A 57,671-nucleotide genomic window follows, 5' to 3' on the forward strand; every position below is an offset into this window, starting at 1 on the left:
TATGCCAACGGTGTCGGCGGCGACGGCAAGCACGAGGCCGGACGGTGCTGATCAACGGTCAGGCGGTCAGCTTGCCCGTCACGGCGAACTGGGCCACGTGGGCCACCGCGACGGCACAGGTGTCCTTGCCGGCGGGCACTTCCGACCTCACCGTCACGTGCCCGGACGCGGGTTGCCACGTCAACCTGGACACCGTCGGCATCAACAACACGGTCCAGCACCTGGCACTCGGCGGCTACCGGCGTTCGCTCGACGGCTACACCGGCAACAGCGGTGATCCCCAGCTGACGCCCGGCCTGATGTACCGCGACGGCTGGTACCTGCTGGACGACACGACTTCCGCTCTGCGCAACGGGACTCCGCGCGTGGATCGGGGCGCGCAGCCGTACCAGGACGGCTACGTGTTCGGCTACGGCCAGAACCACAAGGCTGCGCTCGGTGATCTCACGGCGCTGACCGGTGGGCCGAAGTTGTTGCCGCGCTGGGCTTATGGCGTCTGGTACTCCGAGTACATCGACCGGACCGCCGCCGACTACCGCGACCGGATCCTGCCGGCGTTCCGGCAGCACGGCGTGCCGCTGGACGTGCTGGTGGTCGACACCGACTTCAAGGGGCACAACCTGTGGAACGGCTGGCGCATGGACCAGACGAAGTTCCCCGACCCGCAGGGCTTCCTCGACTGGGCGCACGGTGAAGGCCTGCACAGCACGCTCAACATCCACCCCAGCATCCAGGGCGACGACCCCGACTTCGCTCGCGCGCAGGCCACCGCGAAGGGCAAGCTGGCCAAGGGTTCCTGCACGAACTGCTACGTGTTCGACTGGGGCGACCCCGACCAGCTGCGCGCCTACCTGGAGCTGCACCGGAAGATGCCGACCGACTTCTGGTGGCTCGACTGGTGTTGCGACGGCTCGGGTTCGTCGCTGCGCGGGGTCACGCCCGACTCGTGGATCAACGAGCAGTACGCGAAGATCGGCGCGTTCGCGTTCTCGCGCGGGTTCGGCTCGCTGCAGGCGGGCGGGTACAGCGGCTCCGGGCCGTTGCCGACCGGTCCGTGGGCGGAGAAGCGCTCGACCCTGCACTTCACCGGTGACACGTCGTCGACGTGGGGCACGCTGAAGGCCACCATCGGGTACACCTCGGCCGAGGGCGTGGCGACCGGCATGTCGAACATCAGCCACGACATCGGCGGCCACAACGACACCACCGGGCTGCGCGGGTCGGAGACCTACCTCGACAACGGCCAGGTCCGCTACACCACCAAGATGCCGGACGACATGTACGCGCGGTGGGTGCAGCTGGGCGCGTTCCAGCCGATCACGCGGCTGCACAGCAACCACGGCGACCGGCTGCCGTGGCAGTACGGGGCGGCCGCGCAGGCGTCGGCCACGAAGTTCCTGAACCTGCGCGAACGGCTCGTGCCGTACATCTACTCGCTGGCCGAGCAGGCGAACCGGACCGGCGTGCCGATCCAGCGGCCGGCTTGGCTCGAGTACCCGGGCAGTCCGGAGGCCTACTCCACTGTGGACAGCCAGTTCCTGCTCGGGCCGGACGTGCTGGTCGCGCCGATCACGACGCCCGGCGACACCGGTTCGACGCGCGTCTGGTTCCCGCCGGGGCAGTGGACCGACTACTTCACCGGGCAGGTCTACCAGGGCAACACCTGGGCGACCGTCAGCGCGGGCCTGGACGCCATGCCGGTGTTCATGCGAGCGGGCGGCATGGTGGTGGAGCGGTCGGAGAACGTGGCCAACGACGTGCAGAACCCGGCCGGTCCGCTGACCGTGCACGTGACGGCCGGCGCCAAGGGCGAGTTCACGCTGTACGAGGACGGCGGGCGCACGCGGATCATCCAGCACGGCGACACGGTCGTCCTGCTGTCCGGCAAGGTGTCCAAGCGGGACTGGAAGTTCGTCGTGCACAAGGCGGACGGGTCCAGCCACGTCGTGCAGGCGCGCAACTCGCCGGCGGTGGTCAGTCTTCGGGCACCCAGGTGAGCAGCCTGACCTTCGCGACGGTGCGGACGTGTTTCCGCATCGCCGCGGCGGCCTTCTTCGCGTCCCCCGCGGCGATGGCCTCGTAGATCGCCGTGTGCTGCGCCAGTGACCGGGACGGGCGCCCCGGCTGGCGCAGCGACTCGGTGCGGCTCTCGGTGATCTGCTGGGCGATGGTCTTCATGAACTCGGCCAGCAGCGAGCTGTGCGCGGCGGCGGTGACGGCGGCGTGGAAGCGGCGATCCCCTTCCACGCCGTTGTCGCCGCCGTCGATCTCGTCGCGCATGAAGTCCAGCGCCTCGCGGATGGTCTCCAGCTCGGCGTCGGTGCGGCGTTCGGCGGCGAGCTCGGCGAGCTTGGTCTCCAGTGCCTCGCGGGCCTCCAGCACCTCGGGGAGGCGCTTGCGGCGTTCGACGAGCTGCTCGACCGGTTCGACGTCGAGGGTGTCGCGGACCAGGTACGTGCCGCCGCCGTGCCGTGCCTCGACCAGGCCCTGGACCTCCAGGACCACGATCGCCTGCTTGATGGACGCGCGGCTCACGCCGAGGCTCGCGGCGAGGTCGCGTTCGGCGGGCAGCCTGTCCCCCGCGCTCAGGCCCGCCTCGACCACGTGCGCGCGCAGGCGTTCGAGCACCTGCTCGTACAGGCGGGACTTGACCATGGGCCGCAGTGCCTCGGACATCGTCCCAGGATAACCGGTCAAGTGGCTCAGCCACTAGGCCACCTCTTGACAGCGGCTGGACCGTGGGCGGAAAGTGGCTGAACCACTTGGCCACTGAGCCAGCTCAGGCCATCCACCCGGACAGCCCCAACGACGGGAGCCCTGCATGTCCGCCGAACTGATCTCGATACTCGTGCTGGTCGTGGTGTTCCTCATCGCCACGACCAGGTCGATCAACATGGGTGCGCTCGCCTTCGCCGCGGCCTTCGGGGTCGGCACGCTGGTGGCGGACATGAAGACCGACGACATCTTCAAAGGCTTCCCCGGCTCGTTGTTCGTCGTGCTGGTCGGGGTGACGTTCCTGTTCGCCATCGCCCGCGCCAACGGCACCACGGACTGGCTGGTGCACATGGCGATCCGGCTGGTCGGCGGGCGGATCGCGTTGATGCCGTGGGTGATGTTCGCGATCACCGGCGTGCTGACGGCGATCGGCGCGGTGAGTCCGGCGGCGGTCGCGATCGTGGCACCGATCGCGATGGGGTTCGCGGCCAAGTACCGGATCAGCCCGTTGCTGATGGGCGTCATGGTCGTGCACGGCGCGCAGGCCGGCGGGTTCTCCCCCATCAGCATCTACGGCACGATCGTCAACGGCATCGTGGCGAAGGAAGGCTTGCCGGGCAACGAGATCGTGCTGTTCCTGGCCAGTCTCGTGGTGAACCTGCTGATCGCCGCCGTGGTGTTCGTGGTGCTGGGCGGCATGAAGCTCGCCAGGCAACCGCTGGAAGCGCCCGCGCTGGCCCGCACCGGTGGTGGTGACGACGCGCTCGGCGGCGGAGTCGGCGACGACGACACCCGGGACGTGACCGACGTGGCGGAAGAGCGCGTCGCCCTGACCGCGCCCCGCATCGCGACCCTCCTCGGTCTCGCCGCTCTCGTGATCGCCGCGCTGGTGTTCGACCTCGACGTCGGCCTCGCCGCGATCACGGTGGCCGTGCTGCTCAGCGTGGTGTGGCCGGAGACGTCCAAGCAGGCGATCACCCAGATCACGTGGCCGACGGTGCTGCTGATCTGCGGCATCCTCACCTACGTCGCGGTGCTGCAGACGATGGGCACGATCAAGTGGGCGGGCGACTCGGTCGCCGGTGTCGGCGCTCCGCTGCTCGCCGCCCTGCTGATCTGCTACATCGGCGCGATCGTGTCGGCGTTCGCCTCGTCCGTCGGCATCATGGGCGCGCTGATCCCGCTGGCCGTGCCGTTCCTGCTGCTGGGCGAGGTCAGCGCGATCGGCCTGATCGCGGCTCTGGCGGTGTCGGCGACCGTGGTGGACGTGAGTCCGTTCTCCACCAACGGCGCCCTGGTGCTGGCCGGCGCGCAGGACGTCGACCGCGACAAGTTCTTCAAGCAACTGATGGTCTACGGCGGGATCATGGTCGCGGCGGCACCGCCGCTGGTCTGGCTCGCCCTCGTCGTCCCGGGAATCTGGTGACCTTGATGTTCGCTCTGCAGTCCGACCGCGTCGCCCTCCGCTTCGGCGACCGGACCCTCACCCACGCCGAGCTCGGCGCCTGCGCCGGAGCTCTGGCACAGCAGCTGTCCGGCCTGCCTCGCGTGGCGATCTGGGCGACCCCGGCCATCGAGACGTGCGTCGCGGTGGTCGCGGCCCTGCTCGCCGGGGTGCCCGCCGTGCCGCTCAACCCGAAGGTCGGCGAACGCGAGCTCGCGCACATCGTGGCGGACAGCGCGCCCGCCGCGGTGCTCGCCGCTCCGGGCGTCGGGCTCCCCGCGGGCCTGCAGCCGGTGCCCCGCCTGGACGTCACGCTCGGCGGCGGGGTCGCCGCGCCGTTCGCCGATCCCGGTGGCGAGGCTGCGGCGTTGATCGTCTACACCTCGGGCACCACCGGCGCGCCCAAGGGCGTCGTGCTGCCGCGCCGGGCGATCGTGTCCACTTTGGACGCGGTCGCGGAGGCCTGGGAGTGGACCCCGGACGACGTGCTGGTGCACGCGTTGCCGTTGTTCCACGTGCACGGGCTGATCCTCGGCGTGCTGGGCCCGTTGCGACGGGGTGGCACGGTGCACCACCTCGGCAGGTTCTCCACCGACGCGGTCACGCGGGCGCTGGACGGTGACGGCACGATGATGTTCGGCGTTCCGACGATGTACCACCGCATCGCGGAAGAGGTGGGCGACGACCTGAAGCTCGCCAACGCGTTGAGCGGTGCGCGGTTGCTGGTGTCGGGCTCGGCGGCGTTGCCGGTGCGCGACCACGAACGGATCGCCGCCGCGACCGGGCAGCGCGTGGTCGAGCGGTACGGGATGACCGAGACGCTGATGAACACCAGCGTCCGCGCGGACGGCGACCGCAGGCCGGGCGCGGTCGGCGTGCCGCTGCCGGGCGTCGAGGTGCGGCTGGTCGACGACGCCGGGCAGACGCTTGCCGAGGTCGGTGCGATCGGTGAGATCCAGGTGCGCGGGCCGAACCTGTTCACCGAGTACCTCAACCGGCCTGACGCCACCGCCGAGGCGTTCGCGGACGGCTGGTTCCGCACCGGCGACGTGGGCACGCGCGACGAGGACGGCTACTACCGCATCGTCGGGCGCAAGGCGACGGACATCATCAAGAGCGGCGGCTACAAGATCGGTGCCGGCGAGATCGAGAACGCCCTGCTGGAACACCCCGGGGTGAAGGAGGTCGCGGTGACCGCCGAGCCCGACGACGACCTGGGCGAGCGGATCGTCGCCTGGGTCGTGCCCGCCGGGCCGGAGCCGTCCCCGGACGAGCTGGCCGACCACGTGGCACGGCTGCTCACCCCGCACAAGCGGCCTCGGGTGGTGCGGTTCGTGGAGTCGTTGCCGCGCAACGACATGGGCAAGGTGATGAAGCGTGCCCTGCGGGCGTGAGTCGGCCCGTGAGGTGATCGGGCGGGTGGCGTCGTCGTTCGCCGAGCTGCCGGACGACCTGGGTCCCTCGGCCGGCGACGGACCGCTCGGCTGGCCGGGCTACGGCGACCAGCTCGCGCGAGCGGCCGCCTCGACCGGTGAGGACGAGTCCGTGGTCTGCGGGGTCGCGGAGATCGGCGGCGTCACGACGGTGGTGGTGGCGTTCGAGTTCGGGTTCCTCGGCGGCTCACTGGGAACCCGCACCGGCGCGCGCATCGAGCAGGCCTTCACGCACGCCCGCGAACTCGGCCTGCCGGTGGTCTCGCTGGTCGCGACCGGCGGCAGCCGCATGCAGGAGGGCACGCTCGCGTTGATGCAGCTGCCCCGGATCGCCCGGCAGCTCACGCTGACCCGTGAGGCCGGGCTGCCGCACATCGCCGTGCTCCGCGATCCCACGACCGGGGGCGGCTGGGCCACGCTCGGGGCGGGCGCGGACGTCGTGCTGGGACTGCGCGGCGCGCAGGTCGGCTTCGCCGGGTCACGGGTGCGGCCGCCGGGGTACTCGGTGACGCAGCAGTTCGCGGCCGGTCTCGTCGACCAGCTCCTGCCGCCGGAGGAGTTGCCCGACCGGCTGGAGCGCTGGCTGCGGCTGCTCACCACGTCCGGCGGCTCTGCCCCCGTGCCACCGGCACTGGGGCAGACCACGTTGCCGAAGACCGGCTGGGACGCGGTGGTGCGCGCCCGCACGCTGGGCCGTCCGCGCGCCAAGGAGTACCTCGCGTCCTACTTCGACTGGCACGAGCCGATCAACGGCGACCGCAGCGGTGGCGTCGATCCCGGAGTGCTGTGCGGGTTCGGGCACCGCGGCGGGCAGACCATCGCCTACGCGGCGCAGTGCGGCACGGCGACCCGGCCTGCGGGGTTCCGCACGGCGGCCCGGCTCGTCCGGCTGGCGGACCGGCTGGGAGTTCCGGTGCTGACTCTCGTGGACACACCGGGTGCGGCCAACGACGAGGCCGCCGAGAAGGCCGGGGTGGGCGCCGCGATCGCCGACATGTTCACCGCGATCGCGGCAGCGCGCGTGCCGGTGACGACGCTGGTGATCGGAGAGGGCGGATCTGGTGGCGCGCTGGCGTTCGCCGCACCGGACCGGATGTGGGTGACGCCGGACGGGTACTTCGCGGTGATCTCACCCGAGCTGGCGAACGCCATCCTGAAACGGGACCCGGCGAGGGCGCGGCAGACGGCGGAGGAGTTGCGGTTGCGGCCGCAGGACCTGGTCGAGCTGGGCGTGGCGCAGGGGATCGCCCAGCTCGACCAGTCCGCTGATCAGGCCACGGCCAGGTAGAGGAAGGCCAGAAGCGAACTCGGGACGCAGATGGTCACGAGTCCGACCACGCCGTAGAACGGCTCCTTCTTCTTCAGCATGGCGCCCAGCGCACCGACACCGGCGAGCACGGACGCGACGAACAACACCAGAACGACGTACGACATGTGAGGTCCTCAGGTCAGGGGTGGGTGGAGTCGGGAGCGGCCGCGTGCGGCGGTGCCCGGCTCGAACGGTGACCTGAGGGCGTTGCTTCTAGGTACTGGGCGGCAACCACGACAACGACAGTGACGATCGTGGAGTCAGACGCCCTCAACCGCACTGGAGGCGCCCGATGACCCCCACGACCACCCGCCGCACGCGAACCTGGCCCTTCCACCTCGCAGCTCTCGCGCTGCTGACAGCGGGCCTGCTCGTGCCGCACGCCTTGCTCGTTGCCGCCGGACTGCTCCTGGCGGGCTCGGTGGCGCTCAGGCCACGCGCGGGACGGTGAACACGCGCAGGAAGGTGCCGAGCAGCTTGCGGTCGCCGGTCAGCTCCACCGTTCCGTCCCGCATCGAGCTGACGATCGCGCGGTAGGACGCCAGTTCGTCGTCGCCGAGTTCCACGGTGATGGTCAGGTCGGGCCCTACCGGTGCGGGGCCCAGGCCGGTGAGCAGCTCGCCGTTGTCCACCACCGCGTGCACCACCACGTCGCGGACGTGGATCTCCCACGACGCCGTCAGGCCGGCTGCCTGCGCCGGCTGGAAGACGGCGCGGAGGTTCAGCACCATGCCCTCGGGGGTGACGACGTCGCCTTTCTGCGGCTCGCCCAGTTGCGTCGCGCCCCAGCGGGCCAGCGACAGCAGGGCCGGCTCAAGCGACTGGCCGACGGCGGTCAGCGCGTAGACGACGCCTCGGGCAGGCGCCGGGGCGACCTGGCGCTCCACGATGCCTGCCTGCTCCAGTTCTTTGAGGCGGGTGGCCAGCACGTTCGTCGGGATGCCCGCGAGGCCCGTCTGCAGTTCCGTGTAGCGGCGCGGCCGCACGATGAGGTTGCGCACGATCAGCAACGCCCACCGCTCGCCGACCAGTTCCAGCGCGCGGGCGAGGCCGCAGTACTGGCCGAAATCACGTCGCTTCACAGCCGAACCATAGCGCGCTTGCACATGCGTAGCCAACTGCGCAACACAAAGTTCACTTGCAAAAACGAAGCGACCGGGCTTACCGTCGTCGCACTGCCCTCTCCCGAACTAGAAGGAAGTGCGATGACCGCACTGCTCGATCGCACCGACACGGCCGTGCGGCGGCCGTTCCTGTCACGCGGCGTCGGCTTCGCGGGCATCTCGGCCGCGATGGTCGCGATCCTCGTGGCGGCCGGTGCGCCGACCCCGTTGCTGCCGATCTACCAGCACCAATGGGGGTTCGCGCCGTGGGTGCTGACCCTCGCGTTCGGCATCTACGCCTTCTCGCTGCTGCTCTCGATCCTGGTGATCGGGTCGCTGTCGGACTACGTGGGACGGCGGCCGCTGATGATCGCGGCGCTGGCCGTCGACCTCGTCGCGATGGTGATGTTCCTGGTCGCGCCGAGCATCGGCTGGGTCATCGCCGCACGGGTCGTGCAGGGTGTCGCGACCGGTGCGGCCTCCAGCGCACTCAGTGCCGCCGTCGTCGAACTGGCGCCCGAGCGGTACAAGAAGCTCGGCGCCCAGATGACCAGCATGGCGCCGCTCGGCGGGCTGGCGATCGGCGCGCTCTTCGCGGGTCTGCTGGCGGAGTTCGCCTCCGACGCGACCTTCGAGGTGTGGCTGGTGCTCGCCGTGGTCATGGCCGCCGGAACGGTCTTCGCTGTCTTCACGCCGGAGACCGCGACGCGCAAGCCGGGCGCCGTGGCCTCGCTGAACCCCCGCATCGCCCTGCCCGTCCAGGTGCGCAGGCTCTACTGGACGTCGGTTCCGGGCATCGTCGGCGGGTTCATGACGATGACGGCGTTCATGGGACTCGTGCCCGCGCTGCTGGTCGCCGTGTTCTCCGTGCAGAGCCCGATCGTCGGTTCGCTGCTGGCCTTCGTCGCGCTCGGAGCGTCCACTGTGGCCTCCGCGTTCTCCAGTGGTGTCAAGGCGCCGCGGCTGCGGCTCGGCGGCACGATCGCGATGGTCGCCGGAGCCGTGCTGTTCGTCGGCAGCATCGGCGCCACGTCGCTTCCCCTGCTCTGGGCCGCCGCGATCGTGGGTGGCGCCGGGATCGGCGCGTCGTTCGCCGGCACCACCCGCGGGCTCGTGCCCGAGGTCGCACCACACGAGCGCGCCGGGCTGTTCACCGCGATCTTCTTCGTCGGCTACCTCGCGATGGGCAGCTCGGCGATCATCGCGGGACTGTTCGTCGGTGTCGTCGGCGCGACGTCCATGGCGATCGGCTACGGGATCGTCGTCGCGATCGTGACGTTGATCAGCGTGGTCGCGATGGTGCGGGTCAACCGGAGCTGATCCGGTCGGCGTGGACGTGCGTGCGCACCCCCTGCGGGTCGAACAGGATCAGCAGTTCGACCGCACCGCCGTCCGCGCTGCCCAGCCAGTGCGGCTTCGAGGTGTCGAACTCGGCGGCCTCACCGGGCGGCAACGTCAGGTCGAGGTCGTCGAGCACCAGCCGCAACCGTCCATTCAGGACGTAGAGCCACTCGAACCCGTCGTGCGTCTGCAGCGTCGGTTCCAGCGGCTCCGGCACGGCCGGGATGAGCATCTTGAACGACTGCACCCCGCCCGGCCGCCGGGACAACGGCACGAACGTCATGCCGTACTTGTGGATCGGCTTGAGGTGGATGCGCGGATCGCCGGTCCGCGGGGCACCGACGAGGTCGTCCAGCGGCACGTCGTAGACGCGCGACAGCGGTAGCAGCAGTTCCAGGGTCGCCCGGCGCTGCCCGCTCTCCAGTCGGGACAGGGTGCTCTCGGAGATCCCCGTGGTCGTCGCGAGGTCGGCGAGGGTGATGCCGCGGTGCCGGCGCAACGTCCGCAGCCGCCCGCCCACCCCGTCGAGAACGTCTTCGGTTTCGCGGTTCACGAGCCCGAGCTTGCCACACTGGCAAGTTTCCGTGCCGGATCCAGCAACCTCCGCCCAAGCTGGCCGCATGAAACGCCTCGTACTCGCCCTGCTGCTCCTGATCACAGCCTGTGCCACGCCCCAGGAGACCCCGGCGTACGCCGCCGTCACCGAGAACGACCCGGCCTTCCAGAAGACCTTCCGCCACGAGTTCGCCGACGTCGAGGGTGTGCGGATGCACTACGTGACCGGCGGCAGCGGCAGCCCGGTCGTGCTGATCCACGGCTGGCCGCAGACCTGGTACGGCTGGTGGGCGATCATGCCCGCGCTCGCCGAACACCACACCGTCTACGCGCTGGACCTGCCCGGACTCGGCGACAGCACCGGCAAGCCCCAGGGCTACGACAAGGCCACCCTCGCGCGGTACGTCCACGCGCTGACCAGCCGGCTCGGTCTGCGCAACGCCTCCGTCGTCGGTCACGACCTCGGCGCGGCCGTCGCGTTCCAGTACGCCAGCCAGTTCCCCGAGGACACCGCCCGCCTGGGTTACCTCGACCTGCCGCTACCGGGCCCGGCGATCGACGCGCGCACGTACCGCACGCTCAGCTGGCACATCGCGTTCCACTCGCAGCCCCAGGTTCCCGAGGCGATCGTCCAGAACGACGTCCGCGACTACCTCGGACTCTTCTACCCGCAGGTCTCCTACCAGGGCAGCGCGTTCGGCGGCACGTCGACGAAATCCCCGTTCGCGGACAACGAGATCGACGAGTACGCGCGCACCTACGGCTCTGCCATCTCCAACGGTTTCGAGCTGTACCGCGCGCTCGACCAGGACGTCCGCGACACCGAGGCCGCCCGGCCGGTCCGAGCCCCGGCCCTGGTCATGGCCGCGGAGGGCCAGGCCGAGGCGATCAAGGGCACGGCCGCACCGCGGATGACGAACATCGTGCGCGCGCTCGACGTCCCGAAGGCCGGACATTGGCTGGTCGAGGAAAATCCGCAGTTCGTCACAACCGAACTGCTGCGCTTCCTCAGCTGATGACCGGCATGCGGTCGGACCACGGCAGCGCCTCTTCCAGCTGCGCCGCGAGCTTGATCAGCAACGCCTCCCCCGCGAGCGGCGCGACGAACTGCACGCCGAGCGGCAGCCCGTCCGCCGTCCAGTGCAGCGGCAGCGAGAGGGCGGGCCTGCCGGTGATGTTCGCGAGCTGCGTGTACGGCACCCAGCCGAGGTTCTCGCTGATCATGTCGTCGACGATCTTCGTGTGCTTGAGGAACCGGGCCGTGCCGGTCTTGAGCAGCACGTCGGTCGCCCGTTGCAACGACACCGGCAGGTCGAACTGGCCCACCTTGGGCGGCGGGGTCGCGAGCGTCGGCGTCAGCAGCAGGTCGTAGGACTCGAAGTAGGTGCTGAGGCGGCGGGTGTGCTCGTGCCGCCGCTGCACCGCGTCCACGTAGTCGACGCTGCTCGTGGCCCGTCCCAGGGCGGCCATGAGCAGCGTGTCGCGTTCGAACGCGACGTCGGGCGCCCCGGTCAGGCGCTTGGCGTCGGCGACCTTCCACGCGAGGTTCACGAACCACGTCAGCAGGAAGTCCTTGGCCAGCACCGCGTCGTCGAACGGCGCCTGCGGCAGTTCCTCGACGTGGTGGCCGAGGTCGGTGAGCACGCGGACGGCCGACGCGACGGCCGCGACCGCCTCGGGGTGCGGGTCCGGGTTGATCGCCGACGGCACCCGCACGCCGATCCGGAGCCTGCCGGGGGCCTGACCGACGTAGGAGGCGAACGACTCCGGCGGTATCGCGGGCGAGTACGGCCCGGCCGGCTCACCACCGCAGATGACGTCGAGCATCGCGGCCGTGTCGCGGACCGTGCGCGAGACGACGCCCTGCACCGCCGCGCCGTGCATCATCTCGGCGGTCTCCGGCCCGAACGGTGTGAGGCCGCGTCCCGGCTTCAGCCCGACGAGCCCGCAGCAGGCCGCCGGGATCCGGGTCGAGCCGCCACCGTCGTTCGCGCCCGCGCAGGGCACGATCCCGGCGGCGACCGCGGCCGCCGAACCGCCCGACGAACCACCGGGCGTCCGTTCCAGGTCCCACGGATTGCGCGCCGGACCCCAGACGGCCGACTCGCTGATCGCCTTGGCGCCGAACTCCGGCAGGTTGGTCTTGCCGAAGATCACCAGGCCGGCGTCGATCCAGCGCTGGACGACGGTCGAGTGCGCGGCGACCTTCAGCGCCTTCAGCGAGCGCGACCCGTTCGAGGTCGGCAGGCCCGCGTAGTCCTGGCCGAGGTCCTTGATCAGGAACGGCACCCCGGCGAACGGGCCGGTGAGGTCGTCGGACGGTTCGGCCGGAACGTCCCGGACGATCGCGTTGAGCCGCGGGTTGACCTCCGCGGCGCGTTCCCTCGCCACCGCGAGGAGTTCGGCCGCGGACACCTGCCTGTCCGCGACGAGCCGGGCCAGCCCGGTGGCGTCGTACTTCCGGTACTCGTCGAAGTCCACGCGCTCAAGGTAGCTGCTCGACCACGACCACCGTGGCCGCTCCATCGCCGAAGCCACTCGAGTAACGCGTTGGGGCGTAGGGGCTCCCGCTGCACGTCCACAACGGTCAGGACACGAGACACCCGGCCAGGTCGTTCATCGCCGCCTCCACGCCGACGTCGAGGGCGGCCTGCATGACGCGCGGGCGCCGTTCGGTGCGGCCGATCGTCGCGCTGCCGAGCGGCGGCCGGATCTGCAGGCAGGCGGGATGGGACGCGAGCAGTTCCTCGTCCAGCGCCCTGATGTCCTCACGCCGCAACCAGGCCGTCACGACACCCGGCGCGTGGCGGGCGAACCACCGCGACAGCACGAAGCGTTCGCCGCGGGACGGCGGCACGCCCAGGAACTCGTCCTCGCGCCGCGTGCGCAGGGCGACGACGTGCGTAGCGCCCTGGGAAAGCGCCGTCCGCACGGGAATCGTCTCGCTCAGCCCGGCGTCGACGTACGGGCGGCCGTCGATCATCACCGGGTCGCCCGCGAGGAACGGCATCGCGGTCGACGCCCGCAGGGCGGTCTGCAGGCTCAGGGTGTCGCGGACGTGGCCGTGCAGGTCGGTCGCCTCGCCGGTGAGACCGTCCGTGGCCATCGGGTGGAACTCGACGGGGTTGTCGAGGATCTCCTGGAAGCCCATGGGGTGGACCTCCGTGTAGATGGTGTGGACGAGGTGGTGGGTGTCCACGACCGGCCGCCGGGTGAACGCGCGCCTCGGGTTGATGGTGGTGCGCATGACGGCCGGGTCCCACCAGGCGTGCTTGCTCCTGTCCGCCCGGCCGCACAGCAGCCAGGCGGCGTTCAGCGATCCCGCCGAGCTGCCGTAGACGGCGTCGAACAACGGCAGCAGCCCGAGCCGTTCGATCGCGACGGTCATACCGCTGGAGTAGACGCCGCGCGAGCTCCCGCCTTCGACCAGCAGGACGAGCCGCGCGTCGTCGTTCCGTTGTCCTGGAACGCTTTGCTGCCGCCTGCGCTCGCGCAGCAACTCGAGAACCGTCATGCCAAAACCCTATCTGCGGACCTTCCGCCACGCTGCTAATGTGGAAGTGAGATCAACCGCCCTCGATGAGGAGCTCGACGTGCTGGTGGGTGAAGACGACATCTCAGGGTGAGCCCTGGATGTGACAGGCCATCGTCCGCGATGGCCGTTCAGTCGTCCTCTTTTTCCACACGCGTGGTCGATCCGCGCGCGGCACATCTCCGAGGTCTCACACCCATGTCCGACGCATTCATCGTCGTGTCGTCCCTGTCCTTCTCCTGGCCGGACGACACCCCCGTGTTCGACGGCCTGTCCGTCTCGGTGCCGGGCGGGCGCACCGGTCTCGTCGCCCCGAACGGTGCCGGCAAGTCGACGCTGCTCAAGCTCGTGGCGGGCGCTTTGACGCCGTCCGGGGGCAGCGTGTCCGTCGAGGGCGTCCTCGGCTACCTCCCGCAGGACCTGCCGCTCACCGCCGGGCTGACCGTGGCGGAGGTGCTCGGTGTCGCGGACGTGCTGCGCGCCATCGCGGCCGTCGAGTCCGGTGACGTCGGCGAGGAGCACTTCACCACCATCGGCACCGACTGGGACCTGGAGGAACGCACGCGCGCCCAGCTCGACCGGCTCGGGCTCGGTGATCTCGCGCTCGACCGGGTGCTCGGCACGCTGAGCGGCGGGCAGGTCATCTCGCTGGGGCTCGCGGCCCAGTTGCTGAAGCAGCCGGACGTGCTGCTGCTCGACGAGCCGACCAACAACCTCGACCTGGTCGCCCGGCACCGCCTCCACGACGTGCTGGAGGACTGGCGCGGGTGCCTGCTCGTGGTGAGCCACGACCGGGCGCTGCTCGACAGGATGGACCGGATCGCGGAGCTCGACGGCGGCGAGATCCGCTTCTACGGCGGGAACTTCTCCTCCTACGAGGAGGCGGTGGCGGCCGAGCGCGAGGTGGCGGAGAAGAACGTCCGCAGTGCCGAGCAGGAGGTCAAGCGCGAGAAGCGGGAGATGCAGCAGGCCCGCGAACGTGCCGCGCGCCGGGCGTCCACCGCGCAGCGCAACCTCTCGAACGCGGGACTGCCGAGGATCTTCGCGGGCAACATGAAGCGCAACGCGGAGGTGTCGGCGGCCAAGGCGGACGGCACGCACGCGGCCCGGCTCGGCGCGGCCCGCTCGAAGCTCGACCAGGCCGAACGGGCGTTGAAGGACGAGCAAAGGATCAGCCTGGAGCTGCCGCAGACGGCGGTGCCGGCGGGCCGCACGTTGTTCCTCGGCTCGGACATCCGGGTGCGGGACCTGTTCTCCGGCCTGGATTTCGCCATCCGGGGGCCGGAGCGGATCGCGCTGGCCGCCCCGAACGGTGCCGGCAAGTCGACGCTGCTGCGGGTGGTCCACGGTTCGCTGACGCCGGACAGCGGTGAGGTGAAACGGGCCGACGGCCGGGTCGCGTACCTGTCCCAGCGGCTGGATCTGCTCGACGACTCCCGCACGGTGGCGGAGAACCTGGCCGCGTTCGCCCCGGCGATGCCCCCTGCCGAGCGGATGAACCTGCTGGCACGCTTCCTGTTCCGCGGTTCGCGCGCGCACCTGCCGGTCGGGGTGCTGTCCGGCGGTGAACGGCTGCGCGCCACGCTGGCGTGCGTCCTGTTCGCCGAACCCGCGCCGCAGCTGCTGTTGCTGGACGAACCGACGAACAACCTCGACCTGGTCAGCGCCGGGCAGCTGGAAAGCGCGCTGAACGCGTACCGGGGCGCGTTCGTCGTCGTCAGCCACGACGAACGGTTCCTGAGCGAGGTGAGGATCGACCGCCGGCTGCGCCTGGACGGCGGCAAGCTGCTGGAGGCCGCGCATGGCTGAGGCGCTGGTCGCCACCGAGCTGGTGCGCGGGTTCGGTGGCCGGCGCGTGCTCGACGGGGTGTCGCTGACCGCGGCCCCCGGCCACCGCATCGGGCTGATCGGCGAGAACGGCGCGGGCAAGTCGACGTTGCTGCGGCTGCTGGCAGGCGTCGACCAGCCCGACGGAGGCGTCGTCACGCGGCCACCGGACCTGGGTTTCCTGCGCCAGGAGATGCCGTTCCCGGACTCGGCGACCGTCGCCCAGGTCCTGGACGACGCGCTGGCCGAGGCACGGGAGGACCTGGCCGAGCTGGAACGGCTGGGCGCGCTGGTCGCCGACCCCGCGTACCTGGAGGAGTACTCGGAACGGCTGGAGCTCGCGCAGCGGCACGAGGCCTGGGACGCGGACCGCCGGGCCGGCATCGTCCTCGACGGACTCGGGCTCGGCGAGGTGGCTCACGAGCGCACGCTCGGGTCGTTGTCCGGTGGCCAGCGGCGCCGGCTCGACCTGGCCGCGCTGGTGATCCGGCGGCCGTCGGCGTTGCTGCTGGACGAACCCACGAACCACCTGGACGACGACGCGGCCGCGTTCCTGGAGGAGCAGCTGCGGGCGCTGCCCGGCATCGTCGTGCTGGCGAGCCACGACAGGGCGTTCCTCGACGCGGTGTGCACCGACCTCGTCGACCTCGATCCGGCGGTGGACGGGCCGGTGCGGTTCGGCGGCACCTACAGCGAGTACCTGCGGCAGAAGCGCGCCGACCGCGACCGCTGGGAACGCCGTCACGCCGAGGAACAGGAGGAGCTGGCCGCGGTGCGCGACTCGCTCGGCCTGATCGCCGGCCGCGTCGCACCGAACCGGGCCATGCGCGACAGCGACAAGATGGGCTACGGCGTGCGGGCGAACCGCGTGCAGAGCCAGATCTCCCGCCGCGTCCGCAACGCCACCCGCCGCCTCGAAGAGCTGGAGCGCAACGCCGTGCCCGCTCCCCCGCGCCCGCTGCGGTTCGCGCCGGACACGGTGGCGCTGCAGGCCGGGGACCTGGTGTCGCTGCGGCAGATCAGGGTTCCCGGCCGCCTCGCGCTCGACTTCCTCGACGTGCGCGACGGCGACCGGCTGCTCGTGACCGGCGCGAACGGCGCCGGCAAGTCGACGTTGCTGCTCGTGCTGGCCGGCCGCCTGCCGGCCGAGGGCGTGCGACGGCAGCCCGGTGTCCGCATCGGACTGCTCGACCAGGACACGTCGTTCGCGAACCCCCGCCTCACCGCGCGAGCCACGTACGGCCGCGCGCTCGGTGCCGAACGGATCGCGCAGGTACCGCTGGAATCGTTGGGACTGCTGCACAAGTGGGACCTGGGCAAGCCCGTCGGCGCGTTGTCGGTGGGCCAGCAACGGCGCCTCGCGCTGGCGTTGCTGGTGGCGGACCCGCCACACCTGCTGCTGCTCGACGAGCCGACCAACCACCTGTCGCCGACGCTGTGCGACGAGCTGGAGGACGCGCTGGGGCCGGGTCCGGGCGCGATCGTGCTCGCGAGCCACGACCGGTGGCTGCGAAACCGTTGGGAGGGCGCCGGAATCAGGCTGTGAGAATTCGATGGACAGGCCTCGGATGATGGTCCGGGGGTTCTCATGGTGGTGTTCGAATGCGTGGCGTGCGGTGCCGCGCTGACCGTTCCGCTCAGACAGGTCGATCGGCCCGACCACGAGCACCACGTGTGGGCGAACAGCACGAGTTTCACGCCGTCGCTCCTTCCGCCGGGCACCTACGCCGCACAGGGCGACTTCCTCGCCGGGCCCGGGGACGTGCGAGGCCTGTCCTGGGTGGACGACCACCCCGAGGGCTGGTGCTGTGGAGTGAACGGCGCCGACCCGAACCTCGCCTGCGCGTGCGGGCAGCCGGTCGCGACACGGGTCGACGACTGCTCGTGGTGGCAGGTGGTGCGGTTCGAACCCGGCGCGGTCCGGGCCACCGGAGAGCCGGATCCGGTGCGGCCGTGGGACGCGTTCGACTGGGACGGCGTGCCGCTGACCGAGAGCGAGCTGTGGTGGCCCAGGCGCGTGGGGATCGCGGCCGGGGCGGCGCTCGCGGGCGTGCTGCTCGCGGCGCAGGACGCGCCCGTGCTCGCCGCGGACGGACCTGTCCACGACCTGTTCCAGAGCCACCTCGACGCGTGGCGGCCGCCGGGACCACCTCCCCGGACCCTGGCGCAGGCCGGGCCGGGTCTGACCGCCCAGGCCGATCTCCTGATGGTGCCCCGGCATCCGCAGACCGGCGAGGCGTGGCCCGTGCCGGGCACGACCGTGCCGATCTCGGCCGAGCTGTGGCTCTGGCTGGCGAACGACAAGCCGCCGTACCTGCCGAGGACGGGCGGGCAGTGGGAGCCCTACCTCCGCCACGATCCGCTGCCGTGCCGTCCGAGGGAACTCCGGCTGGACGACAACGTCACGCGGAGTGTGATGTCGAAACCGCGGAAATAGCTTCGACGTGGTTGTGCAAGGACACTCGCGCAACCACGGAGGGACAAGTCATGACCGAACGCCCGCCCGTCGCCGACCTCGCCACCTGGCAGCAGGCCCGCGACGCGCTGCTGGTCCGCGAGAAGGCCCACACCCGAGAGGGCGACGCCATCGCGGCCGAACGCCGGAAGCTGCCGATGGTCGAGTTCGACGGCAAGGTCGAGGTCGTCGGCGCCGAAGGGCCCGTGCCGTTCGTGGAGCTGTTCCAGGGGCGTGACGAGCTCGTCGTCTACAAGCACATGTGGTGGGACGGCGCGCCGCACCAGGGGCAGTGCGAGGGCTGCACCCACGTGCCGTGGCACTTCGACGACGCCGCCTACCTCAACGCGCGCGGGGTCTCGTTCGCGATGCTGACCACCGGTGCGTGGCACGAGGTGGCGCCGTTCGTGGAGTTCATGGGCTACACCCAGCCCTGGTACTCCGTGCGCGGAGTGGACGGTCCCGCCGGTGGCGACATGGGGTACCTGACCAGCTACCTGCGCGATGGCGACCGCACGTTCCTCACCTACTCCACGACCGGGCGCGGCTGTGAGCGGGTCAACGGGTCGCTGGCGCTGCTCGACATGACCGCGTACGGGCGTGGCGAGGTCTGGGAGCAGCACCCGGAGGGCTGGCCCGAGTCACGGCAGGCGGGGTGGTTCTGGCGGGCGAACGCCGACGGGGACAGCAGCTGGGGCGAGGACAGCAGGCCCGTACCGCAGTGGACCCGTCCGGGCGCGACGCCCGTGCAGACCCTGGGGCGGCAGGGCCACTGCCACTGATCAGCGAGGTTTGGTCGCGGTCGCGAGGACGCGGCGCTTCTGGTCGAAACCGGCCAGGACGCTCCGCGCCTCCGTCTGCATGGACACCACCGCGGGGTCGCCGGGTGCGTCGGTGGCGAGGGCCTCCTCCCACATCCGCTTCTCCCGCTCCCGCCACTCCGGCCGGTCGACCACCTCGACGTCGGTGAACCCGGCCTCGGGAAGCTGACGGACGAGGTCGAGCTCGCGGATGCGGCGCCAGACGCGCTCGTCCCCGGGCTCGGCCGCCTGCCAGCAGGTGATGACGAGCCGTCCGCCGGGCCGCAGAACGCGCAGGCACTCCCGCAGCGCGGCTGGCTTGGACTCCGCGAACTGCACGGAGTCGACGATCAGCACCGCGTCCACGGAGCCCGCGCTCAGGCCGGTGGCGGTCAGCGTGCCGATCCGGAAGTCGCCGCCGTCACTGCGCTGCCTGGCCTGACCGACGGCCACGGCGGAGAAGTCCACACCGACCAGCCGGCACCCGGTGCGGCGCGCGATCTCCAGCCCGTACCCGCCCCGTCCGCACGCGAGGTCCAGCAGCACCCGGCCCTCCGCCAGGCGCAACGCCGGCACGACCTCGTCGAGGCCCTGCCCGCCCAGCAGGCTGGTCGACTCGAGGCCCGGCGGGAGGCCGAGCGTCCGCCGCACCAGGTCGTCGGCCAGCGGCGAGGCGGCCCGATCGGCGTACCAGCGGTCGAAGTCCTCTGCACTCGTCACGGCGCAGACCTTGCCAGAAAACGCGTTTGCGCCCGGCTGCTTTCGCCCGGTCCACTGTGGCGCGTGCAGATCCGATCCACGACCGACCAGGACCTCGACGTCTTCGTCCGCACCGTCCACACCGCGTTCGGGCGCTTCCCGGAGACACCGGACGAGAACGGCGGCGGCCTCTGGTGGTCGGCCGTCGAGATGGACCGCGGTGTCGTCGCCGAGACCGGGGGCAAGCTCGTCGGAACGGCGATCTCGTACCCGTTCGAACTCACGTTGCCCGGCGCGGTCGTCGTCCCGGCCGCCGGGATCAGCTCGGTCGGCGTGCTGCCGACGCACCGCCGCCACGGCGTCCTCACCGCGATGATGCGCTACCAGCTCGGCGCACTGCGGGACAGCGGCGAGTTCCTCTCCGTGCTGCTGGCGACCGAGGGCGGGATCTACGGCAGGTTCGGTTACGGCCCGGCGACCTGCACGCGCCGCATGACCGTCCAGCGCGGCCAGAGCGCGTTCCGGACCCGGGTGCGCGCGGGAGCGATCGAGGTCCTCCCCCGATCCGAGGCCACCGAGGTGCTGGAGGAGGTCTACGACCGCTACCGCCGCACCCAGCCCGGCGCGTTGTCGAGGCCGCACCGCTGGTGGGCCCTGGGCGCGGGCATGCCTCCCGTCGCGCCGGCACCGCGTTACGTCGCCGTGCACCGCGACGCTCACGGCGTTCCGGACGGATATGCCACCTACGTGCTCGACGGCGGCACGCTGACGATCGACGAGACCATCGCCGCCGACGACGCCGTGTTCGCGGCACTGGCCCGGTTCGCGCTGGACCACGACCTGGTGACGGAGGTGGTGTTCAAGCACGTCCCCACGGACCATCCGCTGCGGTGGATGCTCGCGGACTTCAACGCCGGGGCGACGAGCGGCGAGATGGACTGGCTCTGGGTGCGGCTGCTGGACGTGCCGAGGGCGCTGACCGCGCGCGGCTGGCTCACCGATGGTGAGATCGTGCTCGACGTCGACGACCCGTTCCTCGGGGAGCACCACCGCTACCTGCTGACCGTCGAGGACGGGAAGGCCGAATGCGTGGGGACGACCCGTGATCCGGACCTGTCGCTGGACGTGCGTGACCTGGGCTCGATCTACCTGGGAGGAACGGCCCCCAGTACGCTCGTCCGCGCTGGACATGTCCTGGCTCACGGATCCGCGGCGAAAGCTGACGCTCTGTTCCGTGCCGAACGCCCTCCGCATTGCCTGCACTGGTTCTGACCGACGTCTGGACCAAAGTATGACGGCGCGTTAGGCCCAGGTATGACGCGAGCAGGGGGTCACGTCGTTATTGTCCGTTCCGTTGACATCATCAACCCGTAACCCCCTTTCCGCCGGAGGGACAGCCGCGTCATGTGGGAAGTTCTGCAGTCAGCGACCGACGTCCGGTCGCGCGTCACCGAGTGGATGGGGAAGCGGTTCCTCGCGCACCTCAGCAAGACCGGGTTCGACCTCGAGTCGTCCTGGTTCGTGCCGTCGCGCGTGCTCGCTCCGCTGCGGCGCAACGGCCTGGACCCCGTGCCGGAGCTGGCTCGGATGCAGGCCCACGGGCCGGTGACGCGGCTGCCGCTGCCGGTCACGGTGTGGCTGGTGACGGGCTACGAGGCGTCCAAGCAGGTGCTGGTGGACTCCGAGGCGTTCAGCAACGACTTCGGGCACCTGCGCGAGCTCGGGCTGTTCTCCGACGAGGCACCGGGCGGACTGGGGTTCAGCGACCCGCCGGAGCACACGCGGCTGCGCAAGGTGCTGACGCCGGAGTTCACCATGCGCCGCCTCTCCCGGCTCGTGCCGCGGATCGAGGCGATCGTGGCGGACCAGCTCGACCTGATGTCCATGAAGGACGGTCCCGTCGACCTCGTCGAGCACTTCGCGATGACCGTGCCGGCGCTCACGATCTGCGAGCTGCTGGGCGTGCCCGCGAGTGAGCGCGAGGAGTTCCAGCGCCGCAGCGTCTCGCGGTTCGACCTCGGCGGCGCGGCCACGACCTCGCTGTCGGCCGTGTCCGAGTCGATCGTCTACTTCCGGGAGCTCGTGCGGGCCCAGCGGCTGGCCCCGACCGACGGGCTGCTCGGCGAACTCGTCCGCAAGCACGGCGACGAGCTGGGCGACGACGAGCTCGCGGGCCTCGCGGACGGCCTGCTCACGGGCGGGTTCGAGACGACGGCGAGCATGATCTCGCTCGGCACCCTCGCGCTGCTGCGCGACCCCGGCCTGCGCGAACAGGCGCTCGGCGACGAGAAGGCCGTGAACGGGCTGGTCGACGAGCTGCTGCGGCACCTCAGCGTCGTGTCGGTGGCGTTCCTGCGGATCGCGCGCCACGACATCGAGGTCGCCGGCACGAAGATCAAGGCGGGCGACATCGTGGCCTGCTCGCTGTCCCAGGCGAACCGCGACCCGAGCGCGTACCCCAGCCCGGACGTCATCGTCGGGGAGCGGGCCGCGGGCCAGCACCTCGCGTTCGGTTACGGCGCGCACCGCTGCATCGGCGCCGAGCTCGCGAAGATGGAGCTGCGGATCGCGTATCCGGCGCTCGTCAAGCGGTTCCCGGAGATGCGCCTCGCGGTCGCTCCGGGCGACCTGTCGTTCCGCAAGCTCTCGATCGTCTACGGCCTGCACTCGATGCCCATGCACCTCGGCACACAGCCCAGTCCGATCCAGCAGGTTCTTTAACGGAGTCGGGTGGGGGATGGCCTGATACACCCAACTTCTCCACCGTCGGGGTTGAGGGTCCATCCCTCATGCCTTCCGGATCGCGCTCGAACAGTCTCTACCTACCAACGCATTCCGCGAACGGAAGGTAGAGACCATGATCCGCCAGGCCATCATCACCGCCGCCACCCTCTCGACCATCGCGCTCCCGGCCGTCGCCGCCGCGGACCCGATCATCGGCCAGCCCGCGCCGTGCGTGAAGATCGCCGACCTGGCGGGCGCGGACTTCTCGGTGAAGCAGTGCGGGATCAGCGACGTCGACCAGTACCGCGCGGGCCTGGAGAACAACGGTGGCTCCTACTGCGGCCCCAGCTCGCTCTACAACGTGCTGCACCACTGGGCGCACGAGAGGAACGCTCCGGTCGGGTGGCTGACCACGAAGGTCAAGAACCTCGACCCGAAGGACCCGGCCGACCACAACATCATCACCAACTCCGTCGGCCGGATCGGTGTCGACGCGCAGTACACGAGCAAGGGCACGAAGCTCAGCAACCTGCGGACCGCGTGGACCATCGCGACCAAGCCCGCCCGTGACGCCGGCTGGAGCACCGCCACCGAGGGCATCAGTCCGCACGGGAACGCGGACTTCGGCGGTGACATGGCGAAGAAACTCGCCCGCGGGCCGTTGCAGATGCTCTACGGCCGCTACTCGGCCGGTCCGCAGAGCAGCCTGCAGCGCGGCGGCGGCCACCTCGTCACGGTGACGGCGGTCGAGGGGTCGTTCGGCGGCAACACCGTGCAGGTCCGCTACATGGACCCGGCCAAGGCGGCCGACCACGGCGTCGGTGACTACCTGAAGACGCAGTCCACCTACGCGACGGTCACCGCGACGCTGACGAAGAGGTCCGTGTACGAGTACATCCCGGTGACCGACAACCCGGACACCGACACCGACGAGAGCCTCACGCCGGGCACCTACCGCACGGTGACCCGCTGGCAGCTCACCACGGCGGGCTCCACGTCGACCACCACGGTGCTGGTGGAGGGCTTCAACTGGTTCGACATGGCCCCGCCCGTGGGCTGATGACGACGTGAGAAAAGGCCACCCGGTCCGGGTGGCCTTTTCTCACGTTCACTCCCGCGTGCCGATCGTGTCGATGGGCTTGGCGCGCAGTGACAACCGGGTGGACACCGCGATCGACACCAGGCCGAGCAGCGCGGCACCGGCGAGCGTGCCCAGGTAGACCAGGACCGACCCGGCGGGCAGCGGGGTTCCGGTGAGGCCGAGGGCGAGCACGGCCAGCGGCACCGCCGCCACCAGCGACCCCAGCGCGGCGGCCAGTCCGACCGTGAGCAGCGCTTCGGTCCGCATCATCCGGACGATCTGGCGGCGTCCGGTGCCGACCAGCCGCAGCAGGGCGAACTCGCGGCGGCGTGCGGCCGTGGACATGACCAGCGTGTTCGACACGGAGATCGCGACGTAGCCGAGGATCACGCCGACCGCGACCAGGTTGAGCAGGAACTGGGTCCGCTCGGTGCTCCGGTCCTGCGCCGCCACCCGTCCGGTCACCCGCAGGCCCGGATAGCGGCTGGTCAGGTCGTTGAGCGCGGTGACGTCCGCGCCCTTCACGAGCACGGCGCTGTCCATGCCGGCCGTGGTGTGGGCACGGGCGTCGGCGGCCGACAGCACGTAGTCGCCGAACGCGAGGTCGTGCTCGTAGGTCGCGACGACCTTCAGCTTCGCCTGCTGACCGTCCGCGAACCAGAACTCCACCGTGTCGCCGATCTTCTTGTCCTCCCAGGAGGCGTGCGCGTCGCCCAGCGCGACCGTGCCCGCCCTGAGGTCGTCGAGGCTGCCGGACACGACGCCGAGGTCGACCATGCCGCTCGCGGTGGCGTCGAGGCCGTTGGCCGGACGGCTCTGCACCTCGACGCTGTCCCCGGTCTTGCTCGCGGTGATCACCTGCGTGCGCACCAGCGACGTCGCAGTCCCTCCCCGGATCTGCCGGACGACCTCGGCGGGCACGCCGGCCACACCGGTGACCACGTGATCAGCGGTGATCGACCGCTCGGTCTGCTGGTGCACGGCGGCCGTGAGCGTCGTCTGGCTGTAGAAGTTCACCACCGCGAACCCGATGGCGAGCATCAGCGGCGTCACCGCGGCCGCGAGCCTCCGCGAGTTCTTCAGCACGTTCGCCGAAGCCAGGTAGCCGCTCACGCCGAACGACCTGGCCAGCACCGGCGCGATCACCCGGACCGCAGCCCCGATCACCCTGGGCCCGGTGAGCGCCAGCCCGATGATCAGCACGAGTGCCGCCGACACCGCGATCGCCGCGCCGATCTGCCCGCCGAGGAACAACGGCACCAAGGTCGCGCCGAGCCCGATCGCGGTCAGGACCCATCCGATGGCCAGCCGGACCCTGCCGACGTCCCGCTTCTGCACCGCGGCCTCGCCCAGCGCCTCGACGGGGTTGATCGACGACGGCCTGCGCGACGCGCTCCAGGCCGCGAGCCGAGCCGCGCCCACGCCGATCAGCAGGGCCGCCACCAGCGGAATCGGGCTGATCGAGAGGGCGAAGTCGTCCGGCACCACGCCGATCCGCGCGAACGCGGCCCGCAGCCCCAGGCTGACCCCGATGCCGAGCAGGCTGCCGATCACGCCGGCGATCACCGAGACGACCGTCGTCTCGACGCCGATGAGCTTGCGGACCTGCCGCGGCGTCGCGCCCACGGCCCGCAGCAGGGCGAACTCGCGGCGGCGTTGCTCGACGGTCAGGGCGAGGGTGCTGGCCACGACGAAGATCGCGACCAGGACCGCGTACCCGCCGAACGAGCCGGCCAGGATCGCGAGGATCGACTTGGTCCGGCTGACGTCGTCGAACTCGGCGGCGCTGCGGTCGGCGCCGGACGACACCGTGACGTGGTCGTGCGCGAGGACCTCCTCGACCTGCCGGGCATCGGCGCCCAGCACGCCGATGGCGCTCAGCCGGCCGGAGCGTCCGAAGAGCGCGGCCGCCTCGGTCTCGCTGAAGAACACCGAGGCCTGGCGCGCCCGTCCGGCCGCCTCGGCGACTCCGGCCACGCGATAGGTCTCGGGGACGGACCGGGTCATGATCCTGACCTCGCCACCCACGCCGACACCCGACTCGGCCGCCAGCGCCGAGTCCAGGACCACCTCGCCCGGCTTCGGCGCGGCGCCGTCCTTCAGCGTGAACGGCGCCAGCACGGCGGAATCCCAGTTGTGACCGTACGAGGACTTGCTCGCGAGCGGCTGCCCGTCCTGCCCCACCACAACGGCGGGGAACGTCTGCTCGGGAACGGCCCGCGCACCCGGCACCGCGGCGATCTTGGCGGCCAGCGCCGCGGGAACGGTGGGCTGTTCGGAGGCGTGTTCGAACGCCATGACGTCGCCGCCGGGCGGCCGCACGGTCCGGTCACCGGTGACGACCACGTCGGCGGCCGCGTAACGCTGGGTCGGCACGCCGCCGCGCAGGCCCGACTCCATCAGGATCCCGCAGGCCGCGACGAGCGCGGTGCCGCACAGGATGGCGACGAACGCGCCGATGAACCCGCTGGTGCGGGCCTTCACGGTCTGCCAGGCCAGGCTCAGCACCGCCGATCACTCCCCACGACTCGTGACGCGATCGCCAGCACGAAGGCCAGCAGCTCCACGCTCAAAACCTGTCCGAGCTGACTCACGCTCACCACTCCCCCAGGTGCGTCATGCGCTCGGCGACCCGCTCCGGCGTCGGGCCGGCCAGCTCACCCGCGAGCCGTCCGTCCGCCAGGAACAGCACGCTGTGCGCGGCCGACGCGGCGACCGGGTCGTGCGTGACCATCAGGACCGTCTGCCCCATGTCGTCCACAATGGACCGCAGCAGGGTCAGCACCTGGTGCGCGGTCCTGGAGTCCAGCGCGCCGGTCGGTTCGTCGGCCAGCACCACCTCGGGCCGGGCCACCAGCGCGCGAGCGATCGCGACACGTTGCTGCTGGCCTCCGGACAGTTCGGCCGGCAGCCGGTCGAGCCGTCCGTCGAGCCCGACCCTGCTGACGATCTCGTGCAGCCATCCCCGGTCCGCCGTGCGGCCGGCGAGGCGCAGCGGCAGGGTGACGTTCTGCTCGACGGTCAGCGACGGCAGCAGGTTGTAGGCCTGGAAGACGAACCCGATCCGGTCTCGCCGCACCCGCGTCAGCGCGGCCTCCTTCAGGCGGCCCAGGTCCGTGTCGCCGAGCAGCACGCGTCCGGACGTCGGCCTGTCCATGCCCGACGCGCAGTGCAGGAAGGTGCTCTTGCCCGAGCCGGACGGTCCCATCACGGCGGTGAACGTGCCCCGCCGGATGCCGACGGTGACCTCGTCCAGCGCGGTGACGGCACCACCCCCTGAGCCGTACACCTTCCGCACCGCCTGCAGCGACAGCGCGTCTGCACTCATCACGTTCTCCTTGGCTCGCAACGACTTCTGAGCAAGAAAGTAGTTCTGCGAGGCGGTGCGGAACGATCACGCAGGCTGCCGGGAACGGGGTGGAGCAGGCTCTACCACCGGGTGGGTTCGTCGGCGCGGACAGATCGGGGAGGTCAGATTCGTCGGCTGCGACGAGGTGGCCGTGAGGGCGCCGAACCTAGCGTTGCCGGTGACCGGAGTCACGTCGACCTGGATGGGGCGCGGATGTCCAAGCTCAACGAGATCAACGACTGGCTGCAGGAGAACCTGCCGCGGCTGGTGGCCGAGCACGGGGTGCCCGGCGCCGCGGTCGCCGTCACCGTCGGCGACGAGGTGGCCGAGGCGGCGGCGGGGGTGCTCAACAAGAACACCGGCGTCGAGACGACGACCGACTCGCTGTTCCAGATCGGGTCGATCACCAAGGTCTGGACGACGACGCTCGCGATGCAACTGGTCGACGAGGACCTGCTGGACCTCGACGCGCCCGTGCGGGACTACCTGCCGGAGTTCCGGATCGCCGACGAGGACGCCGCCGCGCGGATCACGGTGCGGCAGTTGATGAACCACACGTCGGGCTTCGAAGGTGATCTCTTCACCGACACCGGCCGCGGCGACGACTGCGTGGAGAAGTACGTCGCCACGTTGCACGACACGCCCCAGCTCTTCGCGCCGGGCGAGATGTTCAGCTACAACAACGCGGGCTACTGCGTGCTCGGCCGGATCGTGGAGGTCATGCGCGGCAAGTCCTACGACGACTGCCTGCGCGAGCACCTGTTCGCCCCGCTCGGCCTGACCCACGCCGCCGCGGACGCCTACGAGGCCATCCTGCACCGCGCCGCCGCCGGGCACCTCACCCACGACGAGGCCGCCGGGCCGCAGACGGCGCCGGTCTGGGCTTTGGTGCGGTCGAACTCGCCGGCCGGGTCGATGCTCGCGATGAGTCCTCGCGACCTGCTGAAGTTCGCGCGGATGCACATGAACGACGGTGCCGGGGTGCTGTCGCCGGAGAGCGTCGCGGCCATGCGGCAGGTCCAGGTGAAGGTGCCCGACCTGGCGTTGATGGGTGACGCCTGGGGGCTGGGGTGGGAGCTGTTCCACTATCCACAGGCGACGGTCATCGGGCACGACGGCGGCACGATCGGGCAGAACGCCTTCCTGCGCCTGGTTCCCGAGCACGGCGTCGCCGTCGCGTTGCTGACCAACGGCGGCAAGACGATCGACCTGTACCAGGCGATCTTCCGGCACGTGCTGCGCGAGCTCACCGGCGTCGAGCTGCCCGCGATGCCCGAGCCCGCCGCGGAGCCCTCGCGGGTCGACGGCGAGCGGTTCACCGGCGTGTACGTGTCGGCGGTCGGCGAGCGCGTGGTCACCCAGGACGAGGACGGCCGGATCTGGATGGAGGTCATCCCGAAGGGGATCATGGCCGAGCTCAGCCCGGAGTCCGCCGGCAAGACCGAGCTGGTGCCGTGGCGTGACGACACGCTCGTCGCCGCCGAGCCCGTCATGGGCATCCACATGCCGCACGCGTTCGTCGGTGACGACGGGAACGGGCGGGCGCTGTTCCTGCACACCGGCCGCGCGGACCGCCGGGTCGTCCGGTGATCGCGGAGGCCTTCGCCGAAGCGGGCGTGGAGGGGTTCGTCCACGCCCGTGAGATCGGCGTGGACGGCCCGGACGCCGGGCACGGCGCCGACGAGCAGGTCGTGCTGGCGTCGGTGTTCAAGATCCCGGTCGCCGTGGCCTACGCGGCCGAGGTGGCGGCGGGACGGCTCGACGAGACCGGGCGGACGCGCGTCACGCCCCGCTACCGCATCGGCGGGATCGGCACGGCCGGGTGCCGCGACGACGTCGAGATGAGCTGGCGCGACCTGGCGTTGTTCATGATGTCCATGAGCGACAACGCCGCGACGGACGTCATCTTCCACCGCGTCGGGCAGGCCGCCGTCGACGCAGTGGTGGCCGACCTCCCGCGGACCCGGATCCTGGGTTGCTGCGAGAACCTCTTCGACTCGGTGGCCGCGGACGTCGGCACGGACGAGATCGAGAAGGTGCTCGCCGAGCCGACGTGGGAGCTGGTCGACAAGTTGTCCATTGTGGATCCCGAGCGCACCACCTCCTCGACGCCGAGGGAGATCACGACGTTGCTCGACGCGATCTGGACCGATCGCGCCGCCGCACCCGAGGCGTGCGAGCGCGTCCGGGCGATCATGGCCCAGCAGATCTGGCCGCACCGGCTCGCGTCGGGCTTCCCCGCCGACGTCCTGGTCGCCGCCAAGACCGGCACGCTGCCGAGCGTCCGCAACGAGGCCGGCGTCGTCACCTACCCGGACGGCCGCAGCTACGCCGTCGCGGTGTTCACCCGCAGTCAGTCGCTCGACCTGCGCAACCCCGGTGCCGACGCGGTGATCGGCCGCGCCGGACGCCTCGCCGTCGACCAAGTCCGGAGGACGTCATGAAGCGTGCGGTGGCCCTTCTCGCGGCCGTTGCCCTGGCCGGGTGCGGAACCTCGGCGAACTCCGGCGGCCAGAACCTGGCCGAGGGCAAGACGTTCACGATGTCCGTCGGTGCTGATCCCGGCTCGCTCGATCCCGCCCTGACCGTCCTGTCGGTGGCACGGCAGGTCGGCCGGTTCCTCTACGGCAGGCTGATCGAACGCACGTCCAGCGGCGAGATCGTGGCCGGTCTCGCCGAGAAGTGGGACGCCACCGTCACGACGGCGACCTTCACGCTGCGCCAAGGCATCACGTGCGCCGACGGCGCGCCGCTGACCGCCGCGGACGTCGCCGCGAACATCACCTTCGTCGGCGACCCCAAGAACAACTCGCCGCTGGCCGGGCTCCAGGTCGCCCCCGGCACGACGGCCACGGCGGACGAGGCGGCCCGCACCGTCACGGTGACGAGCGGCGCGCCCGACGCGTTCCTGCTGACCAACGTCGGCACGCTGCCGATCGTGTGCGCCAAGGGCCTGAGCGACCGCGCGTTGCTCGCCAAGGGCGAGCAGGGCACCGGCATGTTCACGATCTCCGAGATCGTGCCCAACGACCACTACACCCTGGTGCGGCGCAAGGACTTCGCGTGGGGCCCCGGCGACTGGGAGAAGGACCAGCAGGGCCTGCCGGACAAGGTCGTCGTCCGGGTGATCGCCAACGAGACGACCGCCGTGAACCTGCTGCTGTCCGGTCAGCTCACCGCCGCGACCGTGGCCGGCCCTGACCAGGAACGCCTGTTCGGCCAGAAACTCGACCACGTCGACATCGCGACCCCTCTGGGCACGCTGTGGTTCAACCAGGCGGCAGGCCATCCCGGCCAGGACCCCGCCGTCCGGCGCGCACTGGTCCAGGGACTCGACCTCGGCCAGGTCGGCAAGGTGCTGACCAACGGCAAGGGCAGGCCGTCCAAGAGCCTCGTGACCGTGGAACCCCGTCCCTGCACAGGCGACAACGTCGGGCCGAACCTGCTCGCGTTCGACAAGGCCGCGGCCACCGGTGCGCTGGACTCGGCGGGGTGGCGTGCCGGATCGGACGGCGTGCGGTCGAAGGACGGCACACCGTTGTCGGTCAAGCTGCTCCAGCCGACCGTCCTCGGCCCGACGGTGACCTCGGCCGCCGAGCTGATCCAGCAGGCGTGGCAGGCGATCGGCGTGCGGGTGGAGATCCAGCCCGCCGACGCCGCCGGCATCAACCAGACGTTGTTCGGCACCGGCGCGTGGGACGTGTCGATGGCGCCGGTGACGTTGTCGCTGCCGAGCCAGCTCGTCCCGTTCGCGTCCGGCCCGGTACCGCCGCAGGGCGTGAACTTCGCCCACATCACCAATGCGGAGTTCGCCGCCGAGTCGAAGAAGGCAGCGTCGCTGGCCGGGGCGCAGGGGTGCGAGCACTGGGGCAAGGCCGAGTCCGCTCTGGTCCGCGACGCCGGGCTCGTGCCGTACTTCGACGCCGTCGTGCCGACGTTCGTCAAGGGCGCGCGGTTCACCATCAGCGACAGCATCGACCCGGCCTCGATCCGGATGCTCGCCTCATGACCGCTGGCTGGGTCCCGTTCGCACGGCGGCGGGCACTGCGCTTCCTGACCTCGCTGTGGGTGCTGGTGACCGCGGCCTTCCTGATGATCCACCTGATCCCGGGCGACCCGGTCCGCGAGTCGCTGGGCCTGACCGCACCACCGGACCTCGTCGCCGCCCGCCGCGCCGCCCTGGGCCTCGACGACCCGTTGCCCGTGCAGTACTGGCACTACCTCACCGGCCTGGTCCGCGGCGAGTTCGGCACGTCGCTGATCAGCGGTACCCCGGTCGCGTCGCTGATCGGCGACCGCCTGCCCGCCACCGTGCAGCTGGCGGTGCTCGCCTTCCTGGTGGTCGTCGCCGTGGCGGTGCCGGTCGGCGTCGTGATGGCCGTCCTGACGAAGGGCGGCCGCCGGCGCGGCGGCGAGCTGGCGTTCACGTCGACGAGCGTGGTGCTGGCCGCGATCCCGGAGTTCCTGCTCGCGGTGGGGCTCGTGGGCCTCTTCGCCGTGCAGCTCGGCCTGTTCCCCGTGGCGGGCAACGACGCCGCCGGCTCGTGGGTGCTGCCGGTGCTGGCCCTGGCGATCGGCCCGGCCGCGGTGCTCGCCCGGATCGTGCGGGTGGAGCTGCTCTCCGTGCTGGGCAACGACTACGTGCGCACCGCACGGGCCAAGCGCCTGCCGGCACGACTGGTGTACGTGCGGCACGCGCTGCCCAACGCCGTCACCGCCACGCTGACCCTGGGCGGCATGATGCTCGCCGCCCTCGTCGCGGGGACCGTGCTGGTGGAGAACGTGTTCGCGTGGCCGGGACTGGGGTCGACCATCGTCGGCTCCATCCAGCAGAAGGACTACCCGGCCGTGCAGGGCATCGTCCTGGTGTACGGGGCCGGGGTGCTGCTGGTGAACCTGGTGGTGGACGTGGTGCTGGCACTGCTCGATCCGCGTTCGACGATCAGGGAGGCGTGATGCGCTCCGCACCACCGACGTCCGGGGAGGCGGCATGCGTCGCCTGACCGTCCTCCGCTCCCCCGTCGGCGCCGCCTCCGCGGTCCTGCTCACCGTCCTCCTCGCCCTGGCGGTCTTCGCCCCGATCCTCTGGGGCGACCGCGCCGCCGCCATCGACACCGACGCCCTCCAGCAGGGCCCGTCCGCGGACCACCTGCTGGGCACCGACCAGCTCGGCCGCGACATCTTCTTCCGGGTCCTCGTGGCCACCCGGCTCACGATCGGCCTCGCGCTGCTGGCGACGGTGATCGGCGTCGTCACGGGCCTGGTCCTCGGTTCCGTGCCCTCGGTGCTGCCGAGGTGGGCGGCGCGGATCGTCACGTCCGCGGTGAACATCGCGGTCGCGTTCCCCGGGCTGTTGCTGGCGTTGTTCTTCGCCGTCATCTTCGGCACCGGGACGATCGGTGCGGTGCTGGCCATCGCGTTCGCGATCACGCCGTCGTTCGCGCGTCTCACCCAGACGCTGACGGCCTCGGTCAGCGGACGTGACTTCATCGCGGCCGCGCGGGTGTGCGGGGTGGGCCGGTTCCGGCTGCTGACCCGGCACGTCCTGCCCAACATCGCCGAGCCGCTCGTCATCAACGCCACGCTCGCGGCGGGGTCGGCGCTGACCGCGTTCGCCGGGCTGTCGTTCCTGGGCATCGGGGTGCAGGCGCCCTCCTACGACTGGGGACGGCTGCTCGGCGAAGGCCTCAACCGCATCTACATCTCCCCCGCGCCCGCGCTCGGGCCGGCGGTCGCGGTGGTGCTCGCGGGGCTCGCGTTCAACCTGTTCGGCGAGGCCGCCGCGGCGGGCCACCGTCAGCGGTCACACCGCGCGGCGACCCCGGCGCCGAAAACCATCAGCGCGCCAACCGATGGCGGGTTGCTGACCGTCCGGAACCTGCACGTCACCTTCCCCGGTGGCATCACACCGGTGCGCGGCGTGTCGTTCACCGTCCACAACGGAGAGATGATCGGGGTGGTCGGCGAGTCCGGCTCCGGCAAGAGCCTCACCGCGCTGGCCGTGTCGCGGCTCGTGGAGCATCCCGGTTCGGTCACCGCGGACACGTTGGAGTTCAACGGAAAGCCGCTCGACCGGACCCCGGACCGGGAGCTGGGCACGCGGCTCGCGATGGTGTTCCAGGACCCGACGACGTCGTTCAACCCGACGAAGCGCATCGGCCGCCAGCTCGCCGAGGTGTCGGAGGTGCACCAGGGGTTCGACCGCAAAGCTGCGGCGCGCAAGGCCGTCGACCGGCTCGACGCCGTGCGGATCCCGGAGCCGGAACGCCGGGCGAAGCAGTACCCGCACGAGTTCTCTGGCGGCATGCGGCAGCGGGCGATGATCGCGATGGGGCTGATGGGCGAACCGCAGCTGGTGATCGCCGACGAACCCACCACCGCACTCGACGTCACCGTGCAGCGCGAGGTGCTCAAGCTGCTCGCCAGGATCAGGGAGGTCCGCAGTGCCGCGGTGCTGCTCATCAGTCACGACATCACCGTCGTGGCGCAGACCTGCGACCGCGTGCTCGTGATGTACGCGGGCCGGATCGTGGAGGAACTGCCCACGGACGAGCTCTTCACGGCCGCGCGGCACCCGTACACGACGGCGTTGCTCAAGGCGGTGCCGGACCTCGACACCGACCGGGACGCGCCGCTCGCCGTCATCCCCGGACGGCCGCCGGAGCCCGGCGAGATCGGCCGCGGGTGCCCGTTCGCGCCGCGGTGCCCGCTCGCCGACGACCAGTGCCGCACCGAAGAACCCGAACTCACGACCCTCCGGCCGGACCACCGGGTCGCGTGCTGGAAGTCGGAGACCGAACTGGCAGGTGTGCGATGAGCGAACTCGTCTTCACCAACGTCACCGTCCGCTTCGGCCACCACACGGCCGTCGACGACGTCAGCCTCACCGTGCCGGCGGGACAGGTCGTCGGCCTCGTCGGCGAGTCCGGGTCGGGCAAGTCGACGCTCGCGGCCACCGCGGTCGGTCTCCGCAAACCCACCTCGGGCCACATCAGCGCGGACGGCAAGGTCCAGATGGTCTTCCAGGACCCGTACTCGTCGCTCGACCCGCGGATGAGCATCGGCAACTCGATCGCCGAGGCCATGCCCAGAGGCGTCGACAAGAAGGCAGAGGTCGGGCGGCTGCTCGACCTGGTGAACCTCGACCCCGGCCGGGCGACGGCACTGCCGGCGAGGCTCTCCGGCGGGCAACGGCAACGGGTCGCGCTCGCCAGGGCGCTGGCCGGCAACCCCGGGGTCGTCATCGCCGACGAGATCACGTCCGCGCTCGACGTGTCCGTGCAGGGCGCCGTGCTGAACCTGGTACGTGACCTGCAACGACAGCTCGGCCTCTCCATGCTGTTCATCTCGCACAACCTCGCCGTCGTGCGGTACGTGAGCGACCGCATCGCGGTGATGAAGGCGGGCCGGATAGTGGAGGAAGGGCCGGCCGGGCAGGTGCTCGGAGATCCACAGCACGAGTACACGCGCGAGCTGCTCGCGGCCGCGCCGAGACGGCACAAGAGGCTGGAGGCTTCATGATCGACGATCTGCACGGGCGCAGCGTCGTCGCGGACGCCCACAACGACCTGCTGGACGCCATCGTCCACCGCCCGGTCGAGCGGTGGGTGCCGCACTTCCGCGAACGGTGGCTGCCGCAGTTGCACGCCGGCGGGGTCGGCCTGCAGGTGCTGCCGGTGTTCGTCGACGACGTGTTCCGGCCGGAAGGCGCGCTCAGGCAGACGCTGCGCATGATCGAGGCGGCGCACCGCATCGCCGAGGCGAGCCCGGAGACCAGGCTCTGCCTCGACGGCACCGACATCGACCAGGCGCTGGCCGGCGACCAGATCGCGCTCGTGCTCGCCCTGGAGAGCGCGCCGGGCGTCGGCGAGGACGTGGAGCTCCTCCAGACCCTCTACCGGCTGGGCGTGCGGATCGCGTCCCTCGCCCACTTCGGCCGCACCGCGCTGGCCGACGGCAGCGGCGAGGACGCCACCGGCAGCAGGCTGACCAGGGCAGGCGTCGCCGCGCACGCCGAGATGGAACGCCTCGGCATGATCTTCGACGTCAGCCACCTGAGCGTGGCGGGCGTCGACCACGTGCTGGAGCTCTCGTCCCGTCCGGTGATGGCGACGCACTCGTCGGCACGGGCGTTGCGCGACCACCACCGCAACCTCACCGATGAGCAGCTGAGGGGCATCGCGGACAACGGCGGCGTGGTGTGCGTGAACTTCTTCGCGCCGTTCCTGCACGAGTCCGACTTCACGATCGACCGCCTGGTCGACCACATCGAGCACATCGCGGGCGTCATGGGGGTGCGCCACGTCGGCCTCGGCCCGGACTTCGTCAAGGAGGTCCTCGAGGACGTCACACCGCCGTGCTGCGAGGCGCAGTTGATCGAGGGCGTCCCGACCGACCGGTTCCTGCCAGGGTTGGAGGGACCGGCGGGACTGCCGCTGGTGACCGAGGCGCTGCAGAAGAGGGGCTGGCCGGAGGACGACGTGGTGCGAGTCCTCGGCCTGAACGTGCTCGACCTGTTTCGCACCGAACTGAGGGGATCAGCATCGTGACCACCATCGAGGACCTGTACGGCCACGCGTTGCCGGAACAGCCCGCCATCTCACCCGACGGGTCCGAGGTCGTGTACGTCCTGCGCACCACCGACCGCAAGAACGACCGCGACGAGCGGGCGCTGTGGCGGGTGTCCCCCGGTGGCGAGGCCCGGCAGCTGACCAGGGGCAGGTCGGACAACGCCCCGGCCTGGTCCCCGGACGGCACGCGGATCGCGTTCCTGCGCGCCCAGGACGGCCCCGCGCAGGTCTGGCTGCTGCCCGCCGGCGGAGGCGAGCCGGAGCAGGTCACGGACCTGCCGCGCGGCGCCGGCGCGCCCGTCTGGAGCGAGGACGGCACCAAGCTCGCGTTCACGGCCCCCGCCGACATCGCGGACGCCCAGGCACCGATCGTGGCCGGCCGCCTCGACTACAAGGCCGACGGGCCCGGCTACCTGCGCAGCCTCCGCTCCCACGTGCACGTGCTCGACCTCGGCACCCGCGAGGTCCGGCAGATCACCGACGGCGATTGGCACGCCCGCTCGCTCGCGTGGTCGCCGGACGGCACGAAGCTCGCGTTCACCGCCGGGCGCGAGGACGACGCCGACCTCACGTTCCGGGCCGCGGTGCACGTGGCCGACGTGGACGGAGGGTCCGAGCCGGAGGTGGCGGGGCTCGCGGACGGACAGGCCGGGACGGTCACGTGGGCGCCGGACGGCCTGCTCGTCGTCGGACGGACCACCGCGACCTCCGGGCACCTCAGCCTGCTGCACCTCTCCACCGGTGGCGAGGTGCGCGACCTGTCGGCGCCGCTGGACCGCAACGTCATGCCCGGGATGGCGGGATACCCCGGCGGCCTGCCGGTCCTGACCGGGGACTCGGTGGTGTTCTGCGCCCGCGACCGGGGCTGCACCCAGCTGTACTCCGTGGACCTCGGCGGAGGTGAGCCGCGGCTCGTCCTGGGCGGCGACTCCCAGGTCGTGACGGGGCTTTCCGTCGCCGGAGACACCGCGGCCGTCGTCCTGAGCACCCCGACCTCCTACGGCGAGGTCGCCACCGTCGACCTGACCACGGGCGAGGTCACCGTCCACACCGGACACAACGAGGTCGAGCCGTTCGTCCGCGAGGAACGCGAGTTCACGATCTCGGACGGCACGGTCGTGCACGGCTGGCTGGTCCGCGACCCCGCGCGCACCGGCCCGTCGCCGCTGCTGGTCGACATCCACGGCGGCCCGCACAACGCGTGGAACGGCACCGCCGACCCGGTCCACCTCTACCACCAGGTCCTGGCGCAGCAGGGCTGGGCGGTGCTGCTGGTCAACCCGCGCGGCAGCGACGGCTACGGCGAGGCGTTCTACACAGCCGCGCTCGGCGCGTGGGGCAAGGCCGACGCGAAGGACTTCCTCGAGCCGATCGACCAGCTGGTGGCCGAGGGGCTCGCCGACCCGGCGAAGCTCGCCGTCACCGGCTACAGCTACGGCGGCTACATGACCTGCTACCTGACCAGCCGCGACACCAGGTTCGCCGCCGCCGTCGCGGGCGGTGTCGTCGGCGACCTGACCAGCCTGGGCGGCACGTCCGACGGCGGCCACTACATGACCGAGCTCGAACTGGGCGGCCAAGGCGAGCACCTCGCGGAACTCTCCCCGCTGACCCACGTCGCCGACGTCCGCACGCCCACCCTGATCTACCAGGGCGCGCGCGACGAGAGGTGCCCCGTCGGCCAGGCCGAGCAGTGGTTCACGGCGCTGCGCCAGAACGGTGTGCCCGCGAAGCTGGTGCTCTACCCGGATGAGTCGCACCTGTTCATCCTCAACGGCAAGCCTTCGCACCGGGAGGACTTCAACCGCCGCGTCGTCGACTGGGTGCGTGAGCACGCGGAGGGTCGCAAGACGCTCGACCAGAAGCATTGGCAGCGCAGGCTTTCCGCGATCGCGAAGAAGCACGGCGTACCGGGCGCCGCGCTCGGCGTCCTCTACAAGGGCGAGACGCTCCTCGCACACCACGGCGTGCTGAACCTGTCGACCGGGGTCGAGGTCACCGACGACACGATCTTCCAGATCGGCTCGATGGGCAAGGTGTTCACGACGACCGTCGTGATGCGGCTCGTCGACGAGGGCCTGCTCGACCTCGACGCGCCGATCGTCGACGTGCTGCCCGAGCTGAAGCTCTCCGACCCGGTGGTCGAGCAGAAGGTGACCATGCGGCACCTCCTCACGCACACCAGCGGCATCGACGGCGACAACTTCACCGACACCGGCCGCGGCGACGACTGCCTGGAGCGCTACACCGAACTGCTCGCCGACGCCGCCCAGAACCACCCGCTCGGCGCGACGTTCTCCTACAGCAACGCCGGTTTCGTCCTCGCCGGGCGCGTGATCGAGAAGCTCACCGGCAAGACGTGGGACGTCGCGATGCGGGAGAAGCTCTTCGCCCCGCTCGGACTCACCCGCACCGGCACGCTGCCGGAGGAGGCGCTGCTGCACCGCGCCGCCGTCGGCCACGTCACCAAGGACGAGAAGCTCGAACCGGCGCCGGTGTGGATGCTGCCGCGCTCGGTCGGCCCGGCGGGAACGATCTTCGGCAGTACCGAGGACGTGCTCAGGTTCGCGGCGATGCACCTCAACGGCGGCAAGGCGCAGGACGGCACACAGGTGTTGTCGGAGGCGTCGGCGGCTGTGATGACCGAGAAGCAGACCGACGTGCCCGACCCGGAGGCGCTGGGCGACTCGTGGGGCATCGGCTGGATCCGGTTCGGCTGGGACGGGCAGCGGCTGGTCGGCCACGACGGCAACACCATCGGGCAGTCCGCGTTCCTGCGCATCCTTCCCGAGCACGACCTCGCGGTCACGTTGCTGACCAACGGCGACACCGCCCGCGAGGTGTACCTGGAGCTGTACAAGGAGATCTTCGCCGAACTGGCGGACCTCGACATGCCGATGCCCCGGGTGCCGGCGGCCGAACCGCCTGCCGTGGACAACGCGCTCTACCTCGGCAGGTACGAGCGGGCCTCCATGATCCTCGACATCGTCGAGGGGGAGAACGGGCTGCAGCTGGACGTGACACCCACCGGTCCGATGGCCGACATGTTCCCCAAGCCGCCCGCGGTCGACCTCGTCCCGGCCGGCGACGGGCGTTTCCTCTACCTGTGGCCGGACTCCAGGAGCTGGTCCTCCCTGGTGTTCTACTCGCTGCCCACCGGGGAGCAGTACGTGCACATGGGTGTCCGCGCCACGCCGAAGGTGTCCTGATGAACCTGATCGACGACATCGAGCGGCTCGTGTCCTGCGAGTCGCCGTCCACCGACCTGGCGGCGGTGGCCCGCAGCGCGGAGGTCACCGCCGAGGTGGGTGCCGCACTGCTCGGATCGGCGCCGGAACGGATCGTGCTCGACGGCCGCACCCATCTGCGGTGGCGGCTGGGTGCGGGGCCGCGCAAGGTGTTGCTGCTCGGCCACCACGACACGGTGTGGCCGATCGGGACGCTGGAACGGATTCCGTTCAGCGTGCAGGACGGCGTCCTGCGCGGGCCCGGTTGCTTCGACATGAAGACCGGCGTGGCGATGATCTTCCACGCGGTCGCGTCGCTGGGTTCTCCCGACGGCGTCACGGTTCTCATCACCGGTGACGAGGAGATCGGCTCGCCGTCGTCGCGCGGCCTGATCGAGGCCGAGGCGGTGAAGCACGCGGCCGTCCTCGTCTGCGAGGGGTCGGCGGACGGCGGCGCGCTCAAGACCGAACGCAAGGGCACGTCGATGTACGAGGTGACGCTGCACGGCCGCGCCTCGCACGCCGGACTCGAACCCGAACGAGGCGTGAACGCCACGGTCGAGGCGGCACACCAGATCCTGGCCGTCTCGCAGTTGGCCGACGCCGCCGCCGGCACGACCGTCGTACCGACCGTGCTGTCCTCCGGCACGACGACGAACACCGTTCCCGCGCAAGGGAAGTTCATGGTCGACGTGCGCGTGCGGAACCTGACCGAGCAACTCCGGGCCGACGAGGACATGAAGGCACTGCAGCCCGTGCTCGACGGCGCGAAGGTCGAGGTCGACGGCGGCCCGAACCGCCCGCCGATGGAGCTCTCCGCGTCCTCGGCGTTGTTCGAGCTGGCTTCGCGACTTCTGCCGGGGATCACGCAGGCCGCGGTCGGTGGCGCGTCCGACGGCAACTTCACCGCGGGCGCAGGGGTGCCGACGCTCGACGGGCTCGGCGCCGTCGGCGGCGGGGCACACGCCGAGCACGAGCACGTGCTGGTGTCGGAGCTCGTCCCGCGCACCCGGCTGCTCGCGGCCCTCGTGAGGGAGCTGACATGACCTTGGTGGCACAGAACGTCGTCGTCCGCCCGCTCACCGAGTTCACCGAACTCGTTGCCACGCAACGGCTGTACGAGTCGATCTGGCGGTCGAGCGGCAACACTCCCCCGGTCACCGCCGAGCTGCTGCGGGCGATGACCAAGGCGGGCAGCTACGTCGCGGGCGCGTTCGACGGTGACGATCTGATCGGCGCGTGCATCGGTTTCTGCTCGCCGCCGGACGCGGGCGCCCTGCACAGCCACATCGCCGGGGTGGCGGCGGGCGCGCGAGGACGCAACGTGGGTTACGCGTTGAAGCTCCACCAACGGACGTGGGCGCTGGAGCGAGGGCTGCGCGAGGTCACCTGGACGTTCGACCCGCTGGTGCGCCGCAACGCCTACTTCAACCTGGGCAAGCTCGGCGCGGACGCGACCGAGTACCTGCCGGACTTCTACGGCCTGATGCACGACGACATCAACGCCGGTGGCGAGAGCGACAGGCTGCTGGTCAGCTGGCGCGTCGAGGCCCCCGAGGTCGTCGCCGCCTGCGCCGGTCAGCCGCGGGTCGTCAGCGCCACGGGTGCGGTCGCCCTGGGGATCTCCGACGGCGGGCTGCCCGTGCGGGGCACGTGCACGGGCTCCACCGTGCTGGTCGCCGTGCCTGCGGACATCGAGGCGCTGCGGGTCACGAACCCGGCCGCGGCCACCGAGTGGCGTCACGCCGTGCGGGAGGTGCTCGGCGGGCTGCTCGCGAGCGGCGCCCGCGTCACCGGGTTCGACAGGTCCGGCTGGTACGTCGTCGAAAGGAGCAGTTCGTGAAGTTGAACGGGGTGGAGATCCGCTGGATCGAGATGCCGCTGAAGTCGCCGTTCCGCACCTCGTTCGGCACGCAGACCGTGCGGCAGTTGCTGCTGCTGCGTGCTGTCACGGACGAGGGCGAGGGCTGGGGCGAGTGCGTCGCGATGGCCGACCCGGTGTACTCGACCGAGTACATGGAGGGCTGCGCCGACGTGCTGCGGCGGTTCCTGATCCCGGCGCTGACCGGGCCGATCGACGGCATCTCGGTGGCCCCGCGGCTGGCGAGGTTCCGCGGGCACCGGATGGCCAAGGCCGCGCTGGAGATGGCCGTGCTGGACGCCGAACTGCGTGCGCGCGGGGTGTCGTTCGGCCGTGAGCTGGGCGCTGTCCGCGATCGCGTGCCGTGCGGGGTGTCGGTCGGGATCATGAACTCGATCCCGGAGCTCCTGGACGCGGTCGGCGGGTACGTCGACGAGGGGTACGCGCGGATCAAGCTGAAGATCGAACCGGGCTGGGACCTCGAACCCGTGCGAGCCGTACGTGAACGGTTCGCGGACGTCCTGCTGCAGGTCGACGCGAACACCGCCTACACGCTCGGCGACGCCCGGCACCTCGCGAAGCTCGACCCGTTCGACCTGCTGCTGATCGAACAGCCGCTGGACGAGGAGGAACTGCTGGCGCACGCCGAACTCGCCAAGGTCGTGCGGACGCCGATCTGCCTCGACGAGTCGATCACCTCGGCGTCGTCGGCCGCCGACGCGATCAAGCTCGGTGCCTGCCAGATCGTCAACATCAAGCCAGGCCGGGTCGGCGGCTACCTGGAGGCGCGGCGCATCCACGACGTCTGCGCGGCGCACGGGATCGCGGTGTGGTGCGGCGGGATGCTCGAGACCGGCATCGGACGTGCCGCGAACGTGGCACTGGCGGCGTTGCCCGGCTGCACGCTCCCCGGCGACACCTCGGCGTCGGACCGCTACTACCAGATGGACATCACCGAGCCGTTCGTGCTGGACGACGGGCACCTGACCGTGCCGACCGGTCCGGGCCTGGGTGTGACGCCGTTGCCGGACGCCCTGGACGCGGTCACGGTGAAGACGGAGTGGATTCCTGTGGCATAAAAGCCGCACTGACCTGCAAAAATGCAACTCTTGCAGGTCAGTGCGGCTCCGCTCAAGTTCGTTGAGGGACGTATTGGCACGTTCAGCGCATGGTTCTGCTCCCTGTTGCTCCCGGAATGCGCTCCCACGGCCGATGAACCCTCCGATTGGTCACGCAACCGGATACGTGCCGAGGTTCTCTGCATGGTCATGATCCGCGCACTGTCGCACTGTCGACTCAAGACCACCACCCGTGGACAGCCCGCTCCTCGGCGGCGCGCCGCCGGAGCATTTCTGGTGGGATTCTGAGATCTCCGCAGGCTGACCTGCGGAACAAGACTCCGGAAGGGGGCCGGAAAGTCCATTGCGGTGGTAGCGCCCGTTCAGCGTGGCGCCGAGTCGCACACCGCCCGATACAGTCCTGTCAGAGCGTGATCGCTCACCCGGTCACAACTGTCGGGCAAGCAACGGTGGCAGTCCGATCGAATAGTCGTCCTTGCCGCTCAAGTGAGGGAGTTCGCCTCGCGGTCATGCGTCGTCCTGCGACTCCAGCGCCAACTTGGCAACGACGGTGTCAGCCAGAACCTCCGCCTTGGCTCGCTCAACACCCAGAGCAAGTGCGCGGTCCAGCGCCACTTGGCGGATCTCGGCCAGTTCTTGCGGCGTCCAGGTCCGCGTCAGCAGCGCGGGTTTCTGTGCGCTGCGTCCACGAACCCTTTCGATCATCCTGCGGATCATCTTCCCGGTGCCGCTGCGGACGGACCGCGCGAGTTCTTCGGAGAGCACTGTGACAACAGCGCCACAAACCAGTGTTATCACCGGGGTCGCCAGCGCTGCCGCGTCACCGAGGCCGAGTCCCAGCGGTTCGTCACGGTCTTGGCGCAGCCGCCGCTCGGCTCGGCGCGGATTGTCCACATAGGGCAATGCCACGATGTCGAACGAGGGGAGTTCCTGTGGAGCAAGTTCTCCGACGACCAGACGGGCCAAATCATTGGTAGTCGGAATGGTGATACGTGTCGCCATCAGTTCTCCGCGTAGGTCGAGAATGCTGGTGCTACGAGCGATCGTCGTGTGATTCGCCTGCGTCCACTTGTCAGCCTGCCTTCCACCTGGCCCACCAGGTCGAGCTCCGTGATGGAGCGACGATTGCGGACTGAACGTTTCAGCGTGGAGCATTGCTGACTACAGGCTCGGAATTCACCCGAATGGACCCATGTCATCTCATTGGGCTGTCGTGCGCGACTCGGCCGATCGGTGGAAACGCCTCCGCTGACGTATCCGGCAGTGCCATGGTCTTTCTTGATCACTGCAGGATCGCGTCTGAGGAGGAGCTCCGTGAGCCCGTACCTGGGGCTGAGTCCGTTCGGGATCGAGGACGCCGAGGTGTTCCGCGGGCGTGACCAGATGATCGAGGACCTGCGGGCCGCGGCGGCGCGACCAGGTTTGCTGATCCTCGTCGGCCCGTCCGGCTCAGGCAAGACGTCCTTGCTGCACGCGGGGTTGCTGGCCGCGCACGAGGGGTCATGGCGGTCGATCACCCCCGGCACACGCCCCGACACGACTGAACCTGTCGACCTCGTCGTCGTCGATCAGCTGGAAGAGCTGTTCACGCTCAGCCGGAACGAGCGCGAGGCGTTCCTCCAATCCCTGACATCCCTCGGTGACAAGATCGTGCTGGCGCTCAACGCCGACTTCTACAGGCCGGCCGCTGAACACCCGGACCTCGCGAAGGCGTTGCGCGACAACCAGTTCCTGATCGAGCCGATGACGCAGGCCGAACGACGTGCCGCGATCGAGGGTCCCGCCGCCGCGGCGGGCCTGGTGCTGGAAGACGGGCTCGTAGAAGAGGTTCTGCACGACACGGTGACGTTGCCGCAACAGTCACACGCGTTGTGGGCGGCGTGGCGGAAACGAACCGGAACACAGCTCACCATCGACGGCTACCGCGCGAATCGTGACGTCGAAACCACGGCCGAGGAGGTGTACGCGGAATTCGAGGCGCCCGAGCGGGAAGCCACGCGGCGCATGCTGCCGCGTCTGGTCCTGCTCGGCGAGAAGGGCCCGGACACCACGGCACCCGTGCCGCTCGCCGAACTGCTCACCGGCCTGCCGGACGCGCGGGCAGGCCAACGGGCCGTTGAGCTGCTGGCCGAGGCGCGCTTGCTGACACTGATCGGGGACGTCGTCCGGATCAGTCCCGAGCTGCTGCACGCCTGGCCACGCCTCGAGGAATGGCTCGACGCCGAACGGGACTGGCGGCACGCCCGTCGCCAGTTCGCCGCCGACGCGGCGCGGTGGCATCACGCCGGACGACTCAGGTCCCTGCTGTACCGGGGAGACCGGCTAGCAGAGGCGAACCGCCGCGCTGCGGCGTCTCCGAGTCGCGCCACCGATCTCGATCCCGCCACCTCCGAGTTCCTGGACGCTTCCTGGCGCGGCGGGCAACGACGACAAGCCCGCCGCCGGGTCGTCCTCGCCCTGCTGGCCGTGCTCGCGGTGATCGCACCGGCTGGGCTGGTCGGAACCGCGAAATTCGCGCAGCAGGCAGAACAGGCCGCCAACCGGGACAAAGCGCGGTACCTCGCGGCCGAGGCGGAGCTCCTGCGCGACCGCAAACCGGGGCTGGCCAAGCAACTCGGCGTGCAGTCCTACCGGCTCGACCGGGAAGCCGGCCGGCGGGCGATGCTCAACAGTCAAAGCACGCCCGGCGTCATCGCCGACGAGAAAGTCGTCACCGACGTCGTGCACGACGCCGAGGGCGAGCTCCTGGCGATCGTGGCCGTCAACGAGATCATCCTGCGTGGACGCGAAAAATCGGGGCAGATCAGGGACATCACCACCGGCGCCGTCGCGGTGAACAGGGACGGCACCCGGCTTGTCGCGGCGCATTTCACCAGCAACGAAGCGAAGTCCGGCGTGCTGCGGTTCTACGACGTCACCGATCCGTCCGTCCCCCGGCAGACCGCGGAACTGCCGATGCCCGCGGTCACCCGAGCGCTCGCCTTCAGCGGCGACACGCTCTACGCGGGCACGGACGCGGGCGCGATCCTGCTCTGGGACCTCGCCAACCCCGACGCGCCGAAGCCGCTGCCGAAGCCGGAGGGACACGCCGCGCCGGTCGACTCGCTTGCCGTCGCGCCACGGGGCGATCTGCTCGCGTCCTCAAGCGCCGACGGACAGATTCGGCTCTGGGACGTCGTCGACCCGGCCCGCCCAGTACCCGTCACCACCCTCGCCGGGGCGCCGTTCACGACGCCCCGCAACGCCAGGGAGCCGGTGCACCGGGCAGCGTTCGACCCGACCGGACAGCTGCTGGCCACGTCGGCACCACCGGACGGGCCCGGCAGCCCGAACGTGTGGCGGCTGGAGGCCCCCGGTGCACCACAACGGATTCCCTACGTGGACGAGGGCCGTTCCCGCTCCAGCCCGTGCCGCACCGAACCCGTGCTCTCGCTGGCGTTCAGCCCGCACGGCAACCAGTTGGCCGTCGTGTGCGGATCGAAGTGGAGGGTGCTGACCCACACCGCCGATCCGGCGCCCGGACTGCTGTCGGAGTCCGCGACAACCGACCGCACCGACCTCGAACCCGGCCCCGTCGTGTTCGACCCCACCGGACCGCGGCTGCTGCAGGTCGACAAGGTCGGGGTGTACGTGTGGGACCTCGCCAACCCCGACCAGCCGGGCGCCAAGGGCTTTGTTCCCGGGATACCGGGAACCGGCGCGCAGCTCTCGTACCGGAAGGCCGGCGACCGGCAGCTCATCGCGGTGCAGAACCCAGGCACGAACACGTTGTGGGACGTCAGAAACCCGGCAGAACCGGAAAAGCTGCACACCGCCCCGTCACCGGACATGTTCACCGGCGGTTCCATCGCGCTGAGTGAGAACGGCGAGCTGCTTGCCATGACCGAGCTCTTCGACAACGGAAAGTCCGTCGGGATCAGCCTGCGCAGCACCGAAAACCCCGGTGGTCAGCCACTGGCCATGATCGAGGACCTGGACAACGGCGTCGGGGAAATCGTCTTCAGCCCCACCAAGCCACTGCTGGTGATCTCCGACATCAACGGACTGGCGAAGAGCAACCGCGCCCCGGCGAGCCTCCGGCTGTTCGACATCGCGAACCCCGCGCAGCCGCGCCAGATCGCCAAGCTGCCGATCGAGGCGTGGAACGTCGAGTTCTCCCCGGACGGAGCAGTGCTCACCACCCTGGCGCACGACGAGATCGCCGCACTCCCCTACAACCCGAGGGCGGAGAAGCAGCTGCGAACCCTCGACCTCACCGATCCCACGCATCCGACCGAACTGTGGCGCAAACCGCTACCGCAGGGGCTCAGCGCCGAGTTCGCGTACAGCAAGGACGGATCGCTCTTTGCCGCGTTCGACACCACGCAGACCCTGCGGCTGTGGCGGGTGGAGGACCACCGGCTGGTCGGCGACGCGGTCAAGGCGTCCGTCGGCAACCTGAAGTCGAGCAGCAGGCTGGCGTTCAGCCCTGACAGCAAGCGCGTGGCGCTCATAGGCGTGGAACAGCGCGGGTCCACCCTCACCCGTCGCCCGGAGATCTGGGACGTGTCCGATCCCGACAACCCCGTCCAGCAGTTCTACCTGCCCGGTGGCGAGTACCAGGACTACTACGACCTCACATTCAGCCCGGACGGGACAACGCTCGCCGTCGTCCGATCCAGCGCCGGCGTCGACCTGTGGAACACCGACCCCGACAGCGTCCTCACCGGTATCTGCAACGCCGTCGGTGATCCGATCACCCGGCAGCAGTGGGAGCACTACCTGCCAGGCCAGGACTACCGACCGCCCTGCGGGTGACCGTCCTGGATCTCGGTCAGCCGGCCCAGCGTGGAGTTCACGGCCGACATGGCGTTCGCGAGCTCGTCCAGTGACCGGTGGAGCAGCCGCTCCGGGCCCTGTTCCAGCGCGGTCACGCAGTTGGCGCTGCCGCGTTTCGCGAGCTCGATGTAGCGGCTCCAGTGCTGCTGGGCAACGGAGTCGGGAACGCGGAAGTACCGCTCCGCGTCCCGTGCGATCTGCCCGAACTCCGTGCAGGTGGGTCGCAGCGGCGACACGTCGACCGGACCGGTGGCGGATCCGAGGGCCTGCAGCGTCGCCACGTGGCGCTTGATGACGTCGGCCAGGCGCGTGTTCAGCTCCGTACCGCCGTAGCGCCTCCAGGCGTACACCTGCGCCGCACGCGTACGGGCGGGCGACTGCGTGGCTGCTGGAGGCGAGAACACCTCCACCACCTTGGCGTCGCTCACCTCGTTCGGCAGAGGCGACAGCACGGTCGCCGTGACGGTGAGCGCGGTCGCCACCACGCAGACGACGGCGACCGCGCGCCGACGCAGTGCCAGGGTGCCGGGTGCCCGTGGTGGAAGCACGGGCGTTCGCCGGACTGTCGCCACCACACCGGCGGCCACGAAGGCGGTGAGCGCGGCGACCACGGCCGCGGGGACGAGCGTGAACCGCACCGCGAAGCCGGACATGTCGAACTGCAGCCGGCAGGTCGGTCCGGCGGTCGTCCTCAGCGGTTCGATGCAACCGTCGACGGTCATGAGCACGAACGCCAGCGCGAAACCGATCACCACCGCCGTCTCCGCCGCGATCAGCGCGACGAGCAACCGGTAACGGCCCGCCCGCACGGCGGCCACGATCGCGGGCACCACCGCCGCCACGACGAGCACCAGGAGAACCGATGTCTGGTACGTGAGCGCGAAGAGTGCGCCTGCCCCCCGGGGCAGTGGCCGCCAGGTGTGCAGGTAGGCCTGCAGCCCCGCCACAGCGGCACCCGCCAGCGCCCCGCTGATCAGGCCCGGCAGCAGCACCCGGCGCAGCCGCGGTATCGGTGCCTCCTCGACCACGACGACTCGTGCGTCGTCGAGAGCAGAGCGCAGCCAGCGCGGTGTGCCGTCCGGCGGGCGGACGGTCCAGGCCAGCAACGGCACGAGCCACAACGCGCTCAGTGCGATGAGGACGAACACCGGAGCATGAAATTCGGCCAGCACCGGCAAGCCCGCGGCGACCGCGGACAGCATCACAGCGTGGTCCGCAGAAGGCCCGCCCAGGCCTCGCGCGAGCACGTCCCGCACCTGGTCGGTCCCCATCACCTCGCCGAGCGCCGCGCGGATCGTGCCATGGCTCTGCCACCAGACGAACCACGACGCCAGCGCCAGCCAAGCGGCACCCAGTGCGGCGACCGCGGTCAGCCGGGTCGCCCGCCGCACGGTCGCCCAGAGGTGCGCGCACTGGCCGATCCACCAGGTGACCGCGACTGCGGCCAGGACGTCGAGCACCAGGATCTCCGGGTGTGGCGGCAACCACTCGCCGACGGCGACGCGGTTCAGGAACAGTTCGCCCACAGCGAGCCCGCACCCGAGCCACAGCCCGATTCGTGCACCTGACGGCGCGGGCCGGGAGGTCTGCACGGCGTGCACCACGGCCCGCCACAGGGCGACCCCGACCACTCCGACGACCAGCCCCGACGACACCAGCATCAGCGCTTGAACGCCCCACCCGCGCAGCAGACCGGCCCTGGTCAGATGGTCCTGGAGGTACGACAGCACCTGCGTGTTCACCAGGGTCGCGGCCACGCCGGTGAGGAACGTCGGGAGTGCTCGCAGACCGAAGAGCGTCCCGGTACCCGCCATCGCGGCCCGGCGCAGGTCCAGCCGGGGGTGGGTGCGCCACAGCTCGGTGAACGACGCCAGCACCGTCCCGACCGGCCCTGGTGTGGCCACCTCCCAGGTCCGATGAGGCGCACCCCAGCGAGCGGCGGCGAGATCGGCGCACACCTCCCGGCTGCGCAGCACGTCCGCGCGCGCCAGGTAGACCAGCACGACCAGCAGCACCACCAGGAAGATCCGGCGAACCTCGATCGGATGGTCACTCGACCACCAGGTCGACTGCGCCAGCGCCACGACCGCCCAAGTGGCGTAGGGCACCAGTACCGCACCGAGGAACACCCGCCACAGTGCGACGGTGAAGTAGTGGAGGGTGACGTCACGGTTGCGGATGTGTGCCAGCTCGTGCAGCACCACACCCCGGAAGCGCTCGGGATCGGTGGTGGCGAGGACCACCATCTCGGCGCTCAGCCTCAGGGTGGGCCGCCGGTTGCTCCCGTACACGGCCACGCCCTTGGTCGGATCGACCACCAGCCGCGGCATCCTGACCAGGCCCGCAGCCGCCTCGGCGACCAGCCGGTGCGCGTCGTGGGTGTTGTCGAGTGGCTTCACCCAGCGCGAATGCCTCCGCCACGCGGGTATCGCTCGGAACAGAACTGCGGCGCCGAGCAGCACGACGACGGGCCAGCCCAGCCCCACCCACCACGGCAGAGGAGGCTGATGACGGGCAATGCACTCGTCGAACGCCGGTCCCTGCTGAAGGAGCACCAGCTGGACCTGGAGCGAGCCCGCGTCGGGATCGGCGCCACCCGCCAGCACACACTCGAGGCCGTCCGAACCCGAGATGCCGCGGACGACATCGCGCATCATCGCACCGCTCGCCACGAACAGCAGCACCATCAGCAGCACGAACCGCACCGTCGTGCCCGCGCCGATCACACGTTCGTCCGCGCGTCGCGGGTCCGACCTCACTGTCACACGCACCCCGCGATCGTTCACGTCGAATGCGAGCCAGTGTGCTGTCTCCCCTGCACGAGGGGGCAAGTTCGGGAGCAAACCACTCCAATGGATCAGGACCGCAGGGCGGCGCGGATGATCTCTGGGGGCTCCTTCAGGTCAATCGAGGTTCTCGGTGAAGAACTCGTCGAGCCTGCCGAAGGGGATGAGGTCCTTGCGGTCGTACAGGTCGACGTGGTCCGCGCCTGGGACGATCACGAGGTCGACGGTGCCGGGAGCCTTCGCCTGGACGTCCTCGGAGTAGTAGCGGGAGTGCGCGTCGGCACCGGCCACCAGGAGGGCCTTGCGGGGCGCGAGCATGTCGATGTTGGTCATCAGGGGGAAGGCGAAGAACGACATCGGCGTGGTGCCGGTCCACGCGGTGGTGGAGTTGATCGAGCGCGGGTGGTAGCCGCGCTCGGTGCGGTAGTAGTCGAAGAAGATCCTCGTGATCGGGTCGGCGTCCGGCGGGAGGTTCTTGGGCAGGACGGTGTTCGAGGGAGCGACGTTGCCGTTCTGGTCGAAGGGGACCTCGTGGGAGAGCCGCGCGTAGGTGCCGTTCTCGGCGTCGATCCAACGCTGCCGGCTGAGGTGGTCCACGACCTTTTGGCGCTGCTCACGTGTGTAGTAGTCCTGGTGGCCGCGGGACATGCTGCGTGACATGTCGTACATCGAGGTCGTGGCGACCACCTTGATGCGGCTGTCCGCGGCCGCCGCGGTGAGTGCCATGCCGCTCAAGCCGCAGATGGCCTGCGCGCCGATCCGCTCGCGGTCGACGATCTTCTGCAGGCCGAGGAAGTCGACGGCGGCGCTGTAGTCCTCGGTGTAGATGTCGGGTGAGGCCACGTCGCGCACCGTGCCGCCGCTCTCCCCGGTGAAGGAGGGGTCGAAGGCGAGGGCGACGTAGCCGCGGCGGGCGAACTCGTTGGCGTCGCGGTGGAGTCGCTGTCCGGGTCGGTATCCAGGTCAGGAGCAACCGCCTCCCCATGATGGCCCGCCTGGTTGAGTCCTCGGCGCAGTTTTGCCGCTTCACGCCGGTAGAAGGGCCCGAACAGCTCGAGGTCTCGGTCGGCGCATGCTCGCCACACAGCCACCATCTCTCGTTGCGCGCGAAGCACACCATCGAGGTTCCGACAGTGCGACGAGAGACCCTTTCTCGGGTGTCGGCGCACAACCGTGGCCATCGGCTTCGACGCCGGTGGTCGGGCCAGCGCCTGCGAACGCGTACCAGTTTGCGGTGAACGTGTCGCTGCCCAGGTTCATGTCGGCGAGGGCGCCGTTGTACGTGTCGGGCACGCCCGGAGTCACAGCGCCCTGATGCCGATGGCGAGGTTCAACCACTGAACCGAGAAGGCACCACGAGCCCGGCTTCATAAGCCGCGACCACGACTTGAGCGCGCGACGACAGCTCCAGCTTGTTCATCAAGCGGTTGACGTGCGTCTTCACCGTGGCCTCAGACAGGTGGTAGCGCTCGGCGATCTCGCTGTTCGACAGTCCGCGCGCAACGAGCACCATGATCTCGTTCTCGCGCTTGGTCAACGCGTCGAGCTCGCCCAGCCCGACAACGGGTCCCCGCACGAACTCCTTGATCAGCCGCTTCGTCACGGCCGGCGCGAGCAACGCGTCACCCGACGCCACCGCGCGCACGGCCTGCACGAGGTCCTCCGGGCGGGTGTCCTTGAGCAGAAAACCCGAGGCACCTGCTCGCAAGGCGGAGAACACGTACTCGTCGAAGTCGAACGTCGTCAGGATGATCACGGCGATGCGCGAGCCGAACGCGGTGGCGATGCGGCGGGTGGCCTCGATACCGTCGAACGCGGGCATGCGCACGTCCATCAGCACGACGTCGGGCACGGTCTCGCTGACCACCCGCACGCTCTCCGCGCCGTCGCCGGCCTCGCCGACGATCTCGATGCCCGGCTGCGCGCCCAGGAACGTCACGAACCCCACCCGGACCAGCGGCTGGTCGTCCGCCACCACCACGCGGATCATCGGACCGCCTCCTGCTTCTCGCGCGGCAGCGTGACCATCACCCGGAACCGGCCGTCCGGCAACCGGTTCGCGTCCAGCGAGCCGCCGTAGACCAGCGCTCGCTCGCGCATGCCCACCAGGCCGTAGCCCGGTGGGCCGGTCCCGGCGCTCGACGAGTTCGTGACCTCGACCTCCAGCCGGTCGGTCAGGTACCGCAGTGCGACCGACACCTCCGGGCCGCACGAGTGCCGCAGCGTGTTCGTCAGCGCCTCCTGCACGATTCGGTAGACCGTCAGCTCGGCTCCCGCGGTCATCGGGAACGCCTCGCCGCTGGAGACCAGGACCGGCGCCAGGCCGACGGCGCGCATCGACGTGGTCAGCGCCTCCAGCTGGTCCAAGCCCGGCTGCGGTTCCAGCGGAGTGTCCGAAGGAGACGATCGCAGCGCGCCCAGCAGGTGCCGCATCTCGGCCAGCGCTTCCTTGGCCGTCGTCTCGACCACCTCCAGGGCCTCGCGCGCCAGCCGCGGATCTTCTGCCATCGCCCGGCCCACGCCCGCGCGGACCGCGATCACGCTCAGGCTGTGAGCCACGATGTCGTGCAGCTCGCGGGCGATGCGCGCGCGTTCGCGCATCGCGGCCTCCTCGGCGAGTTGCTCGCGGGCAGCCTCCAGCTCGGTCACGGCCAGTTCGAGCTGCCGAGCGCGTTCCGAACTGCGGCGCACCACGCGTCCGAGCACCACCGCGCCGACGACGATCACGAGGTCGAACAGCAGGCTGACCGGGTGAATCTCGTGCACGCCTGCCACCACGCTGGTCACCTCGGCGGCACCGACGAGCGCGGTGAGGCTCAGCGTGACGCGCAACGTCTCACGCACGGCAACGGTGTAGAGCGCCACCTGCAACGCGAGTCCCACGCCGCCGACCGTGCCGTACCGCGCGATCAACACCGTCGCGGCGATCAGGACCAGCGTGAAGACGACCTGCGGTGTCCGGCGGCGCACCGCCAGCGGCGCGATGCCCGCCACGCCCACCGCGACCGGCAGCAGCCCCGGCTCGTCCACCGCCCGCAGCACGAGCGGGTGCAGGACGATCAGGACGAGCGCCAGCAGCGAGTCGGCGAGGAGCGGGCGTTTGGTGAACACGAGCGATCAGTATCCGCCCAATGGAGTAAAGCCGCAGTTCCGTCACAGGTCACGCAGGCTCAGCGAGAGCCACGCCACAACACCGGTGATCAGCAGCGCGCCCACGCCGAGCACCCACATCTCCGGTCCGAGCACCGGCCACTCCACCACCGCGAGCTCGGCCGCGATGTGCACCAGCACCACCGCCAGCGGCGCGAGGAAGTAGTTTCGCAGCACCACCCCGGCGAACAGCCCGGACACCGCGGCCAGCGGCGCCGTCACCAGCACCTCCGCGTCGGTCGTCGCCCACGGCACCAGGGAGGCGAGCACGCCGGCGGAACCGATCACCGCTCCGCCGAGCAGCGCGGCGACCACCCGCGCGACCAGCACGGGTTGCCGCCCGGCGAGCAGCACCGCGCGCGCCATCGTGCCCCAGCGCAGCTCGTAGGTGTACCGCACGGCCGGGTACAACGCCGCCACCAGCACGACGTCCGGTGAGCCGGCCAGCCCGAGAACGGCTGCGGCGAAGGCGAACCCGAGCAGCACCAGGTCCGAGCCCAGCCGCATGAGCTCGGCACGCAGCGCGGTCACGACAGTTCCCGGCGCAGGAACAACGCCCGTCCGGCGAACGCCACCGCGGCGACCCACACCAGCGCGAGCCCGGCGCTCCCCCACACCGGCAGCAACCCCGCCGTCACCCCGAACACGCCCGCGAAAGTGTTGGAGGGCAGGTACTTCCCCACTTCCGGGTACAACGTGGCGAGCGCCGTTCCCGCGGTCAGCGGCACGACCAGCGCGACGAACGTGGCCAGGTAGTAGTTCGGCAGCACCCACCCGACCGCGGCCCCGAACACCCCGGCCAGCGCGCACCCCACCACGCACCCGGCCGCGACCCGCCACTCGAACGCGGAGAGCAGCGCCCAGCCGAGCACACCGATCAGACCGGTGGCGAGGCCGCCGACGAGACCCGCCACGAGCTTCGCGAAGAACACGTGTTGCTTGGAGTTGAACAACACCACGCGCTGAATGGAGCCGTAGTAGTAGTCGCGGGTGACGAGGTAGCAGCCGGTGAAGGCGGCCGCGACCGGCGCCACGGAGAGGCTGTCCCGGGGGTCACCGCCGAAGAAGCTCCACATGATGAACGGCAGCAGCAACCCGTAGGAGAGCACGGCGAGCATCCAGAACCCGCTGCCGGCCTTGAGCACCTCCGAACGCAGCGCGTTACGCATGAACACCCTCCTCGACCAGCTCGAAGTAGCGGTCTTCGAGGTTGTGCGCGCCACCGCCGGTCAGCGCGTCCAGCGATCCGCTGAACACCCGGCGACCGTTGATGATCACGACCTCGTCCACGGTCTGCGCCAGTTCGGCCAGCTGGTGGCTCGACAACAGCACGGTGCCGCCGCCGTCGGCGAACGAGCGCAGGAAGTTCCGCAACCATCGGATGCCCTGCGGGTCGAGGCCGTTCGCGGGCTCGTCCAGCACGAGCACCTCGGGATCGCCGATCAACGCGGTCGCCAACCCGAGCCGTTGCTTCATGCCGGTCGAGTACCGGCCCAGCCTGCGCCGCCCGGCGTCGGCGAGCCCGACCAGGTCCAGCACCTCGTCGACCCGGCCGCGCGGTGCGTCCGCGGCGACAGCGCAGATCTGGAGGTGCCGGCGCCCGGTCATGCCGGTCTCGAACCCGAGCCCGTCCATGTGCACGCCGACCCGGCGCGCCGGGTTCGTCAGCCTCTCGTACGGAACGCCGAACACGGTCGCCGCGCCGGACGTCGGCCGCACCAGCCCCAGCAGCCCGCGCAACGACGTGCTCTTGCCCGCCCCGTTCGGCCCGAGCAGCCCGACGACACGCCCCGGCCGGACCTCGAAGCTGAGGTCCTCGACCGCCGTCAGGTGCCCATAGCGCTTGGTGAAGTCCCGGAACTCGATCATCAGCTCTCCTCCTGTCCGAAGACCTGCCGCCACGCGGGCAGCAGGTAGTTGTCCGCCAGCCACGCACCAAACGGCACGTCCTCGCCCACGACGTAGGCCGCGCCGACGCCGCTCGGCGCCTCACCTCGCAGCGGCACGACGAGTGCTTCCGTCGGTGTGCCGGACCTGAACGGCATGAACGCGCCCAGCGGCACCTCTCCCACGTTCGGCCTGCCGTCCACCGTCGCGGTCCCGATGTCCGTGCCGAACACCAACCCGTTGCGCCGCAACACCACCTGCGCACCCGACTGCACGTCGGCGGCTCCGGTGGGCAAGGCCAGCCGCACGGACGTCCCGTCACTGACGTAGCCGCCCTGGACGTCGTTGCGCACCGGCACGAACGACAGCAAAGCCGCCACCACCGCCCCACCCGCGACGGCCAGCAACGCGAGCCGCGCGGTCCACGTGGTCCGCACCAGCCCTCGCACGACGCTGTACGCGAGGGCGGCCACGATCAGCAGCACCAGCGCGCCGCCGGCCCGGCCAGCGCCGAGCAGCAGGTGCGTCCACCTCGACAACGCCAGTGCCAGCACCAGCACCGGGAACACCAGACACACCAACCCGAACGAGACCGCCCACCGCTGCGGCAGGTCGCGCTGGTGCCGCCGTCCCGACGCGAGCCAGCCGCGCGCGTCGCTGATCGCCCGGTCGCGCAGCCGCGGGATGTCCAGGTGCGCCATCAACGCGAGGTACCCGTCGAGCTTCACGAACGGCAGCAGGTTGACGGCTCCGCTGAGGTAGCAGACGACCGCGAATCCGATCAGCGTCGTCCGCGCGTCCCCGGCCGGTACGACCAGTGCCACCAACGCCGCCGCGCCGGCGACGCTCGCCTGCACCGCGACGCCGGCCAGTGCGACGAAGACGCGCTGGCTGCGCCTGCCGAGCCGCCAGCCGTCGGTGACCTCGCAGAAGCAGGCAGGCGTGAGGTAGAACAGCATCACGCCGAGCCAGCCGGGCCGGCCGTGGTAGTGCGTCAGCGTCGCGCCGTGGCCGAACTCGTGCACCACGGTGGTGAGCATGATCCCGCCCCAGATCCACACCGCGGCCTCGACCGGCAACGGCGAGCCCAGCGCGTCGCCGAGGGGCAACGCCACCAGCGCCGCCACCCCGCCGAGCGCCAGCAGCAGCGCCAGTCCGATCATCACCGGTCCGGGCAGCCGGACCAGCAACGGTCGCAACGGGTCCAGCACCCTGGTCGCCTGCACCAGCCGGAACCGCACTGTCGTCCACGACACCAGCACGACGCGTTTCTCAGGCTCGGGCTCCGGGGCGCCGTCGAGCAAGCCGAGGTCGTCGAGCTTGCGCACCGCGCCACCGACGAGCTCGGGCGTCCAGCGCGTGCCCAGCACGCCGGCCAGCGCGTCCACGTCTCGCCGACCGTCCACGGCGGACAGCAGGGAGCCGATGTCTTCGCTCACCCGCAACGGGTTCGTGCCAGGCCGCTCCACGATCCACGGCGCGCCGTCGGACATCGGCGCGTGCACGACGATCCACGGCGCCAACCGCGGCCGCAGCACCTCTGTCGTCATCTTCCCCCCAGGTCTGTTCAGATCAGCGGATGCGGGAACGACCCGACCGCCCCTTTCATCCGGTCGTGCCGCCACCCGAACGCGTGCCGTTCGTCCATCCGCAACGGCTGGTACCCCGGCACCACGACCTTGACCGCCCTCCACCCCATCGCCCGGTGCGGCGCGGGCAGCCGCGCGCTCAGGTCGACGAGCGCGGGCCGTCCACCGTCGGCGACGACCGCGGCGACCAGCTCGTCGAGCGCCATCTCCGGCCCCGGGTCGAGTTCGGTCAGCGGCAGGTCGCTCAGCCGTTCCCGCACCTCCGACACCGCGGCCGGGGTGAGGTACAGCCGCGCCCGGTCCGCGTCGTTGCGCACGACGTCGGGCGCGGTCACCTCGCCCCACTCCGCGCGCATTGCCAGCAGTGCGGCCCTGACCTGCAACGACTCCTGCACCGCGACCAGCATCGCCCGTTCCGCGTCGTGATGTGCCTTCGCTCCGACAGCCGCGAGCGCGGGTCCGTCGACGACAGCCGCCATGACACACGTCAACCCCGGCAGCACGGGGAGGCTGACCAGGCGGGGTTCGACGTCCCGGACCGACTCGAGCAGCCGCCGGACACGCCCGGCGGGCGGCTCGACCCGGCGCACCCCGGCACCGGTCGCCCAGGCAACCGCGACAGCGTCGCGTTCGATCCACTCCAGCAGCGCCGCCCTGGCTGCGAACTCCAGGTCCGGCCCGGCCGCTGCTCCGGACGGTGTCGAGTCGAACCACGGTGTGTCCGCGGGGTGGTCGACCATGCCCGCGGGCACCCACACCGGCTCACCGGAGTCCAGCCAGGAACCGCGGTACCAGCGCAGGGACTCGTCGACGGCGAGCGGATCACCGAGCGAGGCACCGGCGAAGTCCAGCGCGCCGGGCAGCGACCGCGCCGGCGCCACCACGGACTCCAGCCCGTCGCCGGGCACCAACGCGAACCGCTCCACCGCCTCGCCGGCGGCCCGTGTGACCGTGTCCATCCGTCCAGCACCGCACGCGCCGACCGGGTGCGCGCCGCCGATGTCGACCGCGACGCTCCACATCGGACGGTCTGCTTCCGGTGCCCGCATCTCCCACCCGCGGGTGAGCCCGTTCGCCGGATCGAGGGTCGAGATCAGGTCGAACACACAACACTCCCCTGGTAGATCCCGGCGATGTCGTCGGCGCCCAGTCCCGCGAGCATCGGCAACGTCCCGCCCCACGCCTTCAGCGCGTTGGCCGTCGCTTCAGCGATCTCCTCCGGGGAAGGCACCACGTCTGGTTCGAGGTCCCACCGTCGCAACAACTCGCGGAACCCCTCGACCGGCGGAGACTCCGAGATCCACCGCCACGCCGCGTCAAGCCGGTCCGCGAAGCCGAACCGCTCGTCACCGCGAAGGATCCGTTCCCACACCGCGGGGACGACGTGCGCCGTGGCCACCATCTTGCGCACGGACAACACGGTCGACAGCTCGTTGGCGAGATACCAGTGCCTGGCCGCGTAGGGCTGTCGCCCGACCAACGCCCACCCGGTGTGCGTGGCGGCGCTGAGCTGGGCGGCGGACAACCGTCCGGCAGCGGTGACGTCCCCGGCTGCGAAACGGTCCCCCACGGCCACGAGCTCCCGCGCGAGCATCGCCGCCTCGGCGTCGGGCAAGCCTCCGACGTGGGCGCTGCCCACCACCGGCCCGAGGACGCGGAGCAACGCCTCCAGCACACCCTCGCGCAACAATCGCACGGGCAGCGAAGCGGTGCGAGCCGGATCGAGCACCGCCACCTCAGGCCGCAACCGTGAGCCTGCGACCAGCCGCTTCCCGCCGTCCACGGTCAGGCACGCGACCGCACTGACCTCCACCCCGGTCCCGACGGTCGTGGGCACCAACACCCGCCGGCGCACCGGGGACGGCCCGGCGGGCAGGGGGATCACCCCTGCCCGGCGCCCGCGCGACGTCAGCACGTCGGCCAGCCCAGGATCGGCGTCGACCAGGCAGGCGAGCTTCACGAGGTCGAGCAGACCACCGCCGCCGACACCGACCACGGTGTCGCAGTCGCCGAACGACGCGGCCACCGCGCGCACCGCGTCGACACCGGAGTCGGCCGGATCAACGAAGATCGCGCCAGGGACGTCGAACCGGACGTGCGGGTCGACCAGCCACGCCACCCGGCCGCCGAGCTTCGCGGGCCACGACCCCGCGTGCACGGTCGTCGTGGTGGACTGGTGCGTCAACACGCCACACGCTCCCCCGCCACGTCCAGCGAGGCCAGCAGCAACCCTTCAAGCTCGTCGAACTCGTCAGCGCCGTAGGTCAGGGCCGGGACCAGCTGCACGCAGTCGGGGCCGGGCTGCACGATCAGCCCACGACGCCGTGCCGACTCCAC

The 57,671-nt window shown here is 70.8% G+C and carries 47 protein-coding genes and 1 pseudogene (2 of these 48 cut by a window edge); 27 read left to right on the forward strand and 21 right to left on the reverse strand.

The annotated features are described in order from the left end of the window. Together SK571_RS10825 and SK571_RS10830 are read left to right on the forward strand one after the other, a co-directional pair. On the forward strand, positions 1–51 hold the 3' portion of the coding sequence (locus SK571_RS10825; protein ID WP_319983895.1) for a CBM35 domain-containing protein. Its footprint begins 987 nt before the window's first position; only the last 51 of its 1,038 coding nucleotides appear in the window; the start codon falls outside the window, past its left edge; its stop codon occupies positions 49–51. After that, a complete protein-coding gene (locus SK571_RS10830) occupies positions 45–1,997 on the forward strand; it encodes a TIM-barrel domain-containing protein (RefSeq protein ID WP_319983896.1) in 1,953 nt (650 codons plus the stop codon). The genes SK571_RS10825 and SK571_RS10830 overlap by 7 nt, the downstream gene beginning before the upstream one ends. Here SK571_RS10830 and SK571_RS10835 read toward each other — a convergent pair. Further along, the gene (locus SK571_RS10835; protein ID WP_319983897.1) at positions 1,975–2,676 is read right to left on the reverse strand and encodes a FadR/GntR family transcriptional regulator; all 702 of its coding nucleotides are present in this window, start codon (positions 2,674–2,676) and stop codon (positions 1,975–1,977) included. The two genes, SK571_RS10830 and SK571_RS10835, sit on opposite strands and share 23 nt — an antisense overlap. Before the next feature lie 145 nt (positions 2,677–2,821). Here SK571_RS10835 and SK571_RS10840 point away from each other — a divergent pair, with 145 nt between their 5' ends. The 3 genes from SK571_RS10840 to SK571_RS10850 are packed head-to-tail and all read left to right on the forward strand — an operon-like array spanning position 2,822 to position 6,880. Continuing rightward, complete coding sequence (locus tag SK571_RS10840; RefSeq protein WP_319983898.1) at positions 2,822–4,141, forward strand: SLC13 family permease; 1,320 nt, start codon at positions 2,822–2,824, stop codon at positions 4,139–4,141. 5 nt (positions 4,142–4,146) lie between these two features. Further along, positions 4,147–5,553 carry an acyl-CoA synthetase gene (locus SK571_RS10845; RefSeq protein WP_319983899.1) on the forward strand — a complete coding sequence of 469 codons (1,407 nt, stop codon included), beginning with the start codon at positions 4,147–4,149 and terminating at the stop codon, positions 5,551–5,553. Next, a complete protein-coding gene (locus tag SK571_RS10850) occupies positions 5,537–6,880 on the forward strand; it encodes a carboxyl transferase domain-containing protein (protein WP_319983900.1) in 1,344 nt (447 codons plus the stop codon). The genes SK571_RS10845 and SK571_RS10850 overlap by 17 nt, the downstream gene beginning before the upstream one ends. On the opposite strand, the gene SK571_RS10855 is transcribed toward SK571_RS10850, so the two are convergent. Then, positions 6,862–7,026: a hypothetical protein gene (locus SK571_RS10855; protein ID WP_319983901.1), complete on the reverse strand. Its 165-nt coding sequence runs from the start codon at positions 7,024–7,026 to the stop codon at positions 6,862–6,864. The two genes, SK571_RS10850 and SK571_RS10855, sit on opposite strands and share 19 nt — an antisense overlap. A 167-nt stretch (positions 7,027–7,193) precedes the next feature. Between SK571_RS10855 and SK571_RS10860 the strand changes: the two genes are divergently transcribed. After that, positions 7,194–7,352, forward strand: a complete 159-nt coding sequence (locus SK571_RS10860; RefSeq protein ID WP_319983902.1) for a hypothetical protein — start codon at positions 7,194–7,196, stop codon at positions 7,350–7,352. On the opposite strand, the gene SK571_RS10865 is transcribed toward SK571_RS10860, so the two are convergent. Then, positions 7,330–7,983 (reverse strand): winged helix-turn-helix transcriptional regulator, encoded by a 654-nt coding sequence (locus SK571_RS10865; protein ID WP_319983903.1) that lies wholly within the window; start codon positions 7,981–7,983, stop codon positions 7,330–7,332. The two genes, SK571_RS10860 and SK571_RS10865, sit on opposite strands and share 23 nt — an antisense overlap. Before the next feature lie 123 nt (positions 7,984–8,106). Here SK571_RS10865 and SK571_RS10870 point away from each other — a divergent pair, with 123 nt between their 5' ends. Then, on the forward strand, positions 8,107–9,324 hold the full coding sequence (locus tag SK571_RS10870; RefSeq protein ID WP_319983904.1) for an MFS transporter: 1,218 nt from the start codon (positions 8,107–8,109) through the stop codon (positions 9,322–9,324). On the opposite strand, the gene SK571_RS10875 is transcribed toward SK571_RS10870, so the two are convergent. Continuing rightward, a complete protein-coding gene (locus SK571_RS10875; RefSeq protein WP_319983905.1) occupies positions 9,311–9,898 on the reverse strand; it encodes a helix-turn-helix domain-containing protein in 588 nt (195 codons plus the stop codon). The genes SK571_RS10870 and SK571_RS10875 overlap by 14 nt on opposite strands. Positions 9,899–9,965: 67 nt before the next feature. Between SK571_RS10875 and SK571_RS10880 the strand changes: the two genes are divergently transcribed. After that, positions 9,966–10,916 carry an alpha/beta fold hydrolase gene (locus SK571_RS10880; RefSeq protein WP_319983906.1) on the forward strand — a complete coding sequence of 317 codons (951 nt, stop codon included), beginning with the start codon at positions 9,966–9,968 and terminating at the stop codon, positions 10,914–10,916. Here SK571_RS10880 and SK571_RS10885 read toward each other — a convergent pair. Then, the gene (locus SK571_RS10885) at positions 10,909–12,381 is read right to left on the reverse strand and encodes an amidase (RefSeq protein ID WP_319983907.1); all 1,473 of its coding nucleotides are present in this window, start codon (positions 12,379–12,381) and stop codon (positions 10,909–10,911) included. The two genes, SK571_RS10880 and SK571_RS10885, sit on opposite strands and share 8 nt — an antisense overlap. A 106-nt stretch (positions 12,382–12,487) precedes the next feature. After that, positions 12,488–13,414, reverse strand: coding sequence for a patatin-like phospholipase family protein (locus SK571_RS10890; protein ID WP_319983908.1), 927 nt, complete (start codon positions 13,412–13,414; stop codon positions 12,488–12,490). 216 nt (positions 13,415–13,630) lie between these two features. Between SK571_RS10890 and SK571_RS10895 the strand changes: the two genes are divergently transcribed. From SK571_RS10895 to SK571_RS10910, 4 genes are read left to right on the forward strand one after another with little or no spacing between them, the layout of a single operon-like run. Continuing rightward, positions 13,631–15,241: an ABC-F family ATP-binding cassette domain-containing protein gene (locus SK571_RS10895; RefSeq protein ID WP_319983909.1), complete on the forward strand. Its 1,611-nt coding sequence runs from the start codon at positions 13,631–13,633 to the stop codon at positions 15,239–15,241. Beyond that, positions 15,234–16,805: an ABC-F family ATP-binding cassette domain-containing protein gene (locus tag SK571_RS10900; protein ID WP_319983910.1), complete on the forward strand. Its 1,572-nt coding sequence runs from the start codon at positions 15,234–15,236 to the stop codon at positions 16,803–16,805. The genes SK571_RS10895 and SK571_RS10900 overlap by 8 nt, the downstream gene beginning before the upstream one ends. 42 nt (positions 16,806–16,847) lie before the next feature. Next, positions 16,848–17,696: a hypothetical protein gene (locus SK571_RS10905; protein ID WP_319983911.1), complete on the forward strand. Its 849-nt coding sequence runs from the start codon at positions 16,848–16,850 to the stop codon at positions 17,694–17,696. A gap of 50 nt (positions 17,697–17,746) precedes the next feature. Beyond that, the gene (locus SK571_RS10910; RefSeq protein WP_319983912.1) at positions 17,747–18,496 is read left to right on the forward strand and encodes a DUF899 family protein; all 750 of its coding nucleotides are present in this window, start codon (positions 17,747–17,749) and stop codon (positions 18,494–18,496) included. Here SK571_RS10910 and SK571_RS10915 read toward each other — a convergent pair whose 3' ends face one another. After that, a complete protein-coding gene (locus SK571_RS10915; protein ID WP_319983913.1) occupies positions 18,497–19,234 on the reverse strand; it encodes a class I SAM-dependent methyltransferase in 738 nt (245 codons plus the stop codon). Positions 19,235–19,297: 63 nt separating this feature from the next. On the opposite strand from SK571_RS10915, the gene SK571_RS10920 reads away from it, so the two are divergent. From SK571_RS10920 to SK571_RS10930, 3 genes are all read left to right on the forward strand, one after another. Next, positions 19,298–20,485, forward strand: coding sequence for a GNAT family N-acetyltransferase (locus tag SK571_RS10920; RefSeq protein WP_319983914.1), 1,188 nt, complete (start codon positions 19,298–19,300; stop codon positions 20,483–20,485). A 132-nt stretch (positions 20,486–20,617) separates the two neighbouring features. Continuing rightward, complete coding sequence (locus SK571_RS10925; protein WP_319983915.1) at positions 20,618–21,934, forward strand: cytochrome P450; 1,317 nt, start codon at positions 20,618–20,620, stop codon at positions 21,932–21,934. 136 nt (positions 21,935–22,070) lie between these two features. Then, positions 22,071–22,997, forward strand: a complete 927-nt coding sequence (locus tag SK571_RS10930) for a hypothetical protein (RefSeq protein ID WP_319983916.1) — start codon at positions 22,071–22,073, stop codon at positions 22,995–22,997. Between the two features lie 48 nt (positions 22,998–23,045). Here the strand turns inward: SK571_RS10930 and SK571_RS10935 are convergent, their stop codons facing one another. Both SK571_RS10935 and SK571_RS10940 read right to left on the reverse strand, forming a co-directional pair. Further along, the gene (locus tag SK571_RS10935; RefSeq protein ID WP_319983917.1) at positions 23,046–25,526 is read right to left on the reverse strand and encodes an FtsX-like permease family protein; all 2,481 of its coding nucleotides are present in this window, start codon (positions 25,524–25,526) and stop codon (positions 23,046–23,048) included. A gap of 88 nt (positions 25,527–25,614) precedes the next feature. Next, positions 25,615–26,346 carry an ABC transporter ATP-binding protein gene (locus SK571_RS10940; RefSeq protein ID WP_319983918.1) on the reverse strand — a complete coding sequence of 244 codons (732 nt, stop codon included), beginning with the start codon at positions 26,344–26,346 and terminating at the stop codon, positions 25,615–25,617. A 234-nt stretch (positions 26,347–26,580) separates the two neighbouring features. On the opposite strand from SK571_RS10940, the gene SK571_RS10945 reads away from it, so the two are divergent. The 11 genes and pseudogenes from SK571_RS10945 (at position 26,581) to menC (ending at position 41,104) form a co-directional block, all read left to right on the forward strand. After that, entirely contained in the window at positions 26,581–27,957 is a 1,377-nt protein-coding gene (locus SK571_RS10945) for a serine hydrolase domain-containing protein (protein WP_319983919.1), read from the forward strand. Then, positions 27,954–28,811, forward strand: a complete 858-nt coding sequence (locus tag SK571_RS10950) for a serine hydrolase (protein ID WP_319983920.1) — start codon at positions 27,954–27,956, stop codon at positions 28,809–28,811. The genes SK571_RS10945 and SK571_RS10950 overlap by 4 nt, the downstream gene beginning before the upstream one ends. Beyond that, on the forward strand, positions 28,808–30,376 hold the full coding sequence (locus tag SK571_RS10955) for an ABC transporter substrate-binding protein (protein WP_319983921.1): 1,569 nt from the start codon (positions 28,808–28,810) through the stop codon (positions 30,374–30,376). Before SK571_RS10950 ends, SK571_RS10955 begins: the two co-directional genes overlap by 4 nt. Next, a complete protein-coding gene (locus SK571_RS10960; protein ID WP_319983922.1) occupies positions 30,373–31,323 on the forward strand; it encodes an ABC transporter permease in 951 nt (316 codons plus the stop codon). Before SK571_RS10955 ends, SK571_RS10960 begins: the two co-directional genes overlap by 4 nt. A gap of 34 nt (positions 31,324–31,357) precedes the next feature. Then, positions 31,358–33,184: a dipeptide/oligopeptide/nickel ABC transporter permease/ATP-binding protein gene (locus tag SK571_RS10965; RefSeq protein ID WP_319983923.1), complete on the forward strand. Its 1,827-nt coding sequence runs from the start codon at positions 31,358–31,360 to the stop codon at positions 33,182–33,184. Next, positions 33,181–33,876, forward strand: a pseudogene (locus SK571_RS10970) (ABC transporter ATP-binding protein); the annotation flags it as partial. The gene SK571_RS10965 and the pseudogene SK571_RS10970, both read left to right, overlap by 4 nt. A gap of 8 nt (positions 33,877–33,884) precedes the next feature. Further along, a complete protein-coding gene (locus SK571_RS10975; RefSeq protein ID WP_319983924.1) occupies positions 33,885–34,916 on the forward strand; it encodes a dipeptidase in 1,032 nt (343 codons plus the stop codon). Then, positions 34,913–38,146 (forward strand): LpqB family beta-propeller domain-containing protein, encoded by a 3,234-nt coding sequence (locus tag SK571_RS10980; protein WP_319983925.1) that lies wholly within the window; start codon positions 34,913–34,915, stop codon positions 38,144–38,146. The genes SK571_RS10975 and SK571_RS10980 overlap by 4 nt, the downstream gene beginning before the upstream one ends. Then, positions 38,146–39,210 carry a M20 family metallopeptidase gene (locus SK571_RS10985; RefSeq protein WP_319983926.1) on the forward strand — a complete coding sequence of 355 codons (1,065 nt, stop codon included), beginning with the start codon at positions 38,146–38,148 and terminating at the stop codon, positions 39,208–39,210. Before SK571_RS10980 ends, SK571_RS10985 begins: the two co-directional genes overlap by 1 nt. Then, entirely contained in the window at positions 39,207–40,007 is an 801-nt protein-coding gene (locus SK571_RS10990) for a GNAT family N-acetyltransferase (RefSeq protein WP_319983927.1), read from the forward strand. The genes SK571_RS10985 and SK571_RS10990 overlap by 4 nt, the downstream gene beginning before the upstream one ends. Next, positions 40,004–41,104: an o-succinylbenzoate synthase gene (menC, locus tag SK571_RS10995; RefSeq protein ID WP_319983928.1), complete on the forward strand. Its 1,101-nt coding sequence runs from the start codon at positions 40,004–40,006 to the stop codon at positions 41,102–41,104. The genes SK571_RS10990 and menC overlap by 4 nt, the downstream gene beginning before the upstream one ends. Before the next feature lie 507 nt (positions 41,105–41,611). Here the strand turns inward: menC and SK571_RS11000 are convergent. Continuing rightward, the gene (locus SK571_RS11000) at positions 41,612–42,106 is read right to left on the reverse strand and encodes a hypothetical protein (RefSeq protein ID WP_319983929.1); all 495 of its coding nucleotides are present in this window, start codon (positions 42,104–42,106) and stop codon (positions 41,612–41,614) included. Between the two features lie 312 nt (positions 42,107–42,418). Between SK571_RS11000 and SK571_RS11005 the strand changes: the two genes are divergently transcribed. Continuing rightward, a complete protein-coding gene (locus SK571_RS11005; protein WP_319983930.1) occupies positions 42,419–45,901 on the forward strand; it encodes an nSTAND1 domain-containing NTPase in 3,483 nt (1,160 codons plus the stop codon). On the opposite strand, the gene SK571_RS11010 is transcribed toward SK571_RS11005, so the two are convergent. From SK571_RS11010 to mpaD, 11 genes are all read right to left on the reverse strand, one after another. Then, positions 45,880–48,693, reverse strand: coding sequence for a M48 family metalloprotease (locus tag SK571_RS11010; protein ID WP_319983931.1), 2,814 nt, complete (start codon positions 48,691–48,693; stop codon positions 45,880–45,882). The two genes, SK571_RS11005 and SK571_RS11010, sit on opposite strands and share 22 nt — an antisense overlap. Before the next feature lie 132 nt (positions 48,694–48,825). Then, positions 48,826–49,551, reverse strand: a complete 726-nt coding sequence (locus SK571_RS11015) for an alpha/beta hydrolase (protein ID WP_319983932.1) — start codon at positions 49,549–49,551, stop codon at positions 48,826–48,828. Between the two features lie 487 nt (positions 49,552–50,038). Continuing rightward, the gene (locus tag SK571_RS11020) at positions 50,039–50,698 is read right to left on the reverse strand and encodes a response regulator transcription factor (protein WP_319983933.1); all 660 of its coding nucleotides are present in this window, start codon (positions 50,696–50,698) and stop codon (positions 50,039–50,041) included. After that, entirely contained in the window at positions 50,695–51,819 is a 1,125-nt protein-coding gene (locus SK571_RS11025; RefSeq protein ID WP_319983934.1) for a sensor histidine kinase, read from the reverse strand. Before SK571_RS11025 ends, SK571_RS11020 begins: the two co-directional genes overlap by 4 nt. A gap of 42 nt (positions 51,820–51,861) precedes the next feature. Further along, a complete protein-coding gene (locus SK571_RS11030) occupies positions 51,862–52,389 on the reverse strand; it encodes a hypothetical protein (protein ID WP_319983935.1) in 528 nt (175 codons plus the stop codon). After that, positions 52,386–53,027: a hypothetical protein gene (locus SK571_RS11035; RefSeq protein WP_319983936.1), complete on the reverse strand. Its 642-nt coding sequence runs from the start codon at positions 53,025–53,027 to the stop codon at positions 52,386–52,388. The genes SK571_RS11030 and SK571_RS11035 overlap by 4 nt, the downstream gene beginning before the upstream one ends. Next, the gene (locus tag SK571_RS11040; RefSeq protein WP_319983937.1) at positions 53,020–53,727 is read right to left on the reverse strand and encodes an ABC transporter ATP-binding protein; all 708 of its coding nucleotides are present in this window, start codon (positions 53,725–53,727) and stop codon (positions 53,020–53,022) included. Before SK571_RS11040 ends, SK571_RS11035 begins: the two co-directional genes overlap by 8 nt. Next, positions 53,727–55,295, reverse strand: a complete 1,569-nt coding sequence (mpaP, locus tag SK571_RS11045) for a daptide biosynthesis intramembrane metalloprotease (protein ID WP_319983938.1) — start codon at positions 55,293–55,295, stop codon at positions 53,727–53,729. The genes SK571_RS11040 and mpaP overlap by 1 nt, the downstream gene beginning before the upstream one ends. A gap of 17 nt (positions 55,296–55,312) precedes the next feature. Continuing rightward, positions 55,313–56,440 carry a YcaO-like family protein gene (locus tag SK571_RS11050; protein ID WP_319983939.1) on the reverse strand — a complete coding sequence of 376 codons (1,128 nt, stop codon included), beginning with the start codon at positions 56,438–56,440 and terminating at the stop codon, positions 55,313–55,315. Then, positions 56,428–57,522, reverse strand: coding sequence for a daptide-type RiPP biosynthesis dehydogenase (gene mpaC / locus SK571_RS11055; protein ID WP_319983940.1), 1,095 nt, complete (start codon positions 57,520–57,522; stop codon positions 56,428–56,430). Before mpaC ends, SK571_RS11050 begins: the two co-directional genes overlap by 13 nt. Continuing rightward, a protein-coding gene (mpaD, locus tag SK571_RS11060) for a daptide-type RiPP biosynthesis aminotransferase (protein WP_319983941.1) crosses the window boundary here: on the reverse strand, positions 57,516–57,671 show its 3' portion. The gene runs 1,068 nt beyond the window's last position; 156 of the gene's 1,224 nt are visible here — the last part of the coding sequence; its start codon lies beyond the right edge, outside the window; its stop codon occupies positions 57,516–57,518. Before mpaD ends, mpaC begins: the two co-directional genes overlap by 7 nt.

It is taken from the genome of Lentzea kristufekii, from assembly GCF_033949925.1.
In the GTDB taxonomy this organism is placed as follows: domain Bacteria; phylum Actinomycetota; class Actinomycetes; order Mycobacteriales; family Pseudonocardiaceae; genus Lentzea; species Lentzea kristufekii.

Bases quoted from the DNA above. Each gene is read 5' to 3' on its own strand.
- SK571_RS10835 (WP_319983897.1), bottom strand. From the start codon at position 2,676: ATGTCCGAGGCACTGCGGCCCATGGTCAAGTCCCGCCTGTACGAGCAG.
- SK571_RS10840 (WP_319983898.1), top strand. From the start codon at position 2,822: ATGTCCGCCGAACTGATCTCGATACTCGTGCTGGTCGTGGTGTTCCTC.
- SK571_RS10845 (WP_319983899.1), top strand. From the start codon at position 4,147: ATGTTCGCTCTGCAGTCCGACCGCGTCGCCCTCCGCTTCGGCGACCGG.
- SK571_RS10855 (WP_319983901.1), bottom strand. From the start codon at position 7,026: ATGTCGTACGTCGTTCTGGTGTTGTTCGTCGCGTCCGTGCTCGCCGGT.
- SK571_RS10860 (WP_319983902.1), top strand. From the start codon at position 7,194: ATGACCCCCACGACCACCCGCCGCACGCGAACCTGGCCCTTCCACCTC.
- SK571_RS10870 (WP_319983904.1), top strand. From the start codon at position 8,107: ATGACCGCACTGCTCGATCGCACCGACACGGCCGTGCGGCGGCCGTTC.
- SK571_RS10880 (WP_319983906.1), top strand. From the start codon at position 9,966: ATGAAACGCCTCGTACTCGCCCTGCTGCTCCTGATCACAGCCTGTGCC.
- SK571_RS10890 (WP_319983908.1), bottom strand. From the start codon at position 13,414: ATGACGGTTCTCGAGTTGCTGCGCGAGCGCAGGCGGCAGCAAAGCGTT.
- SK571_RS10895 (WP_319983909.1), top strand. From the start codon at position 13,631: ATGTCCGACGCATTCATCGTCGTGTCGTCCCTGTCCTTCTCCTGGCCG.
- SK571_RS10900 (WP_319983910.1), top strand. From the start codon at position 15,234: ATGGCTGAGGCGCTGGTCGCCACCGAGCTGGTGCGCGGGTTCGGTGGC.
- SK571_RS10905 (WP_319983911.1), top strand. From the start codon at position 16,848: ATGGTGGTGTTCGAATGCGTGGCGTGCGGTGCCGCGCTGACCGTTCCG.
- SK571_RS10910 (WP_319983912.1), top strand. From the start codon at position 17,747: ATGACCGAACGCCCGCCCGTCGCCGACCTCGCCACCTGGCAGCAGGCC.
- SK571_RS10925 (WP_319983915.1), top strand. From the start codon at position 20,618: ATGTGGGAAGTTCTGCAGTCAGCGACCGACGTCCGGTCGCGCGTCACC.
- SK571_RS10930 (WP_319983916.1), top strand. From the start codon at position 22,071: ATGATCCGCCAGGCCATCATCACCGCCGCCACCCTCTCGACCATCGCG.
- SK571_RS10940 (WP_319983918.1), bottom strand. From the start codon at position 26,346: ATGAGTGCAGACGCGCTGTCGCTGCAGGCGGTGCGGAAGGTGTACGGC.
- SK571_RS10945 (WP_319983919.1), top strand. From the start codon at position 26,581: ATGTCCAAGCTCAACGAGATCAACGACTGGCTGCAGGAGAACCTGCCG.
- SK571_RS10955 (WP_319983921.1), top strand. From the start codon at position 28,808: ATGAAGCGTGCGGTGGCCCTTCTCGCGGCCGTTGCCCTGGCCGGGTGC.
- SK571_RS10960 (WP_319983922.1), top strand. From the start codon at position 30,373: ATGACCGCTGGCTGGGTCCCGTTCGCACGGCGGCGGGCACTGCGCTTC.
- SK571_RS10965 (WP_319983923.1), top strand. From the start codon at position 31,358: ATGCGTCGCCTGACCGTCCTCCGCTCCCCCGTCGGCGCCGCCTCCGCG.
- SK571_RS10975 (WP_319983924.1), top strand. From the start codon at position 33,885: ATGATCGACGATCTGCACGGGCGCAGCGTCGTCGCGGACGCCCACAAC.
- SK571_RS10985 (WP_319983926.1), top strand. From the start codon at position 38,146: ATGAACCTGATCGACGACATCGAGCGGCTCGTGTCCTGCGAGTCGCCG.
- SK571_RS10990 (WP_319983927.1), top strand. From the start codon at position 39,207: ATGACCTTGGTGGCACAGAACGTCGTCGTCCGCCCGCTCACCGAGTTC.
- SK571_RS11000 (WP_319983929.1), bottom strand. From the start codon at position 42,106: ATGGCGACACGTATCACCATTCCGACTACCAATGATTTGGCCCGTCTG.
- SK571_RS11020 (WP_319983933.1), bottom strand. From the start codon at position 50,698: ATGATCCGCGTGGTGGTGGCGGACGACCAGCCGCTGGTCCGGGTGGGG.
- SK571_RS11035 (WP_319983936.1), bottom strand. From the start codon at position 53,027: ATGCGTAACGCGCTGCGTTCGGAGGTGCTCAAGGCCGGCAGCGGGTTC.
- SK571_RS11040 (WP_319983937.1), bottom strand. From the start codon at position 53,727: ATGATCGAGTTCCGGGACTTCACCAAGCGCTATGGGCACCTGACGGCG.
- mpaP (WP_319983938.1), bottom strand. From the start codon at position 55,295: ATGACGACAGAGGTGCTGCGGCCGCGGTTGGCGCCGTGGATCGTCGTG.